Origin of the sequence: Pseudonocardia kujensis (assembly GCF_021283305.1) — a bacterium.
In the GTDB taxonomy this organism is placed as follows: Bacteria; Actinomycetota; Actinomycetes; order Mycobacteriales; family Pseudonocardiaceae; genus Pseudonocardia; species Pseudonocardia kujensis.
This window is the reverse complement of sequence record NZ_JAJSOK010000058.1, coordinates 1-49,094: the sequence shown is the minus strand read 5'-3', so window position 1 is coordinate 49,094 and position 49,094 is coordinate 1. Positions and strand designations below refer to the sequence as shown.

Below are 49,094 nucleotides of genomic sequence, written 5' to 3'. Positions count from 1 at the left end.
CGCGCTGGGCGATGCGCTGGAAGCCGGCCCTGAACGCCTTCGCGATCACCTTCGCCGGCCGTATCGTCCCCAGCAACGGAAACTAGCCATCACCGAAGCCAGTTACACCGTTCCTCGGACAGTCCCCACGGGTCAGCGGTCGGGGCGCCGCACGGCGATGTGGGTGGCGCCGAACTCCTCGGCGAGCGCCTGCCGGGGCGGGTTGCGGCTCAGGGCGACGATGCGGGCGGCGCCGAGCCTCATCGCCGGGCTCACCGCCCTCGGCCCGACGTCGCACGCGACCAGACGGCCGGCCGAGCGGTCGGTGCGCGTGCCGCGCGGTCGGGGTCATCGGCGAGGGCCGGGGTGGTGCCGGACGGGGCCGGCGCGCAGATCTGGTCCGGGCGGCGCGGTGTCGAGGCGAACCCGCACCGGGATGTCATGGCCGCCGGCGGGGCGGGTTTCGGCGCGGCGCCGATGTTCGGACTGCCGGGCAGCGAGCTGATCGCGCAAGTGGCGATAGGCGGCGATGACGGCGGCGAGCCGGTCGCGGTCGGGATGCGGCGCATCCGGGTGGCAGTCCCGCACGGCGCGCCGGTAGGCGGCGGTGATCTCCGCGGCGGTCGCGCCGGGGGTCAGTCCGAGCACGGTGTAGGGCTCGGGCGGGTCGGGCGGCTGTCCGGTGTTCATTGCTGTCCGGTGTTCAGTGCTGGTCGGTACTTGTTGTTGCTGGCCTGCTCACCTCGGCTGGCGGGTGGTGTGGCCGGGCTGAGCCGACTGATCTCGGTGTAGTACTCGCGTGCCGCGGTGTGGGCGGCGTCGAGTGCCTGCCGCAGCCCGGCGAGGTCGCGGCAGGCGCGGGTCAGCGGGGGGATGCCCGGCTCGCCGTCGGCGTGGCGGACCTGCTCGGCATGTTCGAGGTGGCGGCTGGTGTGCTCGGCCAGCAGCGCGGCCAGATCAGTCAGCTCGCCGGTCAGTTGCGTCAGCTGCCAGCCGGTGTCACGCAGCAGGGCCAGCGTCGCCGGCCGGGCCGGATCAGCGGCGCGCACCACACGTCGAATGCCCCGGACCGCAGCGGACAGCGTGGTCGCCATCGCGCCCGGCCCCCGTCGGCTGCTGCTCAACGTTCTGCCCCTCTTCTCGTTCTGCCCGCTCGTCGTCCTGCTCGCCGTCGCCCTGCTCGCCGTCGTGCTGCTCGCCGTCGTGCTGCTCGCCGTCTTGCTGCTCGCTCGTCGTGCTGCTCGCTCGTCGTCGTGCGGTGACGCTGCGCGGGCGGACCCCGCTCGGGCGGTGCGTCCGCCCGGGCGGGGTCACGCCCGTCGGGCCCGCGGGCTCGTCCGTGCTCAGGCGTTGATCTGCCTGGCCTCGCTCTCGCCGCTGATGGCGATCTTGCGGGGCTTGGCCTGCTCGGCGATCGGCACCCGCAGCGTGAGCACACCGGCGTCGTAGTGTGCGGTGATGTTGTCCGCGTCGAGGGTGTCACCCAGGAACAACTGCCGGGAGAACACCCCGCGAGGCCGTTCGGCCACCTGAAGCTCGACGCCCTCGGCGTGGTCGGGGGTGCGTTCGGCCTTGACCGTGAGCACGTTGCGCTCGACGTCGAGGTCGATCGAGTCCGGCGCGACCCCGGGCAGGTCGAACTGCACCACGTACTCGTCGCCGTGCCGGTAGGCGTCCATCGGCATCGACGCCGGGCGGGTCGCGGTGCCGTTGGCCCCGAACAACTGCTGGGTCAGCCGATCCAGCTCCCAGAACGGGTCGGTCCTCATCAACATCACATGCGCCTCCTTCGCTGCGTGGGTCTCACGAGCCGCCTCCGGCGGACCGTGGGCCGGAGGCGACTCGGCCGTGCGTGGAATCTTCAGCGTCCAGTTCCGTGTTCCCGGTAGTCCGGCCCGGCCCCGCCACCCGCTGCGGTGACGGCCGGACCTGGCATCCGTCGACACATGCCGGTCGTTGCTCAGGTGCTCTTTGCTCGGGCGCTCGGGGATCGCGCCTGCCAGGTGCCGCAGGAGACGCCCTCCGGAGCGGGGCACCACGAAGGATGCGCCACGAGACGCAGGTCCGGGCCCGCTGTCAGCTTCTCGACTGCGAGTTCTGCTGCACGGGCTCCTCGGACATGCATGGGACACAGACACCCCGCCCGATGAGCGGTCACCGGACCGCACCGGATGTCAGGCGCGTCGACGTCGCATCACCTGCCTTCCGTTTCCGCACGTGGTCCTCTCACTCCCGCGTTCTCCTGATCGGTGCGTGCTCGTGAGCACCGACACCGTCGGGCGGCGGAGGGGAGCGCTGCCGACCCCCACCACGCGCTGACCACGCCACCTCCGCCGACCGGGCAGCAGAAGTCCTGCGGTCAGGGGCTCGGCGACCCGCTCGACGCGGCCCTGCGGCGGTAGGTAGCGGCCTGGGGGGACGCGACGGAGGGAAACACGGAGGAAGGCCGTCGAAGTTCGCGGCGATGATCGCGTCGAACTCAGCGCGCAGCCAGGCCTGATCCGTGGAGACCAGGTCGACCAACTCGCTGGTCCCTCTCGCGTGGCTGGTGTTCGGCATGGTCGATTCACTCCCCGGCAAGGTCATCGTCGACACCAGGTCATGTACCGCGTCCTACCCATATCTATAGTTGCGACTGGAGGTTTTGTCAAGGAGGAGCCTGCGACCTTCCGTCAGGATGGGGGTGCTCGAGGCGTCCCGGGCGTGAGCAGCCACACGAGTCGAACGCCTGGGCGCAGCCAGCGGGCGACTCGTCGGCTTCGGCACCGCGCAGGCCGAGGCCGGCTACCGGGGGGCCTGCGACCACAGGTGGTCGAGGCACAAGTCGAGTGCCGCCTCCAGATGGGTGGCGAAGTCGGTGGAGAGCAGGACGCTGACTCCCCCCTGGATGGCGGCGATCACTGCTGCGGCCGTGCGGTCGGCGTCGACTGCCGGGTTGGCCTCACCGGCCGCTTGAGTGGCCTCGATACCGGTGCGGAGGCAGTCCTGCCACTGGCGGATCAGCTGCACCGTGACGGCCTGGGCCGCCGGGCTGTACCGGCCCATATCGGCGATCAGCACGCCGAGCGGGCAGTGGAGCCCCTGGCTGCGGCTGGTCTCGACGATGACACACTTTCATCCGCAGGCAACGCCTGGCCGAGGTGCCCGGCGCGGAGGGCGTCGGTGTGGTGACCGAGGTCGGTGAGGGCGTGCACGAGTTCGCTCCCGGCGACCGCGTCGGCTGGCTGACGATCAACACCCACGGCAGCTATGCCGAGCAGATCGTGGTGCCCGCGAGCGGCACGGTCGCGCTCCCGGAGGCCGTGGACGACGAGACGGCCGCGGCGCTGCTGCTGCAGGGGCTGACGGCGCACCACTTCACCACCGCGTCCCACCCGGTGCAGCCCGGCGACGTCACGCTCGTGCACGCTGCCGCCGGCGGGGTCGGGCTGCTGCTCACCCAGCTCATCAAGGCCCGCGGCGGCACCGTGATCGGGCTGGTGTCGCGGCCGGAGAAGGTCGCGATCGCCACCGAGGCCGGTGCCGACCACGTCCTGGTCTCCACCGGCGACGCGTTCGTCGAGCCGGTGCGGCAGCTGACGGGGGGCGAGGGCGTGCACGCGGTCTTCGACGGCGCGGGCGCGACCACGTTCCACGCATCGCTGCAGGTGCTGCGCACCCACGGCACGCTGGTGTTCTATGGGCCGCTGATCGGGGAGGTGCCGTCGATCGTGATGAACGAGATCCCTCGCAGTACCCGCCTCACCTACGGTGTGACCGAGGACCACATCCGCACGCCCGAGGAGCTCAGAACGCACACGGGCGAGCTGTTCACGCTCGTCGAGAAGGGCGAGCTGATCGTCCGGATCGGACGCCGCTACCCGCTCGCCGAGGCAGCCCGTGCCCACACGGACATCGAATCACGCACGACCACGGGCAAGCTCCTGCTGCTCCCCTGACCTCACCCGGCGTGCGACGCACCCCCATCCGAGCCGGCACCGCGGTGCCGGCCAAGCGGTGCAGCGAAGGAGGGGCCGGCGCCACCTCTCACCGTCGAGGAAGTCGACATCGAGCGGTCCCTGCTGCAGCAGGACGTCAAGTGTGAGCGACCGATTCTCGAGCGTCCCGAGCGTGACGATGTCGTCGGCCTGGACGAGGGAGCGACCGTCGGGTGGCAACAGTGTGGCGTCCGGTATCCGGATCCGGACCCCGTAGCCGCGACCGCTCACCCGGTGAGGCCGGCCAAGGACCCGAGCCGCTTCGGCGACGTCGCCGGCGGCGACGAGCGCGCGGATGCGGGTGGAGGAGCAGCCGGCCAGGATGCATCTCGACCGCTTCGACGAGATTTCGTGTCATGACCGGTCTCAGGCCGACAGCTCGAATCACCCGCCGGAAATCGTGTCCTGCCAAAAGATCGTACGATCTTCGCACGGATGAACGCTCAAAGCTCCCGTACGATCACCCGCCCACTTCCGGTCCTCGGGAACGAGGCATGCTCCCGGATCTCGTCCGGGACGCCCCGGCGGCCGAGGTGCTCGCGACACCAGGCCCGGAAGCTCCTCTCCTCGTAGCCCGCGGCCGGGATCACGTGCGCGACGACGACGGCGTCGAGGATCTCGTCAGGACGGGACGTGACGGCGACGTCGCGGACGAGTGGGCAGGCCTGGAGATCGATTTCCAGCGCGTAGGTCGAGAGGTTCTCCCCACCGCGTCGGATGATGTGCATGCCGCGGCCGCGGAACTCGAAGCGTCCGTTCGGGTGCCGGACCATGATGTCGCCCGTCCGCAGCCATTCGCCGTCGACGAGGGTCCCCGCGGTGGCGGCGGCAGCGTCGAGGTAGCCGCGCATGAGCGTGTTGCCCGGGCTCCCGCGGACCCACAGCTCGCCCGGCTCGCCGTCCGGAGCGTCGGAGCCGTCGTCGCGGACCAGGCGGACGCCGTCGACGCCGAGGAACGGGCGGCCGATCGTCGCACGGTCGTCGCTCTCCCACGGTGCGCCGCGGAGGACGCCGGTCACGGACTCGGTCTGTCCGTAGATCTGACGCATGTGGACCCCCGGGACCAGCCGGTCCCACTCCCGCCAGTCCGCGCTGCTCAAGGTCATTCCGTAGTGGACGGCGCGGAGCGGGCCCGGGTCGACCGGGCAGCCGGAGGCCACGGCGCGGTGCAGGGCCATCCGCATCGGCGGCGCGACCATCGAGGCGATCGTGGCGCCGGTGCGACGGGCGGCGTCGAACCAGGTGCTCGCGCTGAACCGGGGCACGACCGCAATCGACCCGCCCGTGACGAAGGGCGGCGCGCACAGGTAGAGCTGCGCGTTGGTGTGGAAGAACGGCGAGCAGAGGTAGTGCCGGTCGGTGCTCAGGTAGCCGCCGTTGCGCGCGAGCCGTTCGGCGGACATGACGTAGTTGCGGTGGGTGAGCTGCACCAGCTTCGGCGCGCCGCTGGTGCCGGAGGTCGGGAGCAGCCCGGCGACGAGATCGGGCGTGGCCGAGGGCGGCTCGCCGCCGGTGGTGGCCAGGTCGGCGGGGCACGCGGTGGTCCACAGCTCGTCGTCGGACGGGACCAGTAGACGCGTCGAGACCTCGGCCCGGCCGATGGCGTCGGCGACGAGGCCGGCGTGGGATGGTGCTGCCACGACTGCGACCGGTTCGGTGGCTCGTAGGGCCCGCTCGACAGTGAGCAGCCCGGAGTCCGGGTCGACCGCCTGCACGATCGCACCGTTGGCGGGGATCGCCAGCCACAGGGCCACGGTGAGCGGGCTGTTGGGCAGGGCCAGGACGACGCTGCGCCCGTCCTGCACGCCGATCGCCGCTAGCTTCCGGCGCAGGTCGTGCACATCGGTGGCGAGGCGTTCCCAGGTCACGGTGCCCTGGCCTACGGAGCCGGCGGGGTCGCGGAGGTGGACCAGGGCGGGCTCCCTGGGCCGCAGACCCGCCCACTGCTCGAGCAACCCGGCCAGGGTGCGACCCGAGCTGACGTCGTGTCCGTCCATCCTCAGTCCCGCAGGGGTTCGCGGTGGGTTGCCGCCCCCCGCAACCACAGCAGGGTCGCGAGTGTGATGAGGCTGCAGGCGATCGTGTACCACGCAGCCGCCAGCGAGTTGCCCGTCGCCGAGACGACCGCGGTGATGATGAACGGGGCCGTTCCGCCGAACAGCGCCACCGACACCGCGTAGGCCAGCGCGACGCCCGTGACCCGGGTACGCGTCGGGAACCGCTCGGACAGCAGGGCCGGCAGCGGCCCGCCGACCAGCCCGATCAGCACACCGGCCACGACGAGGGCGACCAGAGCGGCGCCGAAGCCTCCGCGGAGCATGAGGAACAGCGGGTAGGACAGCACGAGGGTTCCGATGGTGCCGACGAGCATCACGGCGCGACGGCCGACGCGGTCCGACCACGCACCGGCGAACGGGACGACCAGACCCGCGACCGTGCCGTTGATCAGGGTCAGTACGTAGGACTGCTCCAGCGACATCCCCAGGGTCTTCGACAGGTAGGTCGGCATCAGCACCATGAACGTGTAGCCGGTGCAGGAGTAGACCACGACGATCCCGACGGTGGTCAGCACCTGTCGCAGCAGCCCCGGCTCCGGCGCAGCCTCTGCCGCTGGTGTCGGCGTCGCGGGCGCCGCCGTCGCCGCACGGAACGACGGTGTCTCGTCGACCCGCATCCGCAGGTAGAGCGCGACGAGACCCATCGGCGCGGCGGCGAGGAAACCGATGCGCCAGCCCCAGGAGGCCAGGGCGTCGTCGGGGAGGAGGGCGATCAGTACGGTCGCCATCCCTGCCCCGAACACGAACCCGATCACCGTGGTGAAGAACGACCACGAGCCGTAGAGCCCGCGCTTACCGGGCGGCGCGTACTCGGCCATCAGTGACACCGCGCCGCCGAACTCGCCGCCCGCCGCGAGTCCCTGCACCACCCGCAGCACGGTGAGCAGAAGCGGTGCCCACACGCCGATCGTCGCGTAGGTGGGCAGCACCCCGATCAACGCCGTGGCACCGGACATCAGGGTGATGATCAGGACCAGCACCGGACGTCGCCCCGCCCGGTCGGCGAAGCGGCCGAACACCGCCGCACCGACGGGCCTGAGGAAGAATGCCAGGGCGAACAGCGAGAAGGTGGCCAGCAGGCCTGCCACGCCGTTGCCGGTCGGGAAGAAGAGCCCGGCGATGACGGGCGCCATGTAGCCGTAGAGCGCGTACTCGTACCACTCGACGAGGTTGCCGACGGAGCCCGCGACGATCGCGCGCCGCGAGGCGCGCACGTCGATGACCTGGCTGTTCGCACCGCTGACGGTCTTGGTCATCTCTGTCCCCTACTTTGCGATCAACGGCCCATGACCGGCGAGCTCGCCGCCGTCGACCAGGATCTCGGTACCGCTGATGAAGCTGGATTCGTCGCTGGCGAGGTAGACGACCAGGGAGGAGACCTCCGCGGGGTCGGCCTTGCGGTTCATCGGGTTGAATCCGCTGACGTCGAGCCCTCGTTCATCGGCGTCGCGATCGTGCCGGGGCAGATGGTGTTCGCCCGGACGTTTCGTGAGGCGAGCTCCAGTGCCACCGACTTCGTCAGGCCACGGACGCCGAACTTGGAGGCCGTGTAGCCGTGCAGTTCGGCAATGCCTTCGACACCCTGGGTCGAGGAGATGTTGATGATCGAAGACGGTGCGCCCTCCAGCAGCGCACCTACTGCCGCCCGGATCCCGAGGTACTGACCGGTCAGGTTGACCGCGATGATGCGGTTCCAGTCCTCGAGGGTGAAGTCGAAGAGACTGCCCGCTGTGCAGATGCCGGCGTTGTTCACCAGCACGTTGAGCTTGCCGAAGGTCTCGGTGGCAGTCCTGACCGCGGTAGCCCAGTCCTCCTCGCGGGTCACGTCCAGCGGCACGAACCGCGCGGCGTCCCCGAGCTCGTCGGCCACGGCCTTCCCCTCGGCTTCGAGGACATCACCGAGCACGACGCGACCGCCTTCGTCGACGATGGCGCGGGCGTGCGCCGCCCCCATTCCACGCGCTCCCCCGCTGATCAGGGCAACTTTGTCCTGGAGACGTCCCATTTCTCCGCCTTTCGGTACTCGAGGTGTGATCAGCGCGTGTGTTCAGCCCGGGCAGGCGGCGGGGCGGCAGGCACCCGCAGTCGCGTCTCGCCGTGCCCGCGGTCGGTGACGACGACCTCGGCTCCGCCCACTCCGTCCGGTGCGGCGTGGACGGTGACGGCTCCGCCCTCCGGGCGGCTCGATGTGCTGTTGCACCGTCTCGGGGACGAGCACCAGCACCCGCAGCGGCGCGACGGCGAGGTCGTCCTGCCGGAGCCCGTCCTCGGGCAAGGACTGCGTGTTGCAGGGTGACTCTCGGCTCTCCGGTGATCCGAGGGGCCGCCACTTCGACCGGCCGGTAGGCATGAGGGGCGAGAGGGTGTCGCCACGCAGGGCACCCTCTCGCTCCTCCGAGGTGAGTGCTCAGCTCCGGCCCGAGGAGCTGAAGGGCAGCTGGATCTTCGGGGCGACCTCCTGCGCGATGAGCTGCAGGGACTGGAACCACGGGGACGGGTCGTCCATGTAGTCGTGGGTCTCGACCTGCAGGACGCCCCATCCGCCGGTGAACTCGTAGAGCTTGTTGAGCTTGTCGATCACGGTCTCCGGGGAACCGACGACCCAGACGTTGTCGCAGATCCACTCGAGGTCCACATCGGCCTTCGTCGCGCCGACGTCGTTCATGTAGCCCTCGAGCATGCCGAAGCGCTCCCAGATGGGCCACAGGTAGCGTTCGAAGGCGTACCCGATGCCGCCCTCCATGGCGAGCTTCTTGGCCTCCTTGTCGGTGTCGGCCACGAACACCGTCTGCGAGACGTGGTACTTGGAGCGGTCCGGGGTGTGCCCGTTCTCCAGCGCCGCCTTCTCGTAGGTCTCCCAGTGGGTCTTCAGGATCGACGAGCCGGAGTAGATCGAGACCGGCATGAACCCGCGCTCACCGGCGAACCGGATCGACGGCGAGTTGACCGACAGGCCGGTCACGGCGATGTCGAGCTTGCCGCCCCAGGGGCTGAAGTCGGCGAGCTTGTGGTCGTCGTGGCCGAGGCCGTCGTCGACCTCCTCGGGGTAGCCGGCGTTCCAGAACTCGCCCTCGTGGAAGAACGGCTCGCGCTTCCAGATCTTCTCCATGATCTCGAGCGACTCACGCACCCGCTTCGGGTTGTTCTGCAGGTCGGTGATGCCGTGCAGGTACGACGCCTGGGGGTAGGCGCCCGCCCCGACGCCGAGGAAGTAGCGACCCTCGAGGATCTGGGACAGCCAGCCGACCTGAATGGCGAGGTCGGCGGGGTGGTGGTGCGGGAGCAGGTGCGCCATCGGGGCGAACTTGATCCGCTCGGTCTGCGGGGCGGCGGCCGCGATGACCAGCTCCGGGGTCGGGATGCACTCCCACTTCTGGGTCGCGTGCTCGGCGACCATGAACTCGGTGAAGCCGGCCTTGTCGGCCTCCCGGGCGTTGGCGAGGGCCCAGTCGAAGGTTTCGCGCGAGCTGCGCTCCGGGCGCATGTAGGGGATGTGGATGAGTCCGGATTCCATCGTTCTCTGTTCTCCTCGTTGCTGGACGTCGTCGTTCAGGTGCGGGGCAGATACGGGGTCAGCCGCCGAAGAAGATGTCCTTGGCGTGCTGGGTGTCGAGGTACTCGTGCACCTCGGCGATGCGCCCGTCGGGCGCGACGCGGAACAGGAAGTGGCAGCGCGGGTCGTAGACCCGGCCGTCCTTCAGCTCCGCGTACGAGTCGGCCTCGACGGCCACCGCGTCGCCCTCGGCGACCATCGAGCGCGGGGTGATCCTCAACGGGGCGACGTAGACGTCGGCGACTCCCCCGATGAGCTGTCCGAACCCGGCCTTGTCGTAGGAGCCGGACATGCCCTCGAGCTTCCCCGAGACCCACCAGGTGACGTCGTCGGTGAGGGCGGCGAGGGTCTTCTCGGGGTTCCCCTCGGAGAAGATCTCCAGGAACCGGGTGACGGCGGCTTTCGTGTCCGCGGTGCTCGGCATCGTTGCCTCCTCGGATGAGCGGGACGGATGTCAGACGAGGGTTCCGTCCGGGTCCTTGCTGGAGAAGCGGGGGGCGACTTCCTCGGCGAACCGGACGAGCTCGGCGCTCTGCCGCTCCGGCTCGAGGTGCCCCTGGCCGAACATGAGGAAGCACTCGTCGAACCCGAGCCGCTCGTGCGCCTGCTCGATCTGCCGGGAGATGTCGTCCGGGGTCCCGATCAGGACGTTGGGGAACTGCTGGCCGTGCGGGATGAACCACTTGTCCCAGAACCAGCGGTGCTCGGCCTCGAGCTCCTGTGCCTCCTCCTTCGAGTCGGTCAGGATCAGGAACCCGCCCCAGGCCCCGACGTCCTCCCGCTTCACGTCCCGCCCTGCCTTCCTGGCGGTCTCGGTGTAGCGGTTCCACAGGGCGTCGCAGAAGTCGAGGTCGTTGGCGAACACGATCTGCTTGCCGCCCTCGCGGGCCCACATGTCCACCGTGCGCATGGAGTAGGCGAACGCGCCGTAGAGCTTCGGGTGCGGGCTCGTGTACGGACGGGGCGCGATGCCGATCTCCCGGACGACACCGTTCTCGTCCTGGCCGGCGCCGAACTCGGCGTAGCCGGGATGACCGGCCGACCCGCCCTCGGGCGGGTACTCCCAGTACTTGCCCTTGTGCGAGAACATCGAGTTCTCCCAGGCCTTCTTCACGATCTGGACGGACTCCTCGAAGATCTCGCGGTTGATCGCGTCCTGCTCGTTCTTGGCCTTGGCGTGGGTGACATTGGTGGCGCCGATGCCCCGGACCGCGGCGTAGGCGTCGACCCAGCGGGCGTGATAGCCGCGGGTGAACCCGACGATCAGCCTGCCCTGCAGCATGTGGTCCAGCGTCGCGATCTCCTCGGCGACCCGGACCGGATTGTGGGTCGGGAGGACGTAGCCGAGGATCCCCGCCTTGAGCCGCCGGGCGTGCAGCCCGACATAGGCGGCCAGGATGCCCGGGTGGTTCGTGATCTCGAAGCCCTCGACCTGGAGATGGTGCTCCGGCGAGCAGTAGGCGTCGTAGCCCAGTTCGTCGGCGAGCCTGATGTATCCGACCATCTCCTCGAGGAACCGCTGGTAGAGGTCACCGCGCTGGCCGGCCATGCCGGCCTCGAGCTCGTGCCGGCGTCCGATCACGCCGGTCTGCATCAAACTGAATCTCACAAGAGCCGTCTCCTCGGTGGTCTTCTCCGGTGCAGGTGTCAGGCAACCTCGTCGGACGGCGTGCCCGGACGGCCGATCCGGACCGTCTCGCCGAGCAGGCCCTCGAGGGCCGTCCGGACGGGTGCGGGATTGTGGAGGTGCCGGATCGACCGGACACCCAGGTCGTCGAGGACCGCCGCCACCAGTGCGGGTTCCAGGGGGCCGCAGAGCGCCTCCAACCTGCCGATGCAAGCGCCCTGTTCGCGCAGCGCACGATGCGGGTCGGCACCGGAGCGCAGGTAGACGATCATCCCGCGACGCGTCACCGCCACCTCGCGCATCGCGGCGTCGAGCCTGCGCGCACAGCCGCACCGCAAGGACCCGAACACGTCGCCCGGCAGGCATTCGACGTGAACGTGCAGGGGCACGTCCGTCGCCGCGGCGACATCCCCTGCGACCAGCGCGAGGTGTTCGCCACCGTCCGGGACACCGCGGTACCCCACGGCGCGGACGGTCCCGTTCATGGTGGGCAGGCGAGCCGCGGTGACTCGCTCGACCCGGGTCTCCCGGCCTCTGCGGTACGCCGCGAGGTCCTCGATCGTGATCATGACGAGGCCGTGCTCGGCCGCGAAGTCCAGCAGTTCGGGACGCCGCGCCATGCGACCCGGCTCCCGTGGGCTGACGATCTCGCAGAGCACGCCCGCGGGACGTAGCCCCGCGAGGCGGGCGAGGTCCACCGCAGCCTCGGTGTGCCCGGTCCGCTGGAGCACTCCACCCGGCCGAGCCGCAAGGGGTACGACATGCCCCGGCCGGACGAGGTCGCCGGGTGTCGAAGCCTGCGAGGCGAGAACCCGAGCGGTGCGGGCCCGGTCGCGCGCCGAGATCCCGGTCGAGACCCCGTCCGCCGCGTCGACCGTGACCCGGTACGCGGTGCCGAAACCGTCGGCGTTGGTGTGGTGCAGGGGCGGCAGGTCCAGCCGCTCGCAGTCCTGCTCGGGCAGGGCGACGCAGACGAACCCGGAGGTGTGGCGCACCACGAAGGCCATGGTCGCAGTGTCGACGAGGTCCGCGGCAACGATCAGGTCGCCCTCGTTCTCCCGGTCCTCGCCGTCCACGACGACGACCGGGCGACCCGCGGCGATCTCGACCAGGGCCTGCTCGATGGTGTCCATCTCACACCGCCACGAGCTGCCGGAACCGGCTGCCGTGGAACACCAGCGGTGCAGCGTCGGGCTCGGCGCGCATCCCGTGCACGGCCAGCAACACCACAGCGTGGTCGCCCGCCGGGACCTCCGCGTACACGGAACAGTCCAGCCACGCGACGGCGCCGTGCATCAGCAAGCCCCCCTCCGGGGTCTCGGTCCACTCGAGGCCCGCGAAGCGGTCCCCGTTCCTGGCCGCGAGCTGCCCGGCGGCGCCGTGCTGGTCCTGGCCCAGCACGCTGATCCCCAACCGCGGGAGGTCACGCAGCCGTGGCCAGGTGGTCGAGGTGTTCTGCACGCACACCGACACCAGGGCCGGGTCCAACGACACGCACGTGAAGGAACTGGCGGCCATGCCCACGGGCAGGCCGTCGTCCAACGCACAGACGGCGGTGACACCGCTGGGGAAACACCCGTAGACCTGCCGCAGCCGGGCGGGGTCCCCGCTCACCTTCTCGAGCTCGATCATGCGGCTCCTCCCCTTCGAGGTTCGGCCTCGTCGCTCGGCGACGGGGCGAAGGTATCTACACGGACGTAAACTGTCAACGCCCGCGTAATCGCGGATCGCCCGGCCGGGTCACGCATCCGACGTCCATCGGCCGGCCACGATTGCGCGTTTACATTGCTGTAGATACGGTGGCTGCCGACCGCGCACAGGGAGGTGGCGGCCAGGCGGCGTCCCCAGGACGGCCCGTCGCCCCTCCCGCACGAGATCCGGAGGGTCCCCTGTGACGACCACGCAGAAGCCGACCGCCCAGAAGTCGGGCGACGCGCTCGTCGCCGAGCTGGTCGAGACCGAGAAGGTCCACCGCCTGCTGTTCGACTACGCGTTCCACCTCGACATGAACCACCCCGACGAGATCGCGGCGCTCTTCACCGAGGACTGCTACGTGGCCTACGGCCCGAACTTCGGCGCCGAGGGCCGCGCCGCCTACCGGGAGACGCTCTCGGGCATCGGCAGCTTCTTCGCCGCCACCAGCCACCACGTCTCGAACATCGTCGTGGACTTCGCCGACGACCTGTCCACCGCCACCGTGCGCTCGGTGCTCTACGCCTGGCACAAGTACACGAAGGACCGCCCGGACGGTCACTTCTTCGGCCAGTACCACGACGAGCTGGTCAAGGTCGGCGGCGAGTGGCGGTTCGCCCGTCGCGAGCTGCGCGCCTCCGGGGTCGTGGACTTCCACGTCAAGCAGCAGATCCCGATCGGCCGCGCGTGAGCGAGCTCGCGAGCCGACCATCGCCCCAGCGCGACCTGCCCCCGTACCGCGACATCCGCGTCGAGCACGCGGGCCCGATCTCCTGGATCGTGCTCGCCCGGCCCGACAAGGCCAACGCCTTGTCCGACGCCATGCTCGACGAGTTCTCCGACGCGCTCGCCCGGCTGGCCGACGCCGGTGGGCCGGTCGTCGGGATCCGCGGCGAGGGCAGAGGCTTTTGCGCGGGCTACGACGTCGACCAGGTCGGCAAGCCCAAGGCCGCCGACCCCGTCGCCGACCGGGAGCGCCTGGCGCGCAACGTGAACCGCTACCTGGCGATCTGGGACCACCCGAAGCCGGTGATCGCGGCCGTGCACGGGTACTGCATCGCCGGCGCGACGCAGTTGTGCGTGTTCTGCGACCTCACGATCGTCGCCGAGGACGCCCGCATCGGCGAACCCGCGCTTCCCCTCGGCGGTGGCTACATCGCCCCGCTGTGGGCCCCGCTCGTCGGACCGAAGCGCGCCAAGGAGCTCGCCTTCCTGCCGGGGAACGCGATCGACGGCCGCACCGCCGTCGAGTGGGGCTGGGCCAACCAGGCGGTACCCGCGGACAGGGTCCAGGCGACCGTCGAAGGGCTGGCCGCGCGGATGGCGAAGACCCCGCCCGACGTGTTGCGCATCAAGAAGCTCTCGATCAACCGCACGATGGACGCCATGGGCGTGCGCACCGCCGCCGCCCAGGTGCCCGAGATGGACGCGCTGCTGCACCTGTCCCCGTCGGTGCTGCAGCTGCGCGAATGGATCGGCGAGGTCGGCCTCAAGGCGGCGATCGCCGAGTTCCGCACACCACCGGAGGAACGCACATGAGCATCGGGTTCACCAAGGACGGCCACGTCGCCCGGGTCACGCTCGACAACCCCAAGGCGCTCAACGCCATCTCCCCCGCCATGGACGACGCGTTGTTCGCCGCCTGGACCGAGATCGACGCGGACCCGGACGTCTGGGTGGCCGTCCTCGACGCCACCCCCGGCAAGGCGTTCTGTGCGGGCGCGGACGTCTCCGGCGGCACCGACCGCGAGGGGCGGATGGCCCTCGGCGGTGGCCTGACCGGTGTCGGTGGGCCCCGGTACGTCCTGCGCAAGCCGTTGATCGCCGCGGTGCACGGCTACGTCATCGGCGGCGGCTTCGAGCTGGCGATGTGCGCGGACGTGATCGTCGCGGCCGACGACGCCCAGTTCTTCATCCCGGAGGTCAAGGCTGGGATCATCGGCGAGTCCGGGATCCTGCACCGGGCCGTGCGCAGGCTGCCCCATCACGTCGCCATGGGCATGATCCTCACCGGCGACCGACTCCTCGCGGCCAAGGCCGAGCAGTACGGCCTGGTCAACGAGGTCGTCCCGGTCGACGAGCTCGCCGCGGCGGCGGACCGCTGGGCCGCGAGGATCATGGCCTGCGCGCCGCTGGCCGTCCAGGCCGCGAAGGACGCCGCGCTGCGGGGTCTGGACATGTCGTTGGAGCAGGCGCTCGCCACCCGCTACGAGCCCATCGAGGCCTACGCGGGCACGAAGGACCAGCTCGAGGGCCTCGCCGCGTTCGCCGAGAAGCGCAAGCCGGTGTGGACCGGACGGTGAGTCCGCGATGACCCCGACCGGGCTGCGCCGCTCAGTGCTGGTGGCGCAGCCCGTCGAAGAAGATCGCCGAGAACGTGTCGACGGTCTGCTCGGCGGTGTACTTCCGGTCTCCCGGCTTGAACCAGCGGTGCGTCCAGTTCACCATCCCGAAAAGGGTGCGAACCACCAAAGGAATGGACAGGTCCGACCGGAACTCGCCATTCTTGATGCCCTCCGCAATGATGTCCGTGACGATTCCCTCGAAACGCCGGGTCTTACGGACCATCTCCTTCGCCCACGGCGTGGACTGAAAGGCGACCTTGCCCATGTCCTCCTGGATGTAGACGTAGACGTACGGGTAGTTCGCCTCGTACGACGTGATCTGCAGCCTGATCAACCTGCGGAGCTTCTCGTGCGCGGTGATCTCCAGCCCGGAGATCCGGACCGCCTCGGCGAGGTTCTCGTCGAGGACCTTCTTGGCCGTGGCCTGGAAGACCTCCTGGAAGATCTCGTCCTTGCCGGCGAAGTAGTAGTAGATCGCGGCGCGGTCGGTGCCGAAGCGGGCGGCGATGTCGTTGAGGGTGGCCGCCTCGAACCCCTTCTCCTTGAAGACGTCCCCGGCGATCTGCAGCAGCTCGTTGCGCTTGGCCTGGTAGGTGGCGCTGCCCTCGACCTGCGCGCTGCGCCTGCGCTTCGACAACCCGCTGCCCGCCGCGGACTCCGGTGGACGCCGGGTGGGAGAAGCCATGTGGCGGACGATACCACCGCGTTTGCCGGAAATGTTCCCCGGCCGTCGCGGTAATGGAAGAATGCCCACAATTCGTGCAGCCGTACGACGGCGCGTGAGAAGTTCAGGAGGACCCATGAGAGCGTCGGCCGACCACACCCCGCGGTGGACGGAGGCTTCCCCCATCGCCGACCTGCTCGTCCGGGCCGCCACCGAACACCCCGACCGGACCGCCCTCGTCCTCCCGACCGCGCGCGTCGGTTACGCCGACCTGCTGGCCGGGGCGCACCGCGTCGCCCGTGGCCTGCTCGGCCTCGGGGTCCGGCCCGGCGAGCACGTCGCGCTGCTTGCCCCCAACGGGGTCGAGTACGTCGAGGCGTTCTTCGGGGTGAGCCTGATCGGCGCGGTGGTCGTGCCGCTCAACGCCCGCCACCGCGCCGCGGAGCTCGGCCATGTGATCGACGACGGGGACGTCGTCGTGCTGTTGACCACGGCGGCCGAGGGCCAACACAGCGACCTCGCGGGGGCCTTGCGCGAGGGGTTGCCGTCGCTGACCGGCGTCGTCGACCCCACCGCCCTCGACCTCCCCGAGGCGCCCCGCTTGCGCGCGGCCGCACTGCTCGCCGGCGAGTCCAGCCCCGGCTTCCTCCCCCGGTCGCGGTTCGACGCCCTCGCCGACGGCGTGGATCCCGGGCAGGTCGACGTGCTACGCGCCCGGGTGCGGCTCCGCGACGTCGGCGCCGTCATGTACACCTCCGGCACCACCGCCAATCCCAAGGGCTGCGTGCTCACCCACGAGGCCATGACCCGCGGCCCCGTCGACCGGGCGCGTCACCGCTTCGGCACCGGCGACCACGACGTGACCTGGTCCCCCGGCCCGCTGTTCCACATCGGCACCCTCTCCCCGTTCCTCGGGGTCGTCGGGTCCGCCGGCACCTTCGTCACCGACGTCCATTTCGACCCCACGCGCGCGCTCGAACTGCTCGTCCGCGAGCGGGTGACGGTCGCGTTCCCCTGGTTCCCTGCACTCGTCCAGCCGCTGCTCGACCACCCGGAGTTCGACCCGGCGGCATTGTCCGCACTGCGCTCGCTGCTCCTGATCGGCCCCACCGTGCTGCTCGAGCGCGTGCAGACGCTGCTGCCCCGGTGCGAACTCGTGGCCGCCTGCGGGATGACCGAAGCCGCCGGAATCTACGCGGTCAGCGACCGGGAGGACGACGTCGACCTGAGGTCCCGAGCGCAGGGCAAGGCCTGCCCCGGCATGGAGATCCGGATCATCGATGTGGAGTCCGGGACCGACGTCGGGCCGGGAGTGATCGGCGAGATCCTGTTGCGCGGCTACTCCGTGATGGAGGGGTACTACCGCGCTCCGGAGAAGACCGCCGAGGCGCTCGACACGGACGGCTGGCTGCACACCGGTGACCTCTACAGCTTCACCCCCGAGGGCCAGGTCGCCTTCCACGGCAGGCTCAAGGACATGCTCAAGGTCGGTGGGGAGAACGTCGCCGCCGTCGAGATCGAGTCCTTCGTCGCGCGGCACCCGGCCGTGGAGTGGGTGGAGGTGGTAGGACGCCCGGACGCCCGGCTGGACGAGGTCCCGGTGGCGTTCGTCGAGGTCAAGGCCGGACACGCCGTCACCGAGGCCGAACTCCTGGACTTCTGCACGGGCCGCATCGCCCGCTACAAGGTGCCCCGGGCCTTCTACTTCCTGACTGCGGACGAGTGGCCCCGATCCGCCACGAAGATCAACAAGAACGAGCTGCGGGCCCGCGTCGCCGCGCCGACGGCACCGCTCGCCGAGGTGGGAAGCACCTCGTGACCACACGACTGCGACGCACCCTGGTCACCGTCGCCGAGGTGCGCGAGGCCGCCGAGACGCTCCTGGAACCGGTTTCCGACGGAGCCGACCTCGACGGCCTCTCGGCCGCGCTGATCCGACTCGCCGTCCACGCCTCGGTCTGCACCCTCGATCCCGCCGGCATCGACGACGCCACCTGCCGGGCGCTCGACGCGGGCGCGACGCCCGAGCAGGTCCACGAGACCCTCGTCCTGGTCTCCGCCCTCGGTGTCCACACCCTGATGGAAGGGACCCGGCGGCTCTCGGCGATCCTGCGCGAGCGCGGGACGCCGGCCGCGCCGGTCGACGCGGAACGGGCCGGGCTGCGGTCCCGCCTGCAGGGCGACGACCCCTACTGGGAGGACTTCGACCACGAGATCCCGGGGTTCCTGGACGCCCTGCTCGAGCACTCCCCCGACGCCTACCAGGCGTTCTTCGCCTACTGCGCCGTCCCGTGGCGCAGCGGGACCGTCCGCGGGCGGCTCAAGGAGCTGATCGCGATGGCCTGCGACGCCACGCCGACCCACCGGTACCTGCCCGGCGTCCGACTGCACCTGACCAACGCCGTCCGCCTCGGTGCGGGACGCGTCGGGGTCCGCCGCGCGCTCGACATCGCCGCTGCGGCCCCCTCCCACCCAGGAGTGCCCGCAGCGGAATGAGACGGCCGGGTGCGGGCAGGCAGCCCGCACCCGGTCCCGCTCACTTGACCAGGAAGCCCGCGTCGACCGGCAGCTGGACGCCGGTCACGTAGCGCCCGGCGTCCGAGGCCAGGTAGACGATCGCGTTGCTGATGTCGACCGGGTCGACGGCGTCGACCGGCAGCGAGTTCAGCACCAGCTTCGCGAAGCCGGAGTTCTCCGCCATGTAGCGCTCGACCACCGCGTTCTCCACCATCGGGGTGTGCACGCCGGTCGGGTGCACGGTGTTCACCCGGATGCTGTGCGGCGCGAGGTCCACCGCGAAGTTGCGCATCAGCCCGACCACACCGTGCTTGGCCGCGGTGTAGGCGTCCATCGCCAGGCTGCGGTTCGCTGCCGACTTCGACGCGGCCGTGGAGGCGGTCAACACGATCGCCCCGCCGTTGCCTGCCTCGATCATGATCGGCGCCGCGGCGTCGACGGTGTTCCACACCCCGGTCAGGTTGACGTCGATGGTGTCCTGCCAGAACTGCCGCCGCTCCACGGGATCGGTCGGCTCGTCCAGCGTCAGCGCGTACACACCGGCGTTGGCGCACACGATGTCGAGCCGACCCAGCTCGGCCACGCCCGCGTTCACGGCCTCGCGCAGGGCCACTCCGTCCCGGACGTCGGCCACGCTCGCCACGATGCGCCGGTCGAGCGCCTCGACGAGGCGGACCGTCTCGTCGAGGTCCTCCTTGGTCGCCATCGGGATCTCCACCGACGGGATCTGCGCGCAGATGTCGACCGCGATGACGTCCGCGCCCTCCTCGGCCAGCCGAACGGCGTGGCTGCGTCCCTGGCCCCGCGCCGCCCCGGTGACCAACGCGACCTTGCCCTCGAGCACTCCCACGATTCCTCCTCCTCGGCGAGGTGATACCCGGAGAACGCTATCAACGTCGACGTAAACCATCAACGGTCTCGTAAACGGAGCGGACTGGTTCGAGGTCAGACGCACCCAGCGCGCTCCGTTGATCGACGCACTCGCGGTCGGTGACGTCGACGCGTCCCGGGACGGGACCGCCTCGCACTTCCGCGGCACCGGAGAACTGCTCGGGCGACCGCGCGCCGCTACGCCGGATCGAGCACCTCGTCGACGACCCCGAGGCGCCGGCGGCGGACGAGACCGCCACACCCGGGCATCCGGCACGGACCACCGCAACGACCTTCACCCCGCCCGAGGAAGGCCGCGGGCAGACCCGAGGCGGGCAGACCCGGGGCCCACCTCGGCGGCCGCCGCCGCCACGGCGCTTCCCCCGAGCAGGGCCGCGATCCCGGCCGCTCCCGATAGGCGGCCTCCGCACCACCGGATCTGCTCAGGCAGCAACTGCCCGACGAGGAGGTTCCGGAGCAACGACGTCAACCCCGCAACCGGTGGCGTTCCGCCACTGGCGCAACCCAGTCCCACGCCGCCAGCTCGTGGCATCGGCGAGCCGGCGCCGGCCGGGGCTGGTCAGCGGTGATGGGTGGCCTGTTCGAGGACCCAACGGCCGCCCTTGCAGTCGGCGGGCAGCGGCGGGAATCGGTGGCCCTTGACGTCGGTGCTCTCGTGCTGGTGCCCGCAGCCGCTGTCACACTCATAGATTCCGCTGGCCGGCACGATCTCGCCGGGCCGGAACGTGGCGCCGCGCTCAACCATGTAGGTGCCCTTCCTCTCCGACTCCGCCGACGAGCGGTCCCGACCGGTGAGCCGTCCCGAGTGGTCTACCCGCCACCCGACACCGGAATCCTGTCCGCGCCGCTGCCCCAGCCGCAGCTGAGAGTGCGACCCCCACCGGGCGTCGGCCAGAACCCGCCCGGCGTCCCCGGCGCCACCCCCTGGCTCTCCCCGCCTCATCGGGGCGCCGAGGCCGACCGACCGACCAGCTGCTCCCATCGCCTGGAACCGCTCCCCAGCACGCGGCCGGAGCCGGGCCAGGAACACCGCCCGGTCCAGCCCGCTGCCATCGCCGCCGTCACAGGCTGTTGTAGCTGGTCATGAAGCTTGCGACGAGTCTGCGCGGGACGCTCGTGGACGGTTACCGTCACCGTTCACGACGAGGGGAGCGGTCGTGCAGGTGCGAGTCCTCGAGCCGCCGACGGCCGGCCACCCCGTTCAGACGGGAAGCGGTTTCGACGCGGTCCTCGGCAATCGCACCATGGTGACCATCCCGACGACGGCCATCGCGATCATCCAGTAGACCGGGCTCATCCTGCTCCCGGTGCCGGCCACCAGGGCGGCAGCCACGAGCGGGGTGACGCCGCCGATGATCACTCCGAGGTTGTACCCGATCGCGATGCCCGAGTAGCGCACGTTCGCGGGGAACAGCTCCGTGGCCAGCGGCCATGCCGGAACCTGTGCCCAGCCGGTGAAGAACAGGCAGACGAAGTAGACGATGCCGACGACCCAGAGGTCGTCCGTCGCGATCAGGACTGCGAAGACCGGGAACCCGATGGCTGCGTAGGCGATGTAGGACGCCAGCAGCACCGGCCGCCGGCCGTACCGGTCCGTCAGCCTGCCCGTCCACGGGTAGGTCAGGGTGGCCAGCGCGATGCACAGGGCCGCGGTCCACGCGACGCCGGTGGCCGAGAATCCCTCCTGCTGGAGGAAGATCGCGAAGTAGGCGACCCCGAAGTAGCCGGTGCCGTTGAAGGCGACAGCCAGCCCAGCCACCCGGGCGACCGCCAGCGGGTGGCTGCGGAGCGCGGCCAGCAGCGGGCTCCGGACGATCGCGGCCTTCTCCTTCAGCTCCTGGAACTGCGGCGACTCCTCGAGCCGGAGCCGGGCCCACAGGCACACGACGGTGAGCAGCAGCGAGAGGAGGAACGGGATCCGCCACCCCCACACCGCCACCTGGTCGGCCGGGACGAGGATCCGGACCAGCCCCACGACCGCCGCCGCGACGGCGAACCCCAGCGTCGATCCGATCGAGATCGTGGAGCCGTAGTAGCCACGCTTCCCGGGCGGCGCCAGCTCGGAGATGTACGTGGCGGCACCACCGATCTCACCACCGGCGGCGAGCCCCTGCGCGAGCCGCGCGGCGATGATGGCGATCGTCGCTCCGACGCCGATCTGAGCGTAGGTAGGGAGCAGGCCGATCACCCCGGACGCCACGCCCATCAGCACGATGGTCGCCACCAGTGCGCGCCGGCGACCGTGCCGGTCGCCGACCCTGCTGAAGATCCAGCCGCCCAACGGCCGGATCACGTACGACGACGCGAACACCGCGAGCGCCGACAGGGTCGAGATCGTCGGGTTGTCACTGGGGAAGAACAGGGGTCCGATGGTCAGTGCGAGGAAACCGTAGACACTGAAGTCGTAGTACTCGATCAGTGTCCCCACACCACCGGCGAGCGACGCGCGCCGAGCGGACTTCGAGCTGATCGTCTTGCCGGTACCTTGTGCGGTCGTCATTGACTCTCCTTGGGCGTACCAGGGGTGGCAGATCGCACTTGCCGGCCCGCCCTGTGGCGCGGGGCGGGCTCCGTCACATCGCTCGATGCGATGACGAGTCGGAGGAACGGGCGGGGGCGAACCTGTGATCGCTGCTGGGCCGCCGCCCGCTCGGGGAGACTCTTGCGTGTCGCACACAGGCGCGCAATGCACCTCCGCAGTCGGACTCTTGCAAGTTCCGCACGTATCGCTTCGCAGAGGGCACGGCTGCCGCGGGTTCAGCCGCGACCGGTAGCGATGGCGCGGAAGGAAGGCACCGGAGACAGCATCCTGAGCTCGCGACCCGCTCGACGAGCCGCTCGGTGGCTCGGCGGTAGCGGACCAGGTCGGCAATGGCGAGGACCGGGAGATCGTGCTCGGCGGCGAACGCAATCACTGCCCTGTCCCGCGGCATCTCCCCGTCCGACCCGATCAGCTCACTGATGATGCCGACCGGGTCGCGACCGGCGAGGCGCACCAGCTCCGACCGTGGCCTCCATGTGCCCGGCGCGGACGAGAACGCCGCCGTCGCGGGCGCGCAGAGGGAAGATGTCTCGAGCGGGCGTCGTTCGGTTCCCGGCTCTGCCCGAGACTGTCACGTTGCACCTCTCAGATGGTGAAGGCCGGCCGGCTCACGCCCTCGCCGCCGAGTGCGCGGACGTTCCTTGTGTCAGGTGCCGTCAGCCGGGATGAGCAACGCGTTGATCGCGGCGGTGCGGATCGTCGTCCCGACACTCTCGGGATCGAGGCCGCTGTTGAACTGCGGAACAGAGTTGATCATGGAGAAGACGGCGTGGGTCAGGATGCGGGTCTGAGCATCGGACAAATCGGGCCGGAGGCGGGTGACCAGGCCGCTCCACTCCTCGGCGTAGAGGCGCATCATGCGCCGCATGCGGTGGCGCTCGTCCTCGGGGACGTTGTGTTCGTTCTTCAAGAAGACCAGCGAGGACGGAATGCTCTGGAGGCTGCGCGTGACGTGGTAGTCGATCATCTCCTCGAGCGCCTTGCGCGGATCCGTCACGTTGGCTGCGATCTCGCGCGCGTGGGCCAGCAACTCGTTGAGCGGATCCTCGAGTACAGCGATCAGCAAGGCCTGCTTGCTCGGGAAGTGCCGGTAGAGTGCCGGGCCGGTCACCCCGGCCCGCGCGCCGATCATCTCCGTGGTGACTGCGTCGAAGGCGAGCTCGTGGAACAACTCACCCGCCACCCTGATCAAGGTCTCCCGGCGGGAGGCGCGAGGAGACGCAGCGCGGGGGGGAGGCGGGCTCATCATGCGGGGAAGCTTAAGTGAGTGGGCCATAACGAGCCCTCCCGTGCGCGGCCAGCAGGTCGGCGACGGCGTCGAGGCAAGCGAGACCCAGCTCGGGTGACATTCCGTGCGGGTCGCCGAGCACCCCGTTTGCCGAGATCGCCTCGACGCCGCTGGTGAAGACCCGCTGGAGCATCTCGTCGTCCATCGCCCCGGTGAAGCCGGTGGCGGCCCGGTCGCGCCGGACGCTGCCCGGCCGGATGGCCAGCATGATCGAGGTCTCCGCGACATCGGCGTGGCCGCCGACGTGGTCGCCGAGCCCGGCGACGCGCTCGGCGGCGTTGCGCCACGCATCGATGACCGCCGCCTTGTCTGCGAAGGCGACGACGTCGAGACCGGGGGGCAACTGCGGCGCGAGCCTCGCCTCGATGCCAGCCAGCAGCGGGTAGTTACCGATGTGCGCCGAGAAGATCAGGACGCGGCGGAATCCACGCCCGGCGACGCTGGCGCAGTAGTCGGTGCAGATCGCCTCGAGCGTCTCCGCTCGCAGCGAGAGCGTTCCCGGGAAGCCGAGATGGTGCGACGAGCATCCGACCCGCACCGTCGGCAGCACCAGGGCGTCGCCGAGCCGCTGGGCAACGAGGACGGCCAGGCGGTCAGCGTGATCGCTGTCGACCGAGAGCGGCAGATGTGCGCCGTGCTGTTCGGTGGCGCCGAGGGGAAGGACGGCCGTCCGCATACCGACCTCGAGGGCATCGGCGATCTCGGGCGAGGTCAGGTGCTCGATCCGTAGCTCGCTCACGTCGTCGCCCACTCTCTCGCCCGCCCTGAAGTTACGCGCCGCTAACATTTTTGCCTCCGCTCCGGCCCTTGACCCGGCGTTCTCGTCGTCCTACGTTAGCCGCCAATAACATTCCACGGAAGGGCTGGCATGGACTTCATCCTCATGACCGAGGGCGACACGCCCGTGGGGCTCACCCACGAACACCGTTATCGCGAGCTGGTCGACGAGGTGCTGCTCGCGGAGAAGGTCGGCTTCGACGCCTTCGGCAGCTCGGAACAACACGTTGCCATCGGCACCGCGACGGTCTCGTCGCCGGAGGTGCTCTACCCGTACCTGATGGCGCTCACGGACCGGATCCGCTTCATCCACCTGGTCACGCTGCTGCCGACCCGGATGAACCACGCGTTGCGCGTCGCAGAACGCACTGCCACCGAGGACATCCTGTCCAACGGCCGCGTCGAGCTCGGTACCGGCCGCGGCAACACGACCCTCGCCCTGCGCGCCTTCGAGGTCGACCCGACCGAGAACAAGTCCCAGTGGCGCGAGGGGGTCGAGCTGATCCGTCGCGCGTTCCTCGATGACCCGTTCTCCTTCGTGGGCGAGCACTACAAGGTCCCGCCGCGCAGTCTCGTTCCGAAGCCGCTGCAGATGCCCTACCCGCCCATCTCGGCCGCGGCCGGGAGCCCGAGCTCGGTCGAGACCGCGGCGGCGATGGGCATCGGCGCCATCATGGGTGGTCTGTACCTCGGGTTCGACCTGGTCGAGAACATGCTCAAGCTTTACGACGAGACGCTGGCCGCCACGGATCACGCGTACCCGATCACCCCGCGGAAGATGGTCACGATCTCCGGCGGCATGCACTGCGCGGAGACGACCGCGCTGGCCCGCAAGCAAGCGCAACCGCTGTTCGACATGGCCAAACTGTCGACCGGCGCCTACGAGCGGCTCTCCACCCTGTCGAAGGACTACGCCTACATGGGCGCGGTGAAGGACGTCGACTTCGACAACGAGGAGTACATGTTCGAGGAGTCGCAGGGCTTCGTCGTCGGCGACCCGGACCACTGCATCGAGCACGTCCAGCGTTACGCGGACATGGGCGTCGACGCGCTTGTCCTGCGGGTGGACAGCCTCCCGCACGAGCAGCTGCTGAGGTCGATCGAGCTGTTCGGCAAGTACGTCATCCCGCGCTTCAAACACCCGCGCAACGTGGTGCGCCCGGCCGACGACGTGCTGGCCGACATCCGCGCTGCGCGCCCCGCCCACGAGGCGGCGCTGCGCGCGTTCGCGGCCACGCCGGGCTCCACCCAGAACCACGCGAACCTTTCGGAGGCTGTGCGATGAGCGATCTCTACAACCACGGATCCGGGCACGTCCTGACCGAGCGGCCCGCCGACGGCGTGCTGCTGATCACGATCAACCGCCCCGAGCGGTACAACTCGCTCCTGCTGCCGATGTTCGAGGAGATGAGCCGGATCTGGGCCGACGTCGAGCGCGACGACGAGACCCGGGTGGTCGTGGTGACCGGTGCCGGCAAGGCTTTCTGCACCGGGATGGACGTGGCCCAGCCCGATCCGACCCCGGAGGACGCTCTCGCCATTCTCGAGTCCGAGCGCAGGCGGGTCTCCACCGTCCTTCGGATCGAGAAGCCGATCATCTCGGCGATCAACGGACCCGCGGTCGGATACGGACTGTCCACCGCTCTGCTCGCCGACATCAGCATCGCCGCCGAGGACGCGGTGCTGGTCGAGGGCCACACCAAGGTCGGCGTCACCGCGGGCGACCACGCCGCGCTCATCTGGCCCCTCCTGGTGGGCATGGCGAAGACCAAGTACTACGTGCTGACCTCGGAGAAGCTGACCGGTGCCGAGGCTGAGCGGATCGGGCTGGTGAGCCTGGCGGTCCCGCGCGAGCAGGTGCTGCCACGAGCGCTGGAGGTCGCCAGCCAGCTCGCGCAGGGCTCCCAGCAGGCCATTCGGTTCACCAAGCGCGCCCTGAACGCTTGGCTCACCAACGCCGTGCCCCAGCACGAGCTGTCCGCGGCGCTGGAGATCCTGGACTTCGCGGGCGCCGACTACGCCGAGGCCCGCCAGGCCTTCCGGGAGAAGCGCCCCGTGGAGTTCCCGTCCGCCCGCACCGTCGGCGTACCGACGACTTGACCGGAGGTGAGCATGACCGCGGTCCCGCACCACACGGCCCTCGACGAGGTACGGCTGTCCGAACAGAAGGACGGCGTGGTCGTCCTCACCGTGAACCGTCCGCCTGCGAACGCACTGAGCAACGCCCTGGTCGCACGGCTCGCCACGACGATCGGCGACCTCGCACGCCGCGCCGACGCCCCCGCCCTGGTCCTGACGGGGGCGGGCGACCGGTTCTTCACCGCGGGCGGTGACGTCAAGGAAGCCGTCGGCTACGGCGTCGAGGCGATGGTCGAGCGCATGACGGCCTTCCACGCTCTGTTGGGTGCATTCGAGCACTACCCCCGCCCCCTCGTCTGCGCCGTCAACGGATGGTGCGTCGGCGGCGGGATCGAGATGACGCTGTTCGCGGACGCCGTCTACGCCTCCACCGACGCGCGGTTCGTCTTCCCCGAGATCAACCACGGGCTGCTGCCGGCGGTGAAGGGCATCCCCCGAGCCCGCCGACTGCTGGGGGACCGCGCCGCCCGCCGGCTTCTGCTCGGGGGGGAGCCGATCGACGCGTACGACGCCGAGAACCTCGGAATCGTCGACCTCGTCGTCCCCCCCGACGAGGTCCTCACCGCCGCGGTCGCCCATGCTCGGGGCGCAGCCGCGAAACCGCCCGTCGTGTACGCCGAGCTGAAGCGCACGCTCGCCGACCGGACCGAGGGCTGGTCCGACGAGGAGCAGCTCACCGCCACAGCCGCGGGGGCCAGGACGGTCTTCGAGGATCCCACCGCACGCGCGGCCCGGGAGGGTTGGAATGGCTGACCAGCGGCACGCGGTGGACCCGACGATCTTCCGGTCGGCGCTGGCGCGCTTTCCGTCGGGCGTCACGATCGTGACCACCCGCAGCGCTGCCGGAACCTGCCATGGGTTCACGGCCAGCTCGTTCGCGGCGCTGTCCCTGGATCCGCCGCTCGTCCTCGTCTGCCTGGACCGACGGGCGGACTGCTTTCCGGTGTTCATGGCAGCCGAACAGTTCGTCGTGAACATCGCGACGCCGGCGCACGCGGAGCTCGCGGTCCGCTTCGCGACCAAAGGCGCCGACAAGTTCGCCTACGAGACGTTCGAGTCCGACGAACATGGCCATCCGGTGCTGCCCGAGGCCGCGGCGGTCATCCACTGCTCGTGGGAACAGGCGGTCCCCGGCGGGGATCATGTGATCCTCATCGGACGGGTGCACGACGCTCGGACGGGCAGCGGCAAGCCCGTTGCCTGGTATCAAGGCGGCTTCCTCCACCTCGGAGACGGCGCCGCATGATCGACATGAGATGCAGGATCGTCGGCGCTGACGGAGAGGGCCTTGAGATGGAACTGACGGAGACGGAACTGACGGAGTTCGAACCGACCCGGACGCTCCCCGGACTGTTGCTCGACCGTGCCCGTTCCGAACCCGAGGCCGTCGCGATGCGCTACTGGCGCGACGGGAACGCGCAGGCGGTGACCTGGCGGACGTACCGGGACCGGGTCCGTGACGCTGCGCTCGGCCTCGCCGAGAACGGGGTACGCCACGGTGATCGCGTCGCCGTGATGAGCAGCGCGCGCCCCGAATGGATCTACGCCGCTCTTGCCGTGCAGAGCGTCGGTGGCGTCGTGATCGGGGTCTACCCGACCAACTCCCGCGCCGAGATCGAGCAACTCCTCGTCCACAGCGAAGCGGTCGGCTTCGTGGGGGAGAGCTCCACCGAGCTGGACAAGGTCGCCGCGGTCGCCGCACGCACACCCGCGCTACGCCTCGTCGTCGGGATCGACGCCGCCCCGACCGGGCTACCCGACTCGGTGACCGGCACGACCTGGGACGAGCTGAGCTCAGCGGGAGCACACCACGGAGGCGAGCCGGCCGACCGGCTCGAGGAGCTGGTCGAGGCCACGACCCTCGACGACCCCGCCGTGCTCTTCTACACCTCCGGATCCACCGGCGCCCCGAAGGGCGTCGCACACTCCCACCGCACGCTGCAGCACGCGGTCCAGACCATCATCGGGCTCTACCCGGGCATGGAAACCCGCCGCCACGACATGGTCGGGTTCCTCCCGCTCGCCCACGTGGCGCCGGCGCTGCTCCTCATCTTCACCCCGCTGCTCACCCGCCTCGTGGCCACCTACTGCCGTATGCAGGACTACGAGCAGGTGGTGCGCGCGGTGCGGCCCACGGCCCTGCTGTGGCCGCCCCGCTTCTACGAGAAGACGGCCGGCGAACTGATCGCTCGAGCGGAGTCCTGGAGGGGCATCCGGCGTCACGCCTACCGAGCGGCGATGGGAATCGGCCGGCGGATGGCCGAACGACGGTGGTCCGGTCGCCGGTCACTCGTCCTGCAGCTCGCTTACCTCGCCGCGCTCCGCGGCATGTTCCTGCCGTTGCGGGCGACCGTCGGGATGGACCGCATTCGCGTCGCCTGGACAGCCTCGGCCGCCATGCCGGAGAACCTCATGGCTCTCTGGCAGATCTGGGGCCTCGATCTCCGGGAGAACTACGGACTCACCGAGACCGCGGGCTGCCCCGTCGGACAGTTCGACCAGCCCTTCCCGCGTCCGGGCCGCATCGGCCGCGAGTTCCCCGACTCGCGCTACCGGGTGGAGATCGCCCCGGACGGCGAGATGCTGCTGAGGGCGCCGCTGCTCTTCCGGGAGTACTGGCACAACCCCGAAGAGACCGACGCCGTGCTCCAGGACGGCTGGTTCCGAACCGGAGACCTTGTCGAACGCACCGAGCACGGCGATATCCGCCTCATCGGACGTAAGAAGGACGTGATCATCACCAGCGGCGGAAAGACGATCAACCCGCAGCCCGTCGAGACCCGACTCAAAGAGAGCTCCCTGATCAACGAGGCGATCATCGTCGGCGACGGACGCAAGTACCTCACCGTGCTGTTGGAGCCGAGCGCGCTGGCCATCGGGCTCAACCCGGCTGCCCTGTCAGAACGCCTGCGGACCGAAGTCGAACAGGTCAACGCCGACCTCGCGCGCGTCCAACAGCTCAAGGCATTCCGGGTGCTGCCTCGGGCCCTCGAGACCGCGCGCGGGGAGCGGACCGCCAACGGCAAGATCAGGCGGAACGTCGTCGTGAGATCGTTCTCCTCGCTGGTGGACGAGATGTACGGCGCGAACGACGACTTCGTCATCGCCGAGCACGTGCGGTCGCGGTCGAGCTAGCGGTGGGGCTCGACGGCCCGGCCCGGCCCCTGGGCACCTTGCCCGCGGCCGGGCCACTCCCGGACCTCACGCTGCGACACCTCCGGGCCGTGCAGGCGGTCGCCGCCTCCTCCAGCTTCACCAAGGCGGCGGCAACCGAGCACATCTCCCCGTCGGTCCTCAGCCGCCGGGTCAAAGAGGTGGAGCGGCTGCTACGGGTACGTCTGTTCGAGCGGACGACCCGAAATGTCGTTCCCACCGCGGCCGGGCAGGCGTTCCTCCTCGCGACGGGGGCGGTCCTCGACGACATGGAGATCCGCCTCCGCCGGTTCATGTCGTACGCAGCCGCGGAGACCGGCACGGTCTCGGTGGCCACCCTGCCGTGCTTCGCTGCCGTCCTGCTGCCGAGCATCGTGCATGGGTTCACCCAGGATCGCCCGGATGTCACCTTCGAGATCATCGACAGCACCGCGGACGAAGTCCTCGACCGTCTGGAGGACGGCACCGTCGAGCTCGGTCTGACGACATCAGTCGATCTTCCTGACAGCTACTGCTTCAGGCCTCTCCTCGAGGAACGCTTCTACGGAGTCGCCCACCAAGGACACCACTGGTCCACGAGGCAGATGCTGTCGTGGTACGACTTTCAGCACGAAGCTGTTGTCGCGACGCGACCCGGCATCAGTATCCGTGACGATGTCGATGCCGCGTTCCGGCGCCATTCGATCTCGGTGAGCCAGCAGGTCAACGCGTCGAGTATCGCGACGATCGTGAGGCTGGTGCGGGCGGGCGTCGGCGTAGCTGCACTACCGGCCACGGACGTGCACGGCTTCGGCCTGGACGATCTCGTCGCGGTTCCTCTCGACTCCCCTGGCGCGACCCGCGTCGTGGGCATCGCCTACCACCATCCGGAGAGTCGCTCGCCGCTCGCCGCCCGCTTCCTCGAGTTCTTGTGCGCGAGCGAGATCGACCCACCAGAGGGCGTGCGCCGCATCGGGTGCGCGCCGACGTCGAGCTGAAGGAGCAGGGCGCCTCCTCGACCCTTGGCGCCGGTCACACCGCCGCCGGGCTCCCCGATGTACTGGAGAAACAAGATGAACCCCGTACGGGGCTCCGTGTCCTTCGAGCCGATGACGCCGACGGCCTACCTGGATCGTGCGGCGGCCGCGCACGGGAGCGGATCGGGGTGGTGGACGGTGATCAACGCTGACCTACGCCGAAGCGCCCGGATCGAGGGGCTGACCGCCACCGAAGCGCGTCGACCGATCGGCGACGGCCCGGCGGAGGCACGCCCTGCTGGCCCGCATCCCCGTGCGCCGGCCCGTCTCCCGGTCACGGCAGCTTCGACGCCACGACGTCGAGCTGCGCGATGTCGGGTGCCTTCGCGAACAGCTCGTCGGCCCTCGCCCCGAGCGCCTGTCCGACCTTGCCCTGCAGGTGGGCCGTGCGGCCGGCGTCGTCGGGGAAGAAGTCGACGATCGCGAACGTCGTCGGTCCGAGCTTGACGGCGAACCAGGCCACGGTGGCCGGCTCCTCCTCGACCAGCGAGCGACCGGCCTCGAGGAACTCCTCGACGTCGGCCTCCTTGCCCGGCAGTGCCTCCAGTGTCACCAGCAGTCCCACCGCGACCGACATGTCTCTCCTCAGGTTCGTTCGACCTCTGGTTCTCGATCTCTGCGAAGGTCAGCGTCGGGGGCGCGGGCGGCCGGCGCATCCGCCTGCCAGGCCGGATCTCGAGGGTGGCGTTGGGCGTGCCGGGCCGGGCTACCGCTGCCGACCACCTCGTCGTCGATGCGCAGGGTCGGCAGCAGGATCACGCCCCGCCCTGCTGGACCCGGGTTCGGCGGAGCTCCCGCGTTCGTCCGCATCGAGCCCTCCCCAGACCCCGTCGCCCGATGCGTGGAACTGGGCCCAGTGCAGGCACTCCGGCCGGACCGGACAACACTGGCAGATCGCCTTGGCCCGGGTCAGCTGACGATCGGCGAGCTTTCCGGTGCCGGTGGGGAAGAAGATCTCCGGGTCGACGTCTCGGCACGCCGCCCGATCCAGCCAGATGGTCATGGACCGATGCTCCGTCCTCGATCCGGTTCGGACCTCGGCCTGACAGTGCCAACACGAAGGCCGCGGTCGGTCCGGCAGACCTGCCGTGACATCGCCAGGAGGGCCACTGCTGCCCCGCTCGTCCAATCCGACACCGGCACGCGGGGAGGCAGTGGCGGGGACGACGGGGGCGGGGTGTCGGCGGTCGGAGGTGCCTCGGGCCGGTGGGCGGCTGGGCTGGTCGGTCGGGGTTGCGTGGCGTGGCGCGGCCTGTTGAAGTGGGTCGCACCTTGCCCGGAGGGCAGGGCTCGTTTTGCTTGCCGGGTCAAACAGCTGGCCGCCCCGACCACCGACGCCCTGGTGCTGATGTTGTTCGGGGAGATCGACCTGAGGAACTGCTTCGAGATGCAGCTCTGGGTCGAGTCGCACCGGGCCGAGCGGGTCGTGCTCGACCTGAGCTTCGTGGAGTTCATGGCTGCGTGCGGGGCTCGGCGCCTGGTCGAAGTGCAGGACACCTTCCGCCGCCGGGGCAGCGAACTGCGAGTCGTCGTGACGAACAACCCGATCCCCGATCGAATGCTGCGGCTTGCCGGCCGTTTCGAATTGTTCGATTCGGTGGTCGAGGCGTTCCGGTAGGGCCCGTTCGGGCCCGGGCGCGCGCAACAAGTGATCTCGGGCGGGGCCATGCCAGGACGAGTGGGCCTGGATCAACGAGCAGGCAGCACGTTCTGTCTCCGTGGGCGTGGAGCGGGAAGACCAGGTGCGGCGGCGCCGACACGAAGCCCGCGTCAGCCACTACCGCCCCCGCTGGGAACGACCACCGAAGTACTGAACCGCCGTTGCAGCACTATCCGGGCACCGCGGGGGAATCCCGGTGAGATGAGCGAGGAACGGGCAACACCGTCGTCCGACGAGCAGGCGCCGGACGAGGTGCAGAACCAGTCGGTCGGCACCCTGGAGCTGTTCTTCGACCTGGTCTTCGTCTACGCGATGGCCCAGGTCACCGTCCTGATCATGGCCGACGTCTCCTGGGTGGGTTTCGGTCACGGGCTGCTCGGGCTGGCCGCGGTGTGGTGGGCGTGGGTCTGTTACGCCTGGTTGACCAACACCTCGGCCCACGCGGGTCCGCTTCCTCGGGTGCTGATCTTCCTGGCGATGGCGGCGATGCTGGTCGCCGCTGTCGCGCTGCCGCAGGCGTTCGGCGCCAGAGCGCTGGTGTTCGGGCTCGCGCTCGTGGCCGTCCGCCTGATGCACGTCGTGCTGCTGGTTCTCGACGTGCGCGGCGAGGCCGCCGTGGGCGCCGCCGCGTTGCGGCTGGTCCCCACCCTACTCACCGGGCCGGCGCTCGTGGTGGCCGCGGCGTTCCTCGACTCGCCGGCCAGGGAGCTGCTGTGGATCGCAGCTGTCGTGATCGACTTCTCCGGGCCGCTCCTCGTCGGCACGGACGGTTGGCGGGTCGCGCCGTCGTACTTCGTCGAACGGCACGGTCTGGTCGTCATCATCGCGTTGGGCGAGGCGATCGTGGAGGTCGGGGCTGGGGCCGAGGAGAACCTGGCCCGGCCCGGGGTGCTCGTCGGGGTCGTGCTTGCCGTGTTGATCGCGGCCGGGTTGTGGTGGTCCTACTTCGGCTACATTCGCGCCGGTGCAGAGCGCCGGTTGCGGGGCGCCGAGGGCCAGGATCGGGCGCGGTTGGCGCGTGACTCCTACAGCTATCTGCACCTGCCGCTGGTGGCCGGGGTCGTGTTCTTCGCGCTCGGGGTGCACGAGGCGGTCGCCGGGGTGGACGAGCCCCTGCCGCTGCTGCCCGCGCTGGCCCTGGCCGGCGGGGTTGCGCTGTTCTTCGCTGCCGATGTCGGCTACCGCTGGCGGGACCACCACCAGCTGGCCACCGACCGGGTGCTCGCTGCGCTGGCCGCGGCCGCGGTCATCCCGCTCGCCATGTTCGCACCCGCGCTGGCCGCGCTCGCGACACTGACGGCCGTCTGTGTGGTCCAGACCGGATGGGAGCTCTGGCGGCGACCCGAGATCGGGCCTGTCGGCCGCTCCCACTGAGCGAAGGAGCAAGGTGGAGGGCGCAGGTCCACTGGTCAAGCCTGGCGTGCTCACGGGGCGGTCGGCGGCGCCACACTCGCCGCAGCGGCGATGCGGGCCGGGCTGATCGACGAGCACGTGCTGGCCACCGCAACGGTCTCGGTGGGCAGCGCACGCCGTTCTTGACGGCCCTGGACAGCTGGGTGAACCTGACCCTGGTGGAGACCCGGACGTTTTCCGACGGCGTGGCCCTGACCCGGTACGAGACCAGGCACTGAACGCCGCCGCACAGCACACGAGCTGCTACTCACCTCGCCGCACACTGGCCCGATCATCGACACCGGCCACCGCCACCCGCTCGTCGAGCAGCTCAGCCCCGCGCCCGAGCAGTGGACCCGCCCGCATCCGACAACGCGCCGTCGCCACCGCCGTCCTGGGCATCGACGACCACGCCGAACGCCAGCGCGGCTGGCACGTCAAGAACCCCTCGGACGAGGCCGAAGCCGCCTACTGCGCTTGCACGCCCCGCCCGCACACCTCGACCCGTGCTGGTACAGCAGGGGCTGGCGCCGGGACGCCACCGGCGGGTCGGCGTCGGTTCGCGTGCCGTGGGTGCCGGCACTCATGAGGTCTTCCCTTCCGCGGCCACGGAGCGCGGGCCGCGCCACGATGGTCCGACGACGCCGGTCCGCATGCCTCGGCCCGACGGAGCGAAGCCACGTCCCCAGGTGGACCCCGAGAGGTGGAGGCGGGTGTCCGGGGCCTGGACCAGGATGGGTGACCTACGGCAGCGGGCGCAGAACCATGTCGCCGGCGCCGGCCGGAGGTGGAGATGACCGCGAGCACGGGTATCCGCATGGTGGCGCTGCCGTCCGGTGAGCGCATCGGCGCGCTGGGCCAGGGCACCTGGTACCTCGGGGAGAACCCGGCGACGCGGGCCGCGGAGATCGCAGCCCTGCGCACCGGCCTGGACCTGGGCCTCACCGTCGTCGACACCGCCGAGATGTACGGGCAGGGCGCGGCGGAGATCCTGGTCGGCGAAGCGCTCGCGGGCCGGCGCGACGAGGTGTTCCTCGTCGACAAGGTGCTGCCGAACCACGCCACCGCGGCGGGAACGATCCGGGCGTGCCGGCAGAGCCTCGCCCGGCTCGGCACGGACCGCATCGACCTCTACCTGCTGCACTGGCGAAGTAGCGTCCCGCTCGCCGAGACCCTCGCCGGGTTCACCGAGCTGATCGACGCGGGGGCGATCCGCTACTGGGGGGTGAGCAACTTCGACACCGACGACCTGACCGAGCTGGTGAACGTGCCGGGCGGGAGCGCCGTCTCCACGGACCAGATCCTCTACAACCTCACCCGCCGCGGCCCGGAGTACGACCTGATCCCCTGGCTGCGCCGGAACCGCCTGCCGGTGATGGCCTACTCGCCGGTGGAGCAGGGCCGCCTCCTCCACGAGCCCACCCTCGCCGCGATCGCCCGCCGGCACGAGGCGACGCCCGCGCAGATCGCCCTCGCCTGGGTCCTGCGCGACGACGGGGTCATCACGATCCCGCGCTCGGGCAATCCCGAGCACGTGCGGGAGAACGCCGCCGCCCTGGACATCCGGCTCACCGCCGAGGACCTCGCCGCCCTCGACGGGGTGTTCCCGCCGCCCCGGCGCCCCGTGCCGCTCGAGGTGCTCTGAGTTCTCGAGCTGCTACGCACCTCGCAGACCGCGAGCGTCCACATCTGGCGTCTGACCAGGAACGTCGGCGAACGGACGACACTCCTCGGCCGGGCGGCACGCTGCGCGGCGAGCGCGCGGGCCCCGATGGCCTCGGAAGCCGCGCCGAGCGCCGCGTCCCGCTCGGCCAGGGCCACCCGGTCTGGCCGCCGACCTGCTCCGCCACCGTCGTCACCGCTCCAAGGAGTTCCTGCAGTGGGGTGCGGGCCGCGGCCAGCCAGGCGTCGATGTCGTCGAGTACCGCCGGGGTGACCGCGCCGTCGGCGGGCTGCAGCGACTCGACCGCGACGTAGACCGCCTCGGCGGCCTTCCAGGACAGCTCGTCGGGGCCCCAGGTCTTGCCGTCCTGGCAGTGCGCGCCCGCTTCCCGCGCCCGGTCGTGGGTGAGATGGGCGCGGCAGCGGCGGAACGCGCACAAACGCCCCTCCCCCGCCGCTGCCGGGATCTGCCCCGGCCCGGCGAGGGTTGTCATAACGCAGCCGGGCCGTCGAGCTCGCCCGGCTGGAGGTGAACGACTGACATGCGCGGCCAGATGCAGGCGCTGCCTTCCTGGTACGAGTACTTGGCAGGCATGGCGGACAGCTCGAGGGGCGGCACATCTCCACACCGAATTGGCAGCGCGGCCGCACTGCGATCGCGAAGTAGCTGGAACGATCCCATGGTCTTCAGGAGCACCGGGACGCCACCAGGGCATCCTTCCGTGATGAGGATGTCCTCGCTGCTCGTCGCAGTGATCGTCGCATGTTTGTCGCCGTCCTCGGCCCGGACACCTTCGCGCCGATCCCCGGCTGGACCGCGGCGGCGGTGTTGTTGTTCCGGGTGTCGCGGACCTGCCTCCGCAACCTGCGAACCGCGTCAGCCGAGGGCGCTCAGGAGCCGGAGGGCGTCTGCGAGCGCGACCTTCACCTCGACGTCGAGCGCGATGTCCACCAGCGGGCCGGAGGCGTCGGGCCGGCGGTCGGGTACGGTCATTCCCCGTCCAGGGCCGAGTGTGCACGCCACATTGACGCGATGGGGCGTGGTGCACAGCGTCCCGGGACGGACGGCCTCCAGCATGGCCAGCATGTCGTGCAGGGCGATCGCGTCCTGTCCGTACCGTTCACGGGTGGCCTCGCGATAGAGCGCCGCCGTGCGGACGAGGGCTGCGCACCGGGGCCCGGCCTGGCTGAGCTCGTCGAGCCACTGGTCGTCGACAGCGCAGTTCATCGTGAGGTCGAGCGGCACGAGCGTCACGGGCACCTCGGGCTGGGTGAGCACACGCTGTGCGGCCTCTGGATCGGCGTAGACGTTGAACTCGCCCGCCCCACGGGTGTTGCCCATGCCTAGAGCGCCACCCATCGCCACGATGCGCCTGATGCGCGGGGTCAGTTCGGGATGCGCAGCGAGCAGAAGTGCGGTGTTGGTCAACGGGCCCAGGCAGGCGATCGTGACCGGGACAGACGACTCCCGCAGGACGCTCACCATGAGGTCGAGGGCGGGACGGGGGTCGGCGGGCCCGGGCTCCCCGAAGGTGCTCGAGTGCATGCCAAGGCCATCGGCGCCGTGCCATTCCGGCGCGACCTCAGCCTGCACGTGTACCAGTGGCCGCGCTGCCCCGGCGGCCACGGGCACGTCAGTACGCCCCGCAAGGGCGAGAATCCGCCGGGCGTTGACGAACGTTTTGTCCAAGGCGACATTGCCATACGAGGCCGTGACGGCACGGACGTCACAATTGGTGCTGGACAACGCCAGGAGGATCCCAAAGGCGTCGTCCACGCCGGGGTCAGTGTCAATGATCAGCGGACTGGGGGTTGGCACGGTCGCCTCCTCGATTCATTCGTTGCACGGCAATGCCAGCTCGGCGGAGGCCAAGGACATGGCCGGGAACGAGAACGCACACCTTCGCCAGGGCCTCCACGAACTTGCCGACGTGCCGCAGCGACTGCTCGCCCAACTCTCCGAGAGGTGCGGCATTCGACGGCTGGACCAACTCCTGCTGAATCGGAATCCCCTTCCGTCGGCCCGGTCCGCCAGGCGCCTATGGCTGACGTCAAGCTTGACCAGGCGGTGCACGGGCCGATTTCGCCCCTGGTGCGGGGAGGCGCGCATACCTGGACTAGAAACGTTTCAGCCACAGCTTACGGGCTGGCTTGCCAGTGGTCAACACTGTCGATCGAGCCCGTGTGACCAAAGAGCCCTGCATCTCAGGCACAGTGTGCCCGTGACGGACTGCCAGAGCGGCGCATCTGCAGGTGAGACGAGCCGTTCAGCTGGGAACCTGACCAGGTACCGCCAATCTCCGGATCAACTCCTGACGTCGTCGCGCCTCCCCGCGCCCACCCTCGCTACGGGATGCCTGGCGGACAACCGTGTTCAACGAGAGGAAGAGAAAGGATTCTACAATACGCCTCTTCCGAAGCTGTGCAGCAGAAGAGTCTTTGTCGTGCCGAAACGTCCCCAGGCCTCGGAGCGGGCACAAGATCCCGTTCCTCGGCTGTTCCTGACGCGCGGCACGACCTGGGTACCCCGCGAGCACGGCATCATCGACGCGCTGGGCGACGCCGATCCCCCGGTCGCCGACACCGCCTACCAGGGCGCCGCCCCAACCCGACACCGGCCGCAACCGACGCCTCGCGCAGCCAAGAGGACGTCACCGCCGCGCACGCCCGCCGCCGCGGCCCCGGCGAGCGGGTCGACGCCGAGCTGAAGAACCGGAAGATCCTGCGCAAGATCCGCTCCGGCCCCTGCCGGCCCGCCGATCTCATCGCCGCAGTTCACACTCTCGTCATTGGCCGCCGCAACTGGCAGTGCGTGATCAGGTCGGCACGGGCTCACCGACTGTCGGAGTCTGCCTGGCGTTGTCCTCTTTGCGGGTGCGCGCCGAGGTGGACCACGGTGGTGTCGGTGTCTCGTTGGTCCTGCAGGGCCACCACACCCTCGGCGTCGCTGCCCACCGGTTTGGCGGCGCCTTCGAGCACCTCCCCGACGGTCCGCACCACCTTGGGCAGCGCGCTGTTGGTCAGCGCCTTGAACATTGGCACGGCCGCAATGAACACGGCCAGTGGCGGCTCGATCAGGCCGAGTCCCACGGCCGCGGCCAGCCCGGCGAAGTATCCGACCGAGCGGGGCACGTCCACGGTCAGCCCGCCCATCTCGATGGTCAGTACGTTGCCCGGTTCGCCGATCCGGATCTCCATCAGGCTCGTGGTCGCCATGCCGATCATTCCCTTCCGCGGGCACCAGTCCCGCGGCGTACCCTGCGTGAGCTCTTCCAACCTGCCGGGCAGCTTGCTCGGCGAGCTGGGACTCGGTGGTGGCGACCGAGCGCCGGGCAGCAGGCCCTGCTCGTGGTGGCGCATCTGCGCGAGGGCGAGACCTACGCTGACCCCGCCGCCGGATTCGACATCGGCACGACGACGGTGTTCCGGTACATCACCGAAGCCGTCGAGAATTGTTGGCCACGCCCGTCCCGAGCCCGCGCAAGGCGATCGCGGTCGCGGTGCGCAAGGCCTCGTGATCCTCGACGGCACCTTGCTGCGCATCGACCGAGTCGGCATCGGGCCGGGCCGTGATCGGCCATATCTCGCCGGCAAACACAAGTGCCGCGGCGTGAACGTGCGCGTCGCCGACCCCGCCTGACGGTTTATCCGGGCTTCACGCGCCCGCCCCGACATGGGGCCGCCAGCGGGCACCGCACAGCGGATACTCCGTAGGGCCGACGATCATCGCGAATGTCACGGACGACATGCAGATCGCCCAGGAGGAGATCTTCGGCCCGGTCATCACGACCACCCACCTACCGCGACGAGGACGAGGCCGTCGAGATCGCCGACGACACGATCACGGCCTGTCGGGCTTCGTGTCCTCGACCGACCAGGAACGGGCCCGCGCCATCGCCCGCCGGATGCGGACCGGCATGGTGCACCTCCACGGCGCGGGGCTGGACTTCGCCGGCGCGTTGGCGACTACAGGCAGTCGGGCGACGGCTCGAGTACACCGACTCGGGTTGCGGGAGTTGCCGGAGATCAAGTCGATCTCGGGTACGGCGCCGGTCTCGAGGACCGGACGGGTGGGCTCGCCGCACGGACGGGCCCACCAGTCGCGCTCCGGCGCTCACCGGCGCGGAGTGCTACTCCAGGATCCGCCCGGCAGTCGTGGCTCCTCTACGGCAGTCGGGGCGGGCCTGTCGGTAGGTGGGTGGGGACTCGGTTCGTGGCGAAGCGTCCATCCGTACTGGAATGGTTTCTAGGCGCTGCGTCTCACCTTGCAGGGTTGACCACAGGCCTGCGCGGCGGGCTACTATAGAAACGAATCCAGTACCCGTCGGGCCCCACCTGCTCTCGTCGGCAGCGAGCAGCTGGCGGCGCGCTCTCCCGCGGGTCTCCCAAGGCCTTCGACATGGAAGGGGTGAGGCATCGTGACGGAGTATGACCCCGGCGCCCCCGACGCACGCCGATTTCCACGGGTGACCGTGCCCGACGACGTCGACAAGATGCCGCGGCTGACGTTCAACACCGGCATCACCACGAACATCTTCCAGTCTCGTGAGCGGGACGACGCCCGGTACCCCCGGCACGGCTACTGCTACGGCGAGCCGGACCACCTGCCCTACCACTGGGACCAGGAGGACCTCGACGAGACGCACTACGTGCTCTCCGGGAAGATCCACTCCATGGTCGAGGACGCGGCTGGTCGCACGATCGTCCTCGAACCCGCGCGGGGCGAGCACATCCACCTTCCCGCGGGCTACAAGCACACGCTGCCGGCCCATGTCGGGGATCGGGTCCTGTGAGCGCGGAGACGCAGGGACCGCTGCGCGTACTGTTCGCCGGCGAGTCGTGGATCAAGCACACGATCCACATGAAGGGCTTCGACCAGTTCCACAACACAGAGTACGAGGAAGGCGCCGGTGAGTTCCTGGCCGCGCTCGACCGCGAAGGCCTCGAGGTCACCTACGTCCGTGGCCACGAGATCTCGTCGAAGTTCCCCAAGTCGGCGCAGGAGTTGCAGCAGTTCGACGCGGTCGTCCTCTCCGACATCGGTTCGAACTCGTTCCTGCTGCCCGACGAGACCTTCCTGAGATCCGAGCGCAGCCCAAACCGGCTCGCGCTGCTGCGGGACTGGACGCGGGCAGGCGGGGGCCTGGTGATGATCGGCGGCTACATGTCCTTCACCGGGATCGACGGCAAGGCAAGGTTCGGGATGACACCGCTGGCTGACGTGCTGCCGGTGCGGATGCTCGACCACGACGACCGGGTCGAGGAGTCCGAGGGCGTCAAGGCGGAGTTCGACGCACCCGCCCACCCGGTTCTGGGCGGCACCCCCGCGGAGTGGCCGCCGCTGCTCGGCTACAACCGGGTCACCGCGAAGCCGGATGCGACGACGATCGCGCGAGCCGGAGACGACCCGCTCCTGGTGGTGGGCCCAGCTGGCGAGGGCCGCGCCGTCGCGTTCACCTCGGACCTCGCGCCTCACTGGGCTCCGCCCGAGTTCGTGGGATGGTCCCACTATCAGAAGCTGTGGGCGTCCATCCTGACCTGGGCGGCTGGCGCCCGGACCTAGGAGGTCACTGCCGTGGTGGCACGCCGTCGGCCGACGATGAAGGACGTCGCCGAGCACGCGAACGTTTCGATCAGCACGGTCAGCTACGTGCTGAACGGCAGCGGGCCGGTCGCCCCCGAGCGCCGCAACCGGGTGCTCGACGCGATCCGCCTGCTCGACTACTCGCCCAACGAGTCGGCGAGGAGCCTCAAGCGACGTTCGGCGTCGACCGTCGCCATGGTGATCCCCGACCTGACCAACCAGTTCTTCGCCATGGTGGCCGAAGGAGTGCAGCGAGCGGCCTCGGCCGTCGACGTCCTGGTCGTGCTGGTCGTCCCGGACGCCACGGAAGTCCCGGAGGAGAACTACGCCAAGTTGCTGCGCAGCCAGCGGGTCGACGGCGTGATCTATCTGTCCGGGACCGGGAGCATGCCGGCGGCCATCTACGACCTCGCTCGTTCCGGGCCGGTGGTCCTGGTGGACGAGCAGATCCCGGGCCGGGACCTGCCCGCGGTCGTGTGCAACTCCCGTCGGGGCGCGCGGGAGGTCGCTGCCCACGTCCTCGCGCAAGGGCACCGCAAGCTCGCGGTGATCGGCGGGCCCCCGGCGCTGTGGACCGCCCAGCAGCGGCTCGCGGGATATCGGGAGGCGTTCGCCGGGGCCGGCATCGACCCCGACGAGGTTCCTGTCTACGCCGGCGACTACCGGCAGGAGTCCGGAGTCACCGCGGCCGCGCGGATCCTGGCGGAGCCGGCCGACAAGCGCCCGACTGCCCTGATCTGCGCCAACGATCTCATGGCGATCGGGGTGATCGAGTGCCTCAAGGCGAACGGGCTGAGCGTGCCACAGGACATGAGCATCGTCGGCTTCGACGACCAACCGATATCCCGCCTGCTGACCCCTAGGCTCACCAGCGTCCGCCAGCCGGCACACGACATGGGCTTCAGAGCAGCGAAGATGCTGTTCGACCTGCTCGACGGCAAGGACGGCCACGGCGCCGACCAGCTGCCCGCCATCGTGCAGATCCGCGACAGCGTCTGCCCACCGAAGGAGGACTCGTGAGCGGCACCGACGTCGTGGTGATCGGCGCGGTCAACGTCGATCTGGTCGTGGCTGCTCCACGACTTCCGGCGCCCGGCGAGACCGTGGTCGGGCCAGGCGTACACCGCCACGGAGGCGGTAAGGGCGCCAACGCCGCTGTGGCAGCTGCCCGGGCCGGCGGCCGGGTGTACTACGTCGGGGCAGTGGGCGACGACGACCTGGGCCTTGCCGCGCTACGGGAACTGCAGGACGACCACGTCGACGTCACCCATGTCGAGATCATCGCCGACGCGCCGACCGGAGCGGCGCTGATCGTGGTCAACGACACCGGCGAGAACCAGATCGCGGTCGGTGCCGGGGCCAACAACGAGGTCACCGCCGCTCACGTGCACGACGCCCTCGGCCGGCGGTTGACCACGGCAGGCATCGTGCTGGTCAGCACGGAGATCCCTGGCGAGGCGGTCGCCGCCGCGGTGCGCGCGGCTCACACTGCCGGCGTCCGCTGCATCCTGAACCCGGCACCGGTCATTCCCAACCTGGCCGATTTGCTCAAGCTCGGCCCCCTGATCACACCCAACGCCGGCGAGCTACTGGCTCTCGCCGAGGCCGCGGGCGTCGATCACGCCGTTCATGCCGAGCAGGCAGAGCAGGCTCCAGGGGCCGCGCGGCCGAGCTTCGCCGCGATCCTTGGCTGCGGCAGAGCGATGGCCGAGCTGACCGGGTCGGAGGTGGTGGTGACCCTCGGTGGGGACGGAGTCCTCGTGATCGCCCCCGACGGGAAGACCGAGCACCTGTTACCCCATCACGTGATCGTCCGGGACACCACCGGCGCCGGCGACACCTTCAACGGCGTCCTTGCGGCGGGCCTCGCCAGCGGCCACGCCCTTCCCGAGGCCGCACGTCGTGCCAACGCCGCCGCAGCGATGTCCGTGCGGAGTGAAGGGGCTCGTGGAGGCATGCCCGCAGCGCGGGCGGTCGACGCGTTCCTGACCTCGGGCTGACCGCTCCTCAAGACTTGTCACACGTGCACACCCGCTTCTGCCTAGAAACGATGGCATTGCCGATGAGGGCGTGTCGAACCGACAGCCCGACCCGCTTCCCCCGGCCTGTGCCTCTGGGGCTCGACCGTGCCCCGGCAGCGGGAAGGGACGAACAGGGCGTCGAGCAGGCCGGGAAGCTCCGACGAAGGGGGCAGCCTCTGGTTCGGCGGAGTCGGCCAGGCGCGCCCGCTCGTGCGCCGAACGGCGCACAATCTGGGCCGAGGTGCGTTGACGGTCACAGTAGAAACGTTAAAATCTTGTTGCTGGGAAGGCCGACCTCTGGTGACCAGCCAGGCGGATGCGCAAGGGTGCATGTCCGCGTAGAACCTCGGTTTCACGCACCCCATGCCCGCCCGTGCCGGCTCCGGCAAACGCGGCAGGTCGGTAGAAACGACTCTCGTGGAAGGTGAACGAGCCGATGGGCTACCTCGACAACCTGATCATCAACACCGACAACTACAAGCACTGCCACTACCCGCTCTACCCCCCGGGCACCGAGTACGTCTCGAGCTACATCGAGTCGCGTGGTGGCGAGTGGCCGGTCGTGCAGTTCGTCGGCCTTCAGGCGTTCCTGCGGGAGTACCTGATGCGCCCGATCACCCTCGAGGACATCGACGAAGCCGAGTTCGTCGTCCGCGAGCAGGGGATGCACTTCAACCGTGAGAACTGGCTGGGCATCCTCAACGACCACGACGGCTTCCTGCCCGTCGAGATCGAGGCCGTCCCCGAGGGCACGGTCCTCCCGGCCCGCAACGTGCTCGTCCAGGTGATCAACACCGACCCGAAGTACTTCTGGGCCACCAGCTTCTTCGAGACCGCGCTGCTGCGGGCGGTCTGGTACCCGAGCACGATCGGTACGGTCAGTTGGCTGTCCAAGATGGTGATCAGGGAGGCGCTCGCACGGACCTCGGACAACCCGCAGCTGATCCGCAACATCCTGCACGACTACGGTGCCCGCGGGGTCAGCTCCCAGCAGTCCGCGGCCCTCGGCGGCCTGGCGCACCTGGTCAACTTCGACCAGTCCGACACGGTGCCGGGCATCCTCGCCGCGAAGCGCTTCTACAACGCCGGCAAGGTCTCCAACTCCGGACCGAACTCCGAGCACGCCGGCTTCTGCGCCTGGGGCCGCGAGCACGAGGTCGACGCCCTGCGCAACATGCTCGACGTGTACGCCCCCGAGGGCGTCGCGCTGCTGCTCACCGACACCTACGACCACGAGAACTGCGTCAAGAAGATCATCGGGATCGAGCTCAAGGAGCAGATCCAGAACTTCCCCGGCCTCGTGGGCATCCGCCCCGACTCCGGCGACATCGTCCAGGTCACCGCCGACACCACCGAGTGGCTCATGGACGCCTTCGGCTACGAGGTCAACTCCAAGGGCTTCAAGGTCCTGCCCCCGTTCATTCGGGTCGTGCAGGGCGACGGCGTGAACTTCCACAGCCTCCCGCAGGTCTACATGGAGCTCGAGCGCCGAGGCCTGGCCGCCGACAACGCGGTCTTCGGCATGGGCGGTGGCCTGCTGCAGCACTGGAACCGCGACACGATGAACTTCGGCCAGAAGGCGTCCGCGGTGTGCGTGAACGGCGAGTGGCGCGACATCGCCAAGTCGCCGACCGGCGCCTCGTTCAAGGCGTCGAAGAAGGGCCGGCTCGCCCTCAAGTACGAGGACGGCGTGTACACCACTGTGCCGAAGGGTTCGATCCCCGAGTCGGAGAACGTGCTGCAGCCGGTGTTCCGCAACGGCAAGCTGCTCAAGAAATGGGACTTCACCGAGCTGATCGCCCACGCCGAGCGCGAGGTCCCCGAGTCCTACTACATCGAGCACGTCGGGCAGATGCGCACCGTGTCCGACGAGACGGCCGTGACCGCCCGGCCCTGACCAAGGCCCTCTGCGGTGCGAACCACCGCAGGTCGAGGTGCCGTCGTGGCGTACCCCCCGGGCCACGACGGCACCACCCCGGATAGGAGACCTCACACCCGATGGCCGCCACTCACCTGCACGTCTTCGACATGGACGGAACGCTTCTCCGGGGCGCTGCCTCGGTCGAGCTGGCCAGGCACCTCGGCACGTTCGAGGCCGCCGACCGGATCGAACGTGCGTGGGTTCGCGGCGAGATCAGCGACGTCGCCTTCTGGGAGCAGATGCTTCCGCTGTGGGCCGACGTCAGCGAGGAGGAGATCGACGCTGCGTTCGCCGCGTCGGCTTGGATCGACGGCGTGCGCGAAGTGTTCGCCGACATCCGCGACCGAGGTGAGTACGTCGCGGTCGTCTCGCAGTCCCCGCACTTCTTCGTGCGCCGGTTGGAGGGCTGGGGTGCCCACCGAACCTTCGGCTCGGACATCGTCCCCGGCGGTCCCACACATCAGGGTCGGCTGCTGACTCTTCAGCACAAGGTCGACATCACCCTGGGTCTGCTCGAGGAGTTCGGGCTCACCGAGCAGGAGTGTGTGGCCTACGGCGACTCGACCTCGGACACGCTGCTGTTCGAGCACCTCCCCCACACGGTGGGGGTGAACTGCAGCGCGGCCCTGCGCGAACGCGCGGCCGTGTGCTTCACCGGCGACGACATCCGCGGCGCCTACGCCCTGGGCCGCCAGCTTCTCGACGGCGCGACCACCCCCTGCGAGTACGCGCAATGACCGCTGGCACCTCCGTCGATCCCCCTGCCGCCACGAGCATGCGCCTGGGTCACGACAAGCGCCTGATGTTGTTCTCCGAGCGCGCCAATCCCGGCTTGGCCACGGCGATCACCCACCCGCGGGGCGTCGAGCCCGGGCCCGTCGCCGTGAAGACCTTCTCCACCGACGAGGTCTATCGCTTCGACGGCTCCATCCGGACACGGACGTCTTCATCATCCGACCCGTGTGCGGCAACCCGGCCACGGGCGTCAACGCCACCGACGCTCTGCTGGAGCTGCTGGTGATGATCGACGCGGCAGTGGGCGCCGGCGCCCGCCGGGTCATCGCCGTCACCCCCTGGTACGGCTACTCCCGCCAGGACGAGAAGTCCGCGCCTCGCGAGCCGATCTCTGTCCGCCTGGTCGCGCGGAGGTGGTCCTTGAGCCACGCGTCGAACTCGGTGGCCACCACCCGCTCGCCGGAGACGCCGTCCGAGTCCGCGGAGGAGAGCCAGCGAACGGGTTCCTCCATGATCGCCGGGTCCAGCAGGGCGTCACGGACCGCCGCGGGGACGTCGTCGGGGATCATCCCGGTGACCGTCGCGCCACCGGGCAGCAGCATGTTGACGGTGACACCGTGGTCGGCGAGGTCCGCAGCCATGATCGCGGACAGCGACTCGGCCCCGGCGCGGGACGGCCCGTACGGGACGAAGCCCCTGCGCCGCATGGTCTCGTGGTTCATCGAGATGTTGATGATCTTGCCGTGGCCCTGCTCGACGAAGCGGGGGGCAACGGCGCGGGCGACGAGGAAGTACCCCGTGAGGTTGGTGTCGACGACCTCCCGGAAGCCGTCTGCGGCGACCTCCCAGAAGGGCTGCGGTTCGCTGAGGAAGCGGGGGTTGACGTGTCTCATCCCCAGGCCCGCGTTGTTCACCAGGACATCCAGCCCGCGCAGCCTCTGGACCGCCTCGTCGACGCCGCGGCGCACCGACGCCTCGTCGCGCACGTCCATGACGATCCCGTCGATCGAACCGGGGCACCCGGACAGGGTGGAGACCGCTCCGCGTACGCGGTCCGTGTCACGGCCCGTGACCAGCACGCGGGCGCCGCTGTTGACGAGACCCCGCGCCATCGCCAGGCCGAGACCGCTCGTCCCTCCGGTGATGAGCACCCGGACACCTGCCACATCGGGCATTGACGACCTCCTACAGTGCCGGCCGCGGTGGACGGGACCCTCGCGGGTGCGTCCGGTTCGCGGGACCGTGCCCCACTTACTCTAGGCCCCGGATGCTGGAGTCGACCGGGTTCTGGCGACGGACCTGCAGGCCAGCTGCGGGGGTTCTCCTTCCGGCCCGCCGATCACATGACGTCGCTGATGATGCTTGTCGATCACTTCGCCGGCCTCGACGACGTGCGCGGCAGGACCGCGATCACCATCGACACCGCCGGGACCCTGCGCGCAGCCGGCGATGCCGTCATGGGGGCCAAGGCGAACCTGCACCGGACGGCCATGACCAAGCACCAGTCATTGCTGGACGCAAGCGGCACCGAAGGAGCGAGAAGATGGTAGCGATCAACAGCCTGTGTGTGTTCTGCGGATCGAACACCGGCAGGGCAAGCGGTTATGTCCACGCCGCACGAGAGCTGGGACGCCTCCTCGCGAAAGAGCGCGTCACGCTCGTGTACGGCGGCGCCAGCGTTGGAACAATGGGCGTGCTCGCCGATGCCGTCCTCGACGCCGGCGGATCAGCGATCGGAGTCATTCCCGAGCACCAGGTCGGTGAGGAGATCGCCCACACAGGCCTCACCGAGCTGCACGTCGTCGAGTCCATGCATGAACGTAAAGCAAAGATGGTGGAACTCTCTGACGGCTTCGTGGCGCTACCGGGTGGGTTAGGCACACTCGAGGAGTTCGCCGAGGCTCTGACCTGGTCACAGCTCGGACTGCACACCAAGCCGACAGGCCTACTCAACACAGCCAGTTACTACCAGAAGTTCCTCGAATTTCTCGACCACGCCGTAGGTGAGGGATTCATCCGTCCAGCCGATCGAAGCCTCGTTCTCGACGGAGTCGAGCCCGAGACGCTACTTGACGCACTTCGTCGTTGGGAGCCACTGGATGACCAGCGCTGGAAGCCGGTGGAATAGCAACTGCGATCACGTCACGGCGGAACTCCTTCGGGACGGCTTGGCGCCATGTCGGTCCTTTCAGCGAGGAGCACGTCCTCACAGGCCAGGCGGCAACCGAACCCTGGGCAGTCCCAGCGCTTCCACCAGGCCGTGTCGGCGACATCGAGATCGCTGGCGCGACGATGTCGCTTTCCGCCGGGCTCGACGTGGCCGTGTACGTCGAGCCCGGGAAGCTCCTCCGCGGATGCCCTCACCCTGCTCACGAGTTGTGCGGCCACCGTCGAGAGCGAGTACCCGGCCGCGCCAGGACGATCAGCGTCCCACTGAATCGCTCACAGGGGCGGTGGCACGTGGCCACCGCCTCCACGCCCGGCAGGATCCGCAGCCGCGTGATGCGCGCCGCCGCGAGCGCCGCGAAGGCCAGGGCGCTGGGGTTCACGACGTAGTTCTGGAACACGTTCTCGGTGATCTCGACGCCCTCAGAGCCGAGCCGCTCGCAGCGTCGACAATGTCCGGCGTGTCCTGCAGGAGCTCACCCCGGGGACGGCCTTGCCCGGGCAGAAGAAGGGTGCGTCGTCGCTCAGAACTCGAGTGCCACGTCATCTCCCCTCGACAACGGGAGGCATAAACGTTTCTAGAAGCTGAACGAGCAACGGTCTCCCCCGGCGCCGGCAGCCGGTCGGTGTGCACCACGAGGTCGACGTTCACCGCGCCGACCACCACCACCCGGAGCGTCATCCGTCCACCGCCGGTGGACACACGGACTCCCGCACCTGGACGACGGCGGGGAGCTCGCCGATCGCGCCGGACTCGCCCTTCTCCAGCAGGTCAAACAGAGCCGACGCCGCCCGGAAGCCCATGTCGTGCGCGGGCTGACGGACGGTGGTCAACCGCGGCGTGAGCAACGCGGAGACCGGGAGGTCGTCGAAGCCGACGACACTCACGTCCTGCGGCACCCGCAGCCCCGCCTCGCGACAGTGCTCCATCGCCCCGATCGCCATCAGATCGTTCATGCAGATCAGCGCGGTCGGCCGTGGCTCGGCGGCCAGAGCCTTCGCCGCGAGCTCGCGTCCGGACTCGTGCCGATAGTCCCCGGCGAACACCGGCACCGAGTCGGGGTCCAGCCCGGCCCCGGCGAACGCCTCCCGGTACCCGGCCAGCCGCTGCTGGGCCGTCCACAGACCGGGCGGCCCCCCGATCACAGCTACCCGGCGATGCCCCTGCTCCATCACGAGCGCCGCGACCTCCCGCGCCCCCTTGCGCGCCTCGCACACCACCGCGGGCAGGTCCAGGCCCGGGATCTGCTCGTCGACCAGCACGACCGGCCCGGAGCGCGCCAGCTCGTAGACCGACGCCGGCATCGAGCCGGTCCCGGACAGGTAGATCACGCCGTCGATGCGCTGGCTGCGCAGGAGCTGTGCCTGCTTCTCCTCCGGCAGCTCGGACGCGTCCGGCACCACCAAGACCACCAGGACGTCCCGAGCCGAGGCGGCCCGCTGCACGCCCTCGGTGACCATCGCGAAGAACTGGTTGGTCAACTCGGGCACGATCATCCCGATCGTCGCCGCGCCGCGCCGCTTGAGGTTGCGGGCGGACTCGTTGGGCGAGTACTCGAGGATCCGCACGGCATCGAGCACCCGGTCCCGCCGCTCCGGGGCGACCGGGCCGGAGTCGTTGAGCACATAGCTCACCGTGCTCACAGACACCCGGGCGTGCTCGGCCACGTCCTTCATCGTCGGCCGCCTACGCCTGCGGTCGGACTGCGTCACGTCACGTCACCTCGGACTCTCAG

The 49,094-nt window shown here is 69.9% G+C and carries 50 protein-coding genes and 3 pseudogenes; 28 read left to right on the top strand and 25 right to left on the bottom strand.

Annotation, left to right across the window (positions count from 1 at the left end):
- Positions 1-327 precede the first annotated feature (327 nt).
- The 4 genes from LWC35_RS29640 to LWC35_RS29625 form a co-directional block, all read right to left on the bottom strand.
- A complete protein-coding gene (locus LWC35_RS29640; protein WP_232873575.1) occupies positions 328-627 on the bottom strand; it encodes a J domain-containing protein in 300 nt (99 codons plus the stop codon).
- A 38-nt stretch (positions 628-665) separates the two neighbouring features.
- On the bottom strand, positions 666-1,073 hold the full coding sequence (locus tag LWC35_RS29635; protein ID WP_232873574.1) for a hypothetical protein: 408 nt from the start codon (positions 1,071-1,073) through the stop codon (positions 666-668).
- 249 nt (positions 1,074-1,322) lie between these two features.
- Positions 1,323-1,754, bottom strand: coding sequence for an Hsp20/alpha crystallin family protein (locus LWC35_RS29630; protein WP_232873573.1), 432 nt, complete (start codon positions 1,752-1,754; stop codon positions 1,323-1,325).
- Between the two features lie 1,009 nt (positions 1,755-2,763).
- Positions 2,764-3,039 (bottom strand): TetR family transcriptional regulator C-terminal domain-containing protein, encoded by a 276-nt coding sequence (locus LWC35_RS29625; protein WP_232873572.1) that lies wholly within the window; start codon positions 3,037-3,039, stop codon positions 2,764-2,766.
- Between the two features lie 80 nt (positions 3,040-3,119).
- Here LWC35_RS29625 and LWC35_RS29620 point away from each other — a divergent pair, with 80 nt between their 5' ends.
- Positions 3,120-3,917, top strand: a complete 798-nt coding sequence (locus LWC35_RS29620) for a quinone oxidoreductase family protein (RefSeq protein WP_372463124.1) — start codon at positions 3,120-3,122, stop codon at positions 3,915-3,917.
- 482 nt (positions 3,918-4,399) lie between these two features.
- On the opposite strand, the gene LWC35_RS29615 is transcribed toward LWC35_RS29620, so the two are convergent.
- From LWC35_RS29615 to LWC35_RS29580, 8 genes and pseudogenes are all read right to left on the bottom strand, one after another.
- Positions 4,400-5,953, bottom strand: coding sequence for a class I adenylate-forming enzyme family protein (locus LWC35_RS29615; protein WP_232873570.1), 1,554 nt, complete (start codon positions 5,951-5,953; stop codon positions 4,400-4,402).
- A 2-nt stretch (positions 5,954-5,955) separates the two neighbouring features.
- Entirely contained in the window at positions 5,956-7,269 is a 1,314-nt protein-coding gene (locus LWC35_RS29610) for an MFS transporter (protein WP_232873569.1), read from the bottom strand.
- A gap of 9 nt (positions 7,270-7,278) precedes the next feature.
- A pseudogene (locus LWC35_RS29605) lies at positions 7,279-8,018 on the bottom strand (SDR family oxidoreductase).
- 402 nt (positions 8,019-8,420) lie between these two features.
- Positions 8,421-9,527 (bottom strand): LLM class flavin-dependent oxidoreductase, encoded by a 1,107-nt coding sequence (locus tag LWC35_RS29600; RefSeq protein ID WP_232873568.1) that lies wholly within the window; start codon positions 9,525-9,527, stop codon positions 8,421-8,423.
- Positions 9,528-9,585: 58 nt separating this feature from the next.
- Positions 9,586-9,990: a nuclear transport factor 2 family protein gene (locus tag LWC35_RS29595; RefSeq protein ID WP_232873567.1), complete on the bottom strand. Its 405-nt coding sequence runs from the start codon at positions 9,988-9,990 to the stop codon at positions 9,586-9,588.
- A gap of 30 nt (positions 9,991-10,020) precedes the next feature.
- The gene (locus LWC35_RS29590) at positions 10,021-11,160 is read right to left on the bottom strand and encodes an LLM class flavin-dependent oxidoreductase (protein WP_232873566.1); all 1,140 of its coding nucleotides are present in this window, start codon (positions 11,158-11,160) and stop codon (positions 10,021-10,023) included.
- 53 nt (positions 11,161-11,213) lie between these two features.
- Positions 11,214-12,326, bottom strand: a complete 1,113-nt coding sequence (gene ribB, locus LWC35_RS29585) for a 3,4-dihydroxy-2-butanone-4-phosphate synthase (RefSeq protein WP_232873565.1) — start codon at positions 12,324-12,326, stop codon at positions 11,214-11,216.
- Between the two features lies 1 nt (position 12,327).
- Positions 12,328-12,825, bottom strand: coding sequence for a flavin reductase family protein (locus LWC35_RS29580; protein ID WP_232873564.1), 498 nt, complete (start codon positions 12,823-12,825; stop codon positions 12,328-12,330).
- Positions 12,826-13,084: 259 nt separating this feature from the next.
- On the opposite strand from LWC35_RS29580, the gene LWC35_RS29575 reads away from it, so the two are divergent.
- From LWC35_RS29575 to LWC35_RS29565, 3 genes are read left to right on the top strand one after another with little or no spacing between them, the layout of a single operon-like run.
- On the top strand, positions 13,085-13,576 hold the full coding sequence (locus LWC35_RS29575) for a nuclear transport factor 2 family protein (protein WP_232873563.1): 492 nt from the start codon (positions 13,085-13,087) through the stop codon (positions 13,574-13,576).
- A complete protein-coding gene (locus LWC35_RS29570) occupies positions 13,573-14,424 on the top strand; it encodes an enoyl-CoA hydratase-related protein (RefSeq protein WP_232873562.1) in 852 nt (283 codons plus the stop codon). The genes LWC35_RS29575 and LWC35_RS29570 overlap by 4 nt, the downstream gene beginning before the upstream one ends.
- Entirely contained in the window at positions 14,421-15,188 is a 768-nt protein-coding gene (locus LWC35_RS29565; protein ID WP_232873561.1) for an enoyl-CoA hydratase-related protein, read from the top strand. The genes LWC35_RS29570 and LWC35_RS29565 overlap by 4 nt, the downstream gene beginning before the upstream one ends.
- A 31-nt stretch (positions 15,189-15,219) precedes the next feature.
- On the opposite strand, the gene LWC35_RS29560 is transcribed toward LWC35_RS29565, so the two are convergent.
- A complete protein-coding gene (locus tag LWC35_RS29560) occupies positions 15,220-15,915 on the bottom strand; it encodes a TetR/AcrR family transcriptional regulator (RefSeq protein ID WP_232873560.1) in 696 nt (231 codons plus the stop codon).
- Between the two features lie 115 nt (positions 15,916-16,030).
- Here LWC35_RS29560 and LWC35_RS29555 point away from each other — a divergent pair, with 115 nt between their 5' ends.
- Both LWC35_RS29555 and LWC35_RS29550 read left to right on the top strand, forming a co-directional pair.
- A complete protein-coding gene (locus tag LWC35_RS29555) occupies positions 16,031-17,713 on the top strand; it encodes a class I adenylate-forming enzyme family protein (RefSeq protein WP_232873559.1) in 1,683 nt (560 codons plus the stop codon).
- A complete protein-coding gene (locus LWC35_RS29550; protein WP_232873558.1) occupies positions 17,710-18,390 on the top strand; it encodes a carboxymuconolactone decarboxylase family protein in 681 nt (226 codons plus the stop codon). The genes LWC35_RS29555 and LWC35_RS29550 overlap by 4 nt, the downstream gene beginning before the upstream one ends.
- 40 nt (positions 18,391-18,430) lie before the next feature.
- Here LWC35_RS29550 and LWC35_RS29545 read toward each other — a convergent pair whose 3' ends face one another.
- The 6 genes from LWC35_RS29545 to LWC35_RS29520 all read right to left on the bottom strand — a co-directional run bounded on the left by LWC35_RS29545 (position 18,431) and on the right by LWC35_RS29520 (position 23,883).
- Positions 18,431-19,264 (bottom strand): mycofactocin-coupled SDR family oxidoreductase, encoded by an 834-nt coding sequence (locus LWC35_RS29545; protein WP_232873577.1) that lies wholly within the window; start codon positions 19,262-19,264, stop codon positions 18,431-18,433.
- 597 nt (positions 19,265-19,861) lie between these two features.
- The gene (locus LWC35_RS29540; RefSeq protein WP_232873557.1) at positions 19,862-20,047 is read right to left on the bottom strand and encodes a hypothetical protein; all 186 of its coding nucleotides are present in this window, start codon (positions 20,045-20,047) and stop codon (positions 19,862-19,864) included.
- A 456-nt stretch (positions 20,048-20,503) separates the two neighbouring features.
- The gene (locus tag LWC35_RS29535) at positions 20,504-21,802 is read right to left on the bottom strand and encodes an MFS transporter (protein ID WP_232873556.1); all 1,299 of its coding nucleotides are present in this window, start codon (positions 21,800-21,802) and stop codon (positions 20,504-20,506) included.
- Between the two features lie 73 nt (positions 21,803-21,875).
- Entirely contained in the window at positions 21,876-22,298 is a 423-nt protein-coding gene (locus LWC35_RS29530) for a 3,4-dihydroxy-2-butanone-4-phosphate synthase (RefSeq protein WP_232873555.1), read from the bottom strand.
- Positions 22,299-22,490: 192 nt separating this feature from the next.
- Positions 22,491-23,027: a TetR/AcrR family transcriptional regulator gene (locus tag LWC35_RS29525; RefSeq protein WP_232873554.1), complete on the bottom strand. Its 537-nt coding sequence runs from the start codon at positions 23,025-23,027 to the stop codon at positions 22,491-22,493.
- Between the two features lie 76 nt (positions 23,028-23,103).
- Positions 23,104-23,883, bottom strand: coding sequence for a creatininase family protein (locus LWC35_RS29520; RefSeq protein WP_232873553.1), 780 nt, complete (start codon positions 23,881-23,883; stop codon positions 23,104-23,106).
- Positions 23,884-24,000: 117 nt separating this feature from the next.
- Here LWC35_RS29520 and LWC35_RS29515 point away from each other — a divergent pair, with 117 nt between their 5' ends.
- From LWC35_RS29515 to LWC35_RS29490, 6 genes are read left to right on the top strand one after another with little or no spacing between them, the layout of a single operon-like run.
- Positions 24,001-25,194, top strand: a complete 1,194-nt coding sequence (locus LWC35_RS29515) for an LLM class flavin-dependent oxidoreductase (RefSeq protein WP_232873552.1) — start codon at positions 24,001-24,003, stop codon at positions 25,192-25,194.
- On the top strand, positions 25,191-26,009 hold the full coding sequence (locus LWC35_RS29510; protein ID WP_232873551.1) for an enoyl-CoA hydratase/isomerase family protein: 819 nt from the start codon (positions 25,191-25,193) through the stop codon (positions 26,007-26,009). The genes LWC35_RS29515 and LWC35_RS29510 overlap by 4 nt, the downstream gene beginning before the upstream one ends.
- Positions 26,010-26,021: 12 nt before the next feature.
- Positions 26,022-26,801: an enoyl-CoA hydratase/isomerase family protein gene (locus LWC35_RS29505; protein WP_232873550.1), complete on the top strand. Its 780-nt coding sequence runs from the start codon at positions 26,022-26,024 to the stop codon at positions 26,799-26,801.
- The gene (locus LWC35_RS29500) at positions 26,794-27,294 is read left to right on the top strand and encodes a flavin reductase family protein (protein WP_232873549.1); all 501 of its coding nucleotides are present in this window, start codon (positions 26,794-26,796) and stop codon (positions 27,292-27,294) included. The genes LWC35_RS29505 and LWC35_RS29500 overlap by 8 nt, the downstream gene beginning before the upstream one ends.
- A gap of 47 nt (positions 27,295-27,341) precedes the next feature.
- Positions 27,342-29,183, top strand: a complete 1,842-nt coding sequence (locus tag LWC35_RS29495; protein WP_232873548.1) for an AMP-dependent synthetase/ligase — start codon at positions 27,342-27,344, stop codon at positions 29,181-29,183.
- A gap of 2 nt (positions 29,184-29,185) precedes the next feature.
- Positions 29,186-30,178: a LysR family transcriptional regulator gene (locus LWC35_RS29490; protein ID WP_308194697.1), complete on the top strand. Its 993-nt coding sequence runs from the start codon at positions 29,186-29,188 to the stop codon at positions 30,176-30,178.
- A gap of 313 nt (positions 30,179-30,491) precedes the next feature.
- Here the strand turns inward: LWC35_RS29490 and LWC35_RS29485 are convergent, their stop codons facing one another.
- Positions 30,492-30,794, bottom strand: a complete 303-nt coding sequence (locus LWC35_RS29485; RefSeq protein WP_232873546.1) for a putative quinol monooxygenase — start codon at positions 30,792-30,794, stop codon at positions 30,492-30,494.
- Positions 30,795-30,923: 129 nt separating this feature from the next.
- The gene (locus LWC35_RS29480) at positions 30,924-31,220 is read right to left on the bottom strand and encodes a WhiB family transcriptional regulator (RefSeq protein ID WP_232873545.1); all 297 of its coding nucleotides are present in this window, start codon (positions 31,218-31,220) and stop codon (positions 30,924-30,926) included.
- Positions 31,221-31,454: 234 nt separating this feature from the next.
- On the opposite strand from LWC35_RS29480, the gene LWC35_RS40550 reads away from it, so the two are divergent.
- The 4 genes and pseudogenes from LWC35_RS40550 to LWC35_RS29460 all read left to right on the top strand — a co-directional run bounded on the left by LWC35_RS40550 (position 31,455) and on the right by LWC35_RS29460 (position 34,914).
- Entirely contained in the window at positions 31,455-31,835 is a 381-nt protein-coding gene (locus LWC35_RS40550) for an STAS domain-containing protein (RefSeq protein WP_232873544.1), read from the top strand.
- Positions 31,836-32,078: 243 nt separating this feature from the next.
- Positions 32,079-33,251: a low temperature requirement protein A gene (locus LWC35_RS29470; protein WP_232873543.1), complete on the top strand. Its 1,173-nt coding sequence runs from the start codon at positions 32,079-32,081 to the stop codon at positions 33,249-33,251.
- Between the two features lie 60 nt (positions 33,252-33,311).
- Positions 33,312-33,508: pseudogene (locus LWC35_RS29465) on the top strand (dihydrofolate reductase family protein); the annotation flags it as partial.
- A gap of 554 nt (positions 33,509-34,062) precedes the next feature.
- Positions 34,063-34,914, top strand: coding sequence for an aldo/keto reductase (locus LWC35_RS29460; protein WP_232873542.1), 852 nt, complete (start codon positions 34,063-34,065; stop codon positions 34,912-34,914).
- 894 nt (positions 34,915-35,808) lie between these two features.
- Here the strand turns inward: LWC35_RS29460 and LWC35_RS29455 are convergent.
- Together LWC35_RS29455 and LWC35_RS29445 are read right to left on the bottom strand one after the other, a co-directional pair.
- Complete coding sequence (locus LWC35_RS29455) at positions 35,809-36,750, bottom strand: nucleoside hydrolase (protein WP_232873541.1); 942 nt, start codon at positions 36,748-36,750, stop codon at positions 35,809-35,811.
- Positions 36,751-37,763: 1,013 nt separating this feature from the next.
- Positions 37,764-38,147, bottom strand: coding sequence for a hypothetical protein (locus tag LWC35_RS29445; RefSeq protein ID WP_232873540.1), 384 nt, complete (start codon positions 38,145-38,147; stop codon positions 37,764-37,766).
- 132 nt (positions 38,148-38,279) lie between these two features.
- Here LWC35_RS29445 and LWC35_RS29440 point away from each other — a divergent pair, with 132 nt between their 5' ends.
- The 10 genes and pseudogenes from LWC35_RS29440 to LWC35_RS29400 form a co-directional block, all read left to right on the top strand.
- A complete protein-coding gene (locus LWC35_RS29440) occupies positions 38,280-38,504 on the top strand; it encodes a helix-turn-helix domain-containing protein (protein WP_308194696.1) in 225 nt (74 codons plus the stop codon).
- Positions 38,446-38,571 carry a hypothetical protein gene (locus tag LWC35_RS39690; protein ID WP_269805040.1) on the top strand — a complete coding sequence of 42 codons (126 nt, stop codon included), beginning with the start codon at positions 38,446-38,448 and terminating at the stop codon, positions 38,569-38,571. The genes LWC35_RS29440 and LWC35_RS39690 overlap by 59 nt, the downstream gene beginning before the upstream one ends.
- 82 nt (positions 38,572-38,653) lie before the next feature.
- Positions 38,654-39,181 carry an aldehyde dehydrogenase family protein gene (locus tag LWC35_RS41080; RefSeq protein ID WP_372463125.1) on the top strand — a complete coding sequence of 176 codons (528 nt, stop codon included), beginning with the start codon at positions 38,654-38,656 and terminating at the stop codon, positions 39,179-39,181.
- Positions 39,182-39,397: 216 nt separating this feature from the next.
- Entirely contained in the window at positions 39,398-39,724 is a 327-nt protein-coding gene (locus LWC35_RS29430) for a hypothetical protein (protein WP_232873539.1), read from the top strand.
- Complete coding sequence (locus tag LWC35_RS29425) at positions 39,721-40,494, top strand: glutamine amidotransferase (protein ID WP_232873538.1); 774 nt, start codon at positions 39,721-39,723, stop codon at positions 40,492-40,494. The genes LWC35_RS29430 and LWC35_RS29425 overlap by 4 nt, the downstream gene beginning before the upstream one ends.
- Before the next feature lie 12 nt (positions 40,495-40,506).
- A complete protein-coding gene (locus LWC35_RS29420; RefSeq protein WP_232873537.1) occupies positions 40,507-41,535 on the top strand; it encodes a LacI family DNA-binding transcriptional regulator in 1,029 nt (342 codons plus the stop codon).
- Complete coding sequence (locus tag LWC35_RS29415) at positions 41,532-42,515, top strand: PfkB family carbohydrate kinase (protein ID WP_232873536.1); 984 nt, start codon at positions 41,532-41,534, stop codon at positions 42,513-42,515. The genes LWC35_RS29420 and LWC35_RS29415 overlap by 4 nt, the downstream gene beginning before the upstream one ends.
- Before the next feature lie 445 nt (positions 42,516-42,960).
- Positions 42,961-44,433: a nicotinate phosphoribosyltransferase gene (locus LWC35_RS29410; RefSeq protein WP_232873535.1), complete on the top strand. Its 1,473-nt coding sequence runs from the start codon at positions 42,961-42,963 to the stop codon at positions 44,431-44,433.
- 101 nt (positions 44,434-44,534) lie between these two features.
- Positions 44,535-45,194 carry an HAD family hydrolase gene (locus LWC35_RS29405; protein WP_232873534.1) on the top strand — a complete coding sequence of 220 codons (660 nt, stop codon included), beginning with the start codon at positions 44,535-44,537 and terminating at the stop codon, positions 45,192-45,194.
- 223 nt (positions 45,195-45,417) lie between these two features.
- Positions 45,418-45,543, top strand: a pseudogene (locus LWC35_RS29400) (ribose-phosphate pyrophosphokinase-like domain-containing protein); the annotation flags it as partial.
- Here LWC35_RS29400 and LWC35_RS29395 read toward each other — a convergent pair.
- Positions 45,540-46,367 (bottom strand): SDR family NAD(P)-dependent oxidoreductase, encoded by an 828-nt coding sequence (locus LWC35_RS29395; protein WP_232873533.1) that lies wholly within the window; start codon positions 46,365-46,367, stop codon positions 45,540-45,542. The pseudogene LWC35_RS29400 and the gene LWC35_RS29395 overlap by 4 nt on opposite strands.
- 168 nt (positions 46,368-46,535) lie before the next feature.
- On the opposite strand from LWC35_RS29395, the gene LWC35_RS29390 reads away from it, so the two are divergent.
- The gene (locus LWC35_RS29390; protein ID WP_232873532.1) at positions 46,536-46,742 is read left to right on the top strand and encodes a hypothetical protein; all 207 of its coding nucleotides are present in this window, start codon (positions 46,536-46,538) and stop codon (positions 46,740-46,742) included.
- Positions 46,736-47,320 (top strand): LOG family protein, encoded by a 585-nt coding sequence (locus LWC35_RS29385; RefSeq protein ID WP_232873531.1) that lies wholly within the window; start codon positions 46,736-46,738, stop codon positions 47,318-47,320. Before LWC35_RS29390 ends, LWC35_RS29385 begins: the two co-directional genes overlap by 7 nt.
- Before the next feature lie 716 nt (positions 47,321-48,036).
- On the opposite strand, the gene LWC35_RS29380 is transcribed toward LWC35_RS29385, so the two are convergent.
- A complete protein-coding gene (locus LWC35_RS29380) occupies positions 48,037-49,071 on the bottom strand; it encodes a LacI family DNA-binding transcriptional regulator (protein ID WP_232873530.1) in 1,035 nt (344 codons plus the stop codon).
- Positions 49,072-49,094: the final 23 nt, after the last annotated feature.

What these genes read in the sequence shown, in the direction of transcription:
- LWC35_RS29635 (WP_232873574.1), bottom strand. Translation starts at nt 1,073, where the DNA reads ATGGCGACCACGCTGTCCGCTGCGGTCCGGGGCATTCGACGTGTGGTG.
- LWC35_RS29535 (WP_232873556.1), bottom strand. Translation starts at nt 21,802, where the DNA reads ATGACGACCGCACAAGGTACCGGCAAGACGATCAGCTCGAAGTCCGCT.
- LWC35_RS29395 (WP_232873533.1), bottom strand. Translation starts at nt 46,367, where the DNA reads ATGCCCGATGTGGCAGGTGTCCGGGTGCTCATCACCGGAGGGACGAGC.
- LWC35_RS29470 (WP_232873543.1), top strand. Translation starts at nt 32,079, where the DNA reads ATGAGCGAGGAACGGGCAACACCGTCGTCCGACGAGCAGGCGCCGGAC.
- ribB (WP_232873565.1), bottom strand. Translation starts at nt 12,326, where the DNA reads ATGGACACCATCGAGCAGGCCCTGGTCGAGATCGCCGCGGGTCGCCCG.
- LWC35_RS29630 (WP_232873573.1), bottom strand. Translation starts at nt 1,754, where the DNA reads ATGTTGATGAGGACCGACCCGTTCTGGGAGCTGGATCGGCTGACCCAG.
- LWC35_RS29485 (WP_232873546.1), bottom strand. Translation starts at nt 30,794, where the DNA reads ATGTCGGTCGCGGTGGGACTGCTGGTGACACTGGAGGCACTGCCGGGC.
- LWC35_RS29610 (WP_232873569.1), bottom strand. Translation starts at nt 7,269, where the DNA reads ATGACCAAGACCGTCAGCGGTGCGAACAGCCAGGTCATCGACGTGCGC.
- LWC35_RS29540 (WP_232873557.1), bottom strand. Translation starts at nt 20,047, where the DNA reads ATGGTTGAGCGCGGCGCCACGTTCCGGCCCGGCGAGATCGTGCCGGCC.
- LWC35_RS29445 (WP_232873540.1), bottom strand. Translation starts at nt 38,147, where the DNA reads ATGGCGACCACGAGCCTGATGGAGATCCGGATCGGCGAACCGGGCAAC.
- LWC35_RS29385 (WP_232873531.1), top strand. Translation starts at nt 46,736, where the DNA reads ATGGTAGCGATCAACAGCCTGTGTGTGTTCTGCGGATCGAACACCGGC.
- LWC35_RS29590 (WP_232873566.1), bottom strand. Translation starts at nt 11,160, where the DNA reads ATGCAGACCGGCGTGATCGGACGCCGGCACGAGCTCGAGGCCGGCATG.
- LWC35_RS29560 (WP_232873560.1), bottom strand. Translation starts at nt 15,915, where the DNA reads ATGGCTTCTCCCACCCGGCGTCCACCGGAGTCCGCGGCGGGCAGCGGG.
- LWC35_RS29565 (WP_232873561.1), top strand. Translation starts at nt 14,421, where the DNA reads ATGAGCATCGGGTTCACCAAGGACGGCCACGTCGCCCGGGTCACGCTC.
- LWC35_RS29580 (WP_232873564.1), bottom strand. Translation starts at nt 12,825, where the DNA reads ATGATCGAGCTCGAGAAGGTGAGCGGGGACCCCGCCCGGCTGCGGCAG.
- LWC35_RS29505 (WP_232873550.1), top strand. Translation starts at nt 26,022, where the DNA reads ATGACCGCGGTCCCGCACCACACGGCCCTCGACGAGGTACGGCTGTCC.
- LWC35_RS29510 (WP_232873551.1), top strand. Translation starts at nt 25,191, where the DNA reads ATGAGCGATCTCTACAACCACGGATCCGGGCACGTCCTGACCGAGCGG.
- LWC35_RS29480 (WP_232873545.1), bottom strand. Translation starts at nt 31,220, where the DNA reads ATGACCATCTGGCTGGATCGGGCGGCGTGCCGAGACGTCGACCCGGAG.
- LWC35_RS29390 (WP_232873532.1), top strand. Translation starts at nt 46,536, where the DNA reads ATGACGTCGCTGATGATGCTTGTCGATCACTTCGCCGGCCTCGACGAC.
- LWC35_RS29495 (WP_232873548.1), top strand. Translation starts at nt 27,342, where the DNA reads ATGGAACTGACGGAGACGGAACTGACGGAGTTCGAACCGACCCGGACG.
- LWC35_RS29600 (WP_232873568.1), bottom strand. Translation starts at nt 9,527, where the DNA reads ATGGAATCCGGACTCATCCACATCCCCTACATGCGCCCGGAGCGCAGC.
- LWC35_RS29615 (WP_232873570.1), bottom strand. Translation starts at nt 5,953, where the DNA reads ATGGACGGACACGACGTCAGCTCGGGTCGCACCCTGGCCGGGTTGCTC.
- LWC35_RS29460 (WP_232873542.1), top strand. Translation starts at nt 34,063, where the DNA reads ATGACCGCGAGCACGGGTATCCGCATGGTGGCGCTGCCGTCCGGTGAG.
- LWC35_RS29515 (WP_232873552.1), top strand. Translation starts at nt 24,001, where the DNA reads ATGGACTTCATCCTCATGACCGAGGGCGACACGCCCGTGGGGCTCACC.
- LWC35_RS29595 (WP_232873567.1), bottom strand. Translation starts at nt 9,990, where the DNA reads ATGCCGAGCACCGCGGACACGAAAGCCGCCGTCACCCGGTTCCTGGAG.
- LWC35_RS29500 (WP_232873549.1), top strand. Translation starts at nt 26,794, where the DNA reads ATGGCTGACCAGCGGCACGCGGTGGACCCGACGATCTTCCGGTCGGCG.
- LWC35_RS29555 (WP_232873559.1), top strand. Translation starts at nt 16,031, where the DNA reads ATGAGAGCGTCGGCCGACCACACCCCGCGGTGGACGGAGGCTTCCCCC.
- LWC35_RS29405 (WP_232873534.1), top strand. Translation starts at nt 44,535, where the DNA reads ATGGCCGCCACTCACCTGCACGTCTTCGACATGGACGGAACGCTTCTC.